This is a genomic window from Actinacidiphila polyblastidii, from assembly GCF_036353415.1.
In the GTDB taxonomy this organism is placed as follows: Bacteria; Actinomycetota; Actinomycetes; order Streptomycetales; family Streptomycetaceae; genus Actinacidiphila; species Actinacidiphila polyblastidii.
This window is the reverse complement of record NZ_JAZEWV010000021.1, coordinates 57,672-112,465: the sequence shown is the minus strand read 5'-3', so window position 1 is coordinate 112,465 and position 54,794 is coordinate 57,672. Positions and strand designations below refer to the sequence as shown.

Sequence of the window (54,794 nt, the reverse complement as noted above, 5' to 3'; positions counted from 1 at the left end):
CGGTGAGGCCGGACACCGGATGCTCCTGTGTGCTTGCTACGTTCATACTCCGCGGCACCCCGCGTGGAGGGTTTTCCGCGAAAAGTTACGCCGCCGTCCACACCGGGCCACGGCAGCTCGCGTACCCCGCGCCGCACGGCCTGCCCGAAAGAGTGGACACAGCCGTCCCGTGGAGTGGCACGATGGGCAGCACAACAGTCGGCGGCACGCGCCCGCCGCCGGCGACGACAGGCAGGGACGGCACGAGATGAGTGTTCAGCCCGTTCACCCCGGCAGCGGGCCGGTCGCAGCGTTGGCCAAGACCATCGACGCCGTCGCGGGTGCGCTGCGCGGCGCCGAGCGGATGGCGTTCTACGCCGAGGTCGGGCAGACCCCGGCCGGCCGGCTCGAGACCGTCATCGAGACCTGGTGGGCGCGCGCCATGCTCGGCCGGGTGCCCGAGCGGGACCGGCAGGTCGAGGACGCGCTGCACGGCCGCAATCTGGTGCCGCTGGACGCGCTGTCGGTACGCCTCGGCGTCGACCTGCCCGACCAGCCGTGAGCGCGGGCTCCCCGTCCGCTCCTCGCTGGTCGCTCGCCCTGACCGTGGACCCGGCCGGGGTCGTCGAGGCGATGCCGAAGGACCTGCAGCGCGCGGTGCTGCTGTTCCTGCAGGCGCTCGTGATCGAGACCGGCGGGGCCGTCGAGGCCGGCAAGCCGGCGCCCGGCAGCCCGCTGGACGACGCCGGGCTGCGCTACAGCGTGCTGGTCCCCGGCGAGCCCGTCATCGTCGAGTACCTGGTGGTGCCGGTGGCGCGCGAGGTGCGCATACCGACGCTGGTGTGGATGCACTGAACCGCCGCCCGGCCGCGCCGGGCCCGGCGCTCACAGCCCGGCGGCGGCCAGCCAGACGGTCACGGCCGCGGTGAGGACGAGCGCCACGTTGAGCGCGACCTGGCGGTCCCCGAGGCCCAGGTGGACCCTGATCGCGCCGACTTGCAGCAGCACGAACCCCCCGGCCGCCACCGCGGCCAGCCAGGGCGCGACGCCCGTCAGCGGCGGCAGCACCAGCCCGATCGCGCCGAGCAGTTCGAGCAGCCCGATGGTCCTGACCGCCGGCATCGGCATGCCGTCCACCCAGGCCATCATCGGCCGCAGCTGCTCGCGGCTGCGCACGATCTTGAGCCCGCCCCCGTAGAGGTAGAAGAGGGCGAGCAGGCCGGCGACGATCCAGTAGGCGACGTTCACGGTGTTCCTTCGTCCGGGGGCGTACGGGGCGGCAGGCTCCGATTGCACCGCGGGGGCGCCGCGACCGTCCAGGACCCGTTCCGCGAGGTCGATACCGTACGGGTATCGTCGCAGCATGGAGCTACGCACGCTGCGCTATTTCGTGGCGGTCGCCGAGGAACTCCACTTCGGCAGGGCGGCCGTGCGGCTGCACATGAGCCAGCCGCCGCTGAGCCGGGCGATCAGGAACCTGGAGACGGAGGTCGGCGCCGCGCTGTTCCACCGGTCGCCCGCGGGTGTCGGCCTCACCGCGGCGGGGAGCGTCCTGCTCGACGAGGCGCGCGCGCTGCTCGACCGGGCCGAGCTGGCCCGGGTCCGCGTCGCCGCGGCGGCAGGCGCGGCGGCGGTCACCGTCGGCGTGCTCGGTGACAGCGCCGACCCGGGCGCGACGCGCCTGGCCGACGCCTACCGCCGGCGGCACCCGCGCGTCCACGTCTCGGTCCGCGAGACCGACCTGACCGATCCGACCTGCGGGCTGCACGCCGGACTCGTCGACGTCGCGCTGACCCGCGGGCCGTTCGACCGGACCGGCCTCGCGGTGCGCGAGCTGCGCGCCGACCCGGTGGGAGCGCTGCTGCGGGCCGACGACCCGCTGGCCGGCCGCGGCGGCCTGGAGCTGGCCGACCTGGCGGACCGCCGCTGGTTCCTCTTCCCCGCGGGCACCGATCCGTTGTGGCAGTCGTACTGGAACGGCGGCCGGGTCCGCCGGGGTCCGGTGGTGCGTACCGTCCAGGAGTGCCGGCAGGCCGTCCTCTGGAACGGCACGGTCGGCATGACGCTGGCGGACCATCCGCCCGGCGAGGGGCTCGCGGTGGTGCCGCTGGCCGACATGCCGCCGAGCCGGGTGCTGGCGGCGTGGAGCCAGGGCGACACGAATCCGCTGATCCGCTCGTTCGTCGAGATCGCGGCCGCCGCCTACCGCCGCGACTGATCGCAGCGGATCGCCCGTCCGGCATCCCGTACGGCGCAGCGGACCGGGTCAGCTGCGGCCGGTGGGCGCCGGGCCGGTGCGTACGGGGCCGGGGCGGGCCGGGGCGCCTCCCAGCGCGGTGAGCAGCGCCAGCGGGGTGGCGGCCGCCCACGCCTGCGGGGAGCAGGAGTGCGGGTAGGGCACCGGCGCGGGGTGGCTGTCGGGGCCGTAGCCCGCCATCACCTCGGGCAGCCGCCAGTCGTGGTGGCGGCCGGCGGCGACGAGCGCCTCGGCGACCTGCCGCGCCTCCGCGGCGAGGCCGTGCCGGGCCAGGCCGAGCGCGATCACCGCGTTGTCGTGCGGCCAGACGCAGCCGCGGTGGTAGGAGAGCGGGTGGTACGGGAGCTGGCCGGCGGCCAGCGTGCGGATGCCCCAGCCGGAGAAGAAGTCCGGCCGCAGCAGCCGCCGCCCGACGCGTTCGGCGCGGTCCTGGTCGAGCAGGCCCGACCACAGCAGGTGGCCGGCGTCCGAGCCGAGCGCGTCGACCTTGCGCCGTCCGCCGTCCAGGGCCAGCGCCGGGAAGTCGGCCTCCGCCAGCCAGAACTCCTCGGGGAACCGCCGCCGCAGGTCGCGGGCCGCGCTCTCCAGCCGCCGGGCGAACGCGACGTCGTGCCACACGCCCTCGGCCAGGTGCGCGGTGCGGCGCAGCGCGTCGTACGCGTAGCCCTGGGCCTCGGCGACCGCGATGGCGCCGGTGGCCTGCACGCCGTCGGCGAAGCAGATCGCGCCGGCGGAGTCCTTCCAGTTCTGGTTGGCCAGGCCGCCGCCCTGCTCGTCCGAGGTGTAGACGAGCCAACCGTGGTCGTCGAGGCCGCCGTCGCGGAACATCCACGCGACCGCCGCACGGGCGTGCCCCTCCAGCCGGGTGGCCAGGCGCGCGTCGCCGGTCGCCTCGGTGTACGCCTGGAGCAGCACCAGGAACAGCGGGGTGGCGTCCACCGAGCCGTAGTAGCGGCCGTAGGGCACCTGGCGGAAGTGGGCGAGTTCGCCGTGGCGCAGTTCGTGGGGGATGCGGCCCGGCTGTTCGAGGCGCGCGGGATCGTCGGTGACGCCCTGGGCGGCGGCCAGCGCGGCGAGCGTGCCGGCCGCCAGCCCCGGACGGTAGGGCAGCGCGAACAGCGAGGTCAGCAGGGAGTCGCGGCCGAACAGGGTGAGGAACCACGGGATGCCGGCGCCCGGCACGCTCACCGGCTCCCCGTCGGGTCCGACACCGGGGATGCGCAGGGCGGCCAGGTCGGCGAGGCCCCGGTCGACCGCCTGCGCCAGACCGGGCAGCCCGGCCGGTCCCGCCGACTCGGTGGGGCGCGGCTCGGCGTCGGTGAACTCCGCCGCTTCGCGGGCCTGGTGGGCGTGCAGGGTGGCCGGCGTGGCGATGCCGCCGGCGCCGGTCACCTCGGCCGGGGGTCCGGCGTGCGCGGCGAACGCCCGTACCGCGAGGGCGATCTCGCGGCTGCCGTGGGCCGGCACGGCGAGCCGCCAGGACAGCACCTGCCCGCCCTCCTCGCCGTCCGCGGCGCGCACGGCATCCGGCGGCGGCTGCGCGGTGACCGTGGTCGAGGCGTCCCAGTCGGGGCCGCGCCGGTAGCGGAAGGCCACGCCGTCCGGGCCGGCGGCGCTCTCGTGCACGCCGTCGCTCTTGTCGTAGTGCCGGCGGTCGGAGCGCAGTTCGAACTGGTCGGCGAAGTCGGCCGCGACGGACAGTTCGAGGCGGGCCCGCACCGGGCGGGCCAGGTTGTTGAGCAGGGTGAGGCGCTCGACCAGCACGCCCGCCGCGAGGGCCTGCTCCCGGACCACGGTGTACGGCGCGGGCTCGTCGCGCGTGCCCGGCGGTGTCAGCACCACGCGCGCGTCGTCACGGGTGAGCACGTCGAGCGGCGCGCCGTCGGCGGTCAGCCGCCAGCGGCTCAGGTGCCGGGCGTCCTGCACGAACAGGCCGTCGGGGGTGGCGCCGCGGGTGCCGGTGATGCTTCCGTCCGCGGCGGCCACGGCGAAGGTGCCGCGGTCGGTCAGGACGCGTTCTGTCCCGGTCATCGGGTGTCCTCCGGGTCGGTGAGGAGGTCGAGCGTGAGGGCGGCGGTCCAGCTGAAGTCCCGGATGCCGTGGCCCTCGCCGGTGTACGGGTCCACGTACTCGGCGAACCCGGTCGCGCCCGCGTCGTGGAGGATGCCGGCCCTGAGCCGGTCGGCCGGTTCGGTGGCGCCGGTCGCACGCAGGCCCCGGTGGATCAGCCAGGCGGTGTTGAACCAGCTCGGTCCGCGCCAGTAGCGGCCGGCGTCGAACTGCGGCCCTGTCAGGTCGTAGCTGGGCACCATGTGCACCTCGCCGAGGCGGAAGTGCTCCCCCGCGAGGGTGGCCCCCAGCGCGCCGGCGACGTCCGCGGGCAGCCCGGGGACGATCAGCGGCAGCAGTCCGTTGACCGCGGTGACCGGCAGCAGGGCGCCGTCGCCGAGGTCGCGGGCGGCGAAGACGCCGCGCTCCCGGTCCCACAGCCGCCGTACCAGCGCGTCGGTCAGGCGCCGCGCGCGGCGGCGCGGCGCGGACGCGTCCGCGCCGAGGGCCTCGGCGATGTCGGCGAGCGCGTGCTCGGAGGCGATGAGCAGGGCGTTGAAGCCGGGGTCCTCGACGGCGAAGGAGGGGCGCGCGCCCGACACCCCCGCGTCGCCGTGGCCGTGGTCGCCGCGGCCGTGGTCCTGGTAGCCGCGGTCCCGGTACGCGGCGGCGAGTCCGACGTACCGGGCGTAGTCCAGGTCGGTGGGCCGGTCGGCGGCCGAGGCGTGGACGAGGTCGGCCCGCCGGAAGGAGCCCGCGGGGGCGGGGGTGACGCGCAGCAGCGGCCGGTCCCAGCACGGGCTGTTGTCCAGGCCGGGTTCCCAGGGGTGCACGACGGCGGCCAGTCCCTGGCCGCCGAGGTCGCGGTGAGTCTCCAGATAGCGGTGCCAGGCTTCGAGGGCGGGCAGCACCCGGGCCAGGAAGCCCCGGCGCCGGGACTCGCCGGGGTCGGCGCGGTGCACCAGCCAGGCGGCCAGCGCGTGCACCGGCGGCTGGACGATGCCCGAGGTCTGCACCCCGGCGGGTGCGCCGGCGCGCCGCCCCGCGGTCGACGAGCGCCAGAAGCCGGGGCCGGGGAAGTAGGCGTGGGAGGGCACCGCGGGGTTGAACACGATGTGCGGGACCCGGCCGTCGAGCCACTGGGCGCCGAGCAGCGACTCCAGCTCACGCTGGGCCCGGCGCGGGGACAGGTGCCGCAGCCCGATGGCGATGAAGGCGGAGTCCCAGCTCCACTGGTGCGGGTACAGCGAACGGGAGGGCACGGTGCCCGATCCGGTCCAGTTGGCCAGCAGCACGCGCATCGCGGCCGCCCGCAGCCGGCGGTCGCGGTCGGTGTCCGTGGGGTCGGGGGCCAGCAGGGCCGTCATCCGGCCGCCCGTCGCAGGAAGGCGGGCACGGAGCGGACGGCCTGCACCGGGTCGCCGGTCAGCCGACACTCGGCGGCGAGGTAGCCGTCGTAGCCGGCGGCCTGGAGCGCGCCGAGCCAGGCGGGCCAGTCCAGGTGCCCGGCGCCGGGCTGGAACCGGTTGGAGTCGCTGACCTGCGCGTGCCCGATGTAGGGCGCCGCGGCGACGATCGCGGCCGACGGGTCGGCCTCCTCGATGTTCATGTGGTAGCTGTCGATGCCGATCCGCACCGAGTCCAGGCCGACCTCGCGGATCAGGTCCACGGCCTGCTCCAGCCGGTTGACCATGTGGTCCTCGTACCGGTTGAGCGGTTCGAGGAAGAGCGCGACGCCCTCAGCGCGGGCGTGCTCGCCGAGTTCGGTGAGGCCGGCGAGCAGCACCTCGCGGTCCTGCTCCTCCGTGCGCGGCGGCTCGAAGGGCGGCAGCCGGCGGGAGAACATGCCGTACGACGCGGGGGTCTGGGCGCCGAGGCCGCCCAGCTCGGCGATCACCGAGAGCTGGGACTTCATCTGCGCGACGGCGTCGCGGCGCAGGCCGTCGTCGAAGGCGCCGAGGAAGTGCAGCATGTCGACGCACACGGTCGGCATGACCACGCCGTCGGCGAGCGCGGTGCGCAGTTCGGGGAGCCGGTCGCGGAAGTGGAGGTCGCCCTTGCCGCGCAGCTCGATCGCGTCGTAGCCGGCGGACTGGGCGACGTCCCACTTGGCCTGGAGGGTTTCGCCGGGCAGCAGTTGCTCCTGGCAGGCAAGCTTCAGCATGGAGGGGCCTTTCGGGTGCCGGTCGGCTCAGAATTCCAGGACGACCTGGAGGGCGTCGGCGGGGCGTTCGTCGATCAGGGTGTAGGCGGCGGCCGCGTCGGCGACCGGCACCCGGTGGCTGACCAGGGCCGCGGTGTCCACCTGGCCCTCGGCGACCAGGCGCAGGAAGGTCTGCTGCAGCCGGTCGACGGTCCAGCGGTGCGACAGCTGCGGGGGCACGCCGCCGATCTGGGAGCAGATGAGCTGGACGCGGTTGTGGTGGAACTCGTCGCCCAGCCGCAGTCCGGTCCCGTCGCCCTGGTAGAAGCCGGAGGCGACGACGCGGCCGCCCGCGGCGACGGTGCGCAGGGCCTCGTGCAGGGCGGGGTAGGCGCCGCTGATCTCGATGGCCAGGTCCGCGCCGCGGCCGGCGGTCAGCTCGCGGACGGCTTCGGCGACGCCGCCCGCACGGGCGTTGAGGGTGTGCGCGGCGCCGTAGCGGCGGGCCGCGTCGAGGCGGGCGTCCAGGGCGTCCACGGCGGTGACCACGGCGCCGTTGAGCCGGGCCAGCCGGGTGGCCAGCAGTCCGATGACGCCCTGCCCGAACACCGCGACGTCCTCGCCGAGATGGATGTCCGCGGCCAGCACCGCGTTGTACGCGATCGCGCCGACCCGGGCGAACGCTGCGGCGAGCGGGTCGAGCCCGTCGGGCAGGCGGTGGCCGGCCATCCGCTCGGCCGGCACGATGCCCTCGCTGCGGTGGCCCCAGATGCCCCACACCAGGTCGCCCGCCACGGGCAGCCCGGGGGTGCCGTCGAGCTCCGGCGAGACCTCGGTGACCTCGCCGACCTCGGAGTACCCCCAGCCGGCGACCGGGTAGGTGATCCCCGCCACATCGTCGCGGAAGAGCCGGGCCTGCGGGTCCCAGGTGCGGGTGAGGTACGGGTTGGTGCCGCGGTAGGCGGTCAGTTCGGTGCCGGCGGAGATCCCGGAGTAGCGGGTGCGGACCCGCAAGTGCCCCGGGGGCAGGGGCTCCTGGGCAACGGCTGCGACCTCGACCTGTCGAGGGCCGGTGAACTGGACGATGCGTTCCACGATGTCTCCGAAGCTGCGGCGATACCAGGTGTGATCAGCCAGATGCCCCTGGCTTACGTCGAAGATATCCCACACTTAGGTCTTGTCAACAGGCAAAAGTGGTGCTGTTATGCAACACGTCGTTAACACAAAGCCCCGTGAGTGAGGACGGTTCATGCGGATGTGGGCGCTAAGAGGCACCAGAGCTGTGGCAGCGGTCGTCGCCGCGGCGCTCGGCATCGGCCTGCTGGCCGGCTGCGCGGGCACGCAGACACGGACGGGCAACTCGCTGACCGTGTGGAGCGAGGAGAACCTCCCGGCCCGAATGGCCGCGACCGAGAAGCTGATCGGCGTGTTCGAGAAGCAGACCGGCATCAAGGTCAAGCTGGTCGGCATCGACGAGAGCCAGCTCCCGCAGCTCGTGGAGTCGGCCGCGGCCGCCGGCAAGCTGCCCGACGTCATGGGCGGCATCCCGCTCGCCCCGCTCTGGCAGATGTACAGCAACGGCCTGCTGAACACCGACGCGACCGCGAAGGTCCTCGACGGCCTCGGCCGCGGCACCTTCGACCCCAACGCCCTGAAGCTCACCGCCGACGGGACGAGGCAGCTGTCGGTCCCCAGCGACTCGTGGCAGCAGGTGCTCGTGTACCGCAAGGACCTCTTCGCGCGGGCCCACCTGCCGGTCCCCGACACCTACGACAGCATCCTCAAGGCCGCGAAGACCCTCGACAAGGGCTCGATGAGCGGCATCTCGCTCGCCGACGACCCGAAGGACGTCTTCACCCAGCAGAGCTTCGAGGACCTCGCGGTCGCCGAGAACTGCCAGCTGGTGACGGCCGACGGCAAGGCCGCTCTGGACAGCCCGCAGTGCCGGAAGGCGTTCACCGCCTACCAGCAGCTCGCCGCCACCGGTCCGGCCGGCACCCAGACCGTCGACACCACCCGTGCCACCTACCAGGCCGGCCAGTCGGCGATGGTCGTGTGGTCCACGTACCTGCTGAACTCGCTGGCCGGCCTGCGCGACGACGTGCTGCCCAACTGCCCCCAGTGCAAGGGCGACAAGACGTTCCTGTCGAGGAACTCCGGGATCGTCACCGCCATCAAGGGCCCGGACGGCGCCACCCCGGCCCAGTTCGGCGAGATCTCCTCATGGACCGTCACCAAGCACGCCAACGCGCCCGCCGCCGAGAAGTTCATCCGGTTCATGATGAGCACCGGCTACGAGGGCTGGCTCGGCATGGAGCCCGAGGGCAAGATCCCGGTCCGCGACGGCACGGTGGCCGCCCCGAAGAAGTACGTCACCGACTGGCGCGGCATGAAGATCGGCGTCGACAGCCTCCAGCCGATGGACACGCTCTTCCCCGCCTCCTTCCTCGACCAGCTGCTCGCCGGCGTCGGCAACATGCAGCGCTGGGGCATCACCCAGGGCCAGGGCGCGCTGGTGGGCGCCACCGAGGGCACCCTGCCGGTCCCCCAGGCCATCGGTTCGATGACCGGCGGCGACCAGCTCTCCCCCGACTCCGCCGCCCGGCAGGCCGACAGCGCGGTGTCCGCACTCCAGAAGACGCTCCTTTGAGCCCCGGCACCGTCACCAAGGAAGCCCCGATGAGCACATCCCCCGGCGTCACCCGCCGCCGGCCCTCCCCCATGCAACGCAGCCAGAACCGGGCCGGTCTGGCCTTCGTGTCGCCGACCCTGCTCGTGGTCCTGGTCATCGTCGTCGTGCCGATCGCCTGGACCGTGCTGCTCGCCTTCCAGCACGCCCGGCTGATCGACCTCCAGGGCATGGGCCTGTTCGGCAACTGGACCTGGGGCAACTTCGACCAGGTCTTCACCGCGCCCGGCTTCTGGACCTCCCTGTGGACCACGCTGGTCTACACCGTGGGCGGCACCGTCGGGTCGATCCTGCTCGGCCTGGTCGCCGCCCTGGCCCTGCGCCGGCCGTTCCGCGGCCGGGGGGTCGTGCGCAGCACCATGCTGCTGCCGTACGTCGCGCCGGTGGTCGCGGTCACCTTCGTCTGGGAGACCGCGCTCAACCCGCAGACCGGTGTCATCAACAACTGGGGCATGCACCTGTTCGGCTGGCACCGGCCGATCGCCTTCCTGTCGACCAGCTCGTACAAGGCCGACCTGCTCGGCGTCCACGTCCACCTGCCGATGGCCCTGATGACGGTGGTCGCCTTCGAGATCTGGCGCTACTTCCCGTTCGCCTTCCTCTTCCTGCTCGCCAGGCTGCAGGCGGTGCCGGCGGGGATCGAGGAAGCCGCGACGGTGGACGGCGCGACCCAGTCCCAGCGGTTCCGGTACATCCTGCTCCCCCAGCTGATGCCGGTGATCGCCCTGCTGTCGGTGCTGCGGTTCATCATGACCTTCAACAAGTTCGACGACATCTACCTGCTGACCGGCGGGAACTCCGGCACCGAGGTGGTGTCGGTGCGGGTCTACAACTTCCTCACCGCCAGCTACGACGTGGGAGCCGCCGCCGCCCAGGCGCTGCTGCTCGCCGCGATCCTCATGGTGCTGCTGGGCATCTACTTCGGGTTCTTCGCCAAGCGCGTCCAGGAGGAAGAGGCATGAGCCGCGCCCAGTTCGAGGACCGCCTGTTCGGCGGCCTGCGCTACGTCGTCATCGCGCTGCTGCTGATAGCGACGGTGTTCCCCTTCTACTACATGGTCGTGCTGTCCTTCCGGCCGACCGGGCAGCTGCTGCTGCACCCCGGCTCGCTGTGGATCAGCGTGCACGACCTCACGCTCAGCACGTACAAGACCATCCTGGAGCCCACGTCCAAGGGCGGCCAGGGGCTGCTGGGCATGCTGCGCAACTCCGCGCTGGTGTCGCTGGGCACGGTGGTGCTCACGCTCGCCGCCTCGGTGCCGGGCGCCTGGGCGATCAGCCGGCTGAAGTTCGTCGGAAGCCGGCAGATCAGCGCGCTGTTCCTGGCGGTCTACCTGTTCCCCGCGACGCTGCTCGCGGTGCCGCTGTTCGTGATGTTCGCCCGCATCGGCCTGCAGGGCAGCCTGGTGGGCCTGGCCATCGTGTACATCGCGCAGACCGTCCCGGTGTCCATCTACATGCTGAAGAACTACTTCACCACGATCCCGGTGAGCGTGGAGGAGGCCGCCGCGCTCGACGGCTGCTCGCGGCTGCAGGTGCTGTGGCGGGTCGTCCTGCCGCTGGCCGCGCCGTCGTTGATGGCCACCGGCCTGTACGTCTTCATGATCGCCTGGAACGAGTTCCTGTTCGCGCTGCTCTTCCTGGCCGCCACCCCCTCCAAGTGGACGGTGTCGCTGGGGCTTTCGCAGATGAACAACGCGATCGAGGTGCCCACCACCGTCCTCATGGCGGGCTCGGTCGTGCTGACCGTCCCCGTGATAGTCCTGTTCTACGTCGCCGAGCGGTTCCTCACCGAGGGCCTGACCACCGGCGCGGACAAGAGCTGACCCGGTCGGCGCGAGCACGAACCCGAGGAGAACCGATCCGATGGCAACGCCCAGCAGCACCGCTGGACACCTGCTCGAGCTGATCCGTACCGGACAGGCGGGCACCAGGGGCGAACTGCAGAGCCTGACCGGGCTGTCCCGTTCGACGGTGGGCCAGCGCCTGGACCAGCTCTTCGCCGCCGGATGGCTGGCCTCCACCCCCGGCCAGCTGTCCACCGGCGGCCGGCCGTCGCTACGGCTGGCCTTCGATCCCGGCCACGCCGCGGTGCTCGCCGCCGACCTGGACACCACCCACGCCCGCGCCGCCGTACTCGACCTGGCCGGCGCCGTGCTCGCCGAGCACGACGGCGAACTGCGTGTGGCGGACGGCCCGGAGGCGGTGCTGGACACGCTCGCCGGGTGGTTCGCCGACCTGCTGGCCGCCACCGGCGTGCCGGCGCCGCGGGTGTGCGGCGTCGGGCTGTCCCTGCCCGGCCCGGTCGACTTCGCCTCAGGACTGGTGATCAGACCCCCCATCATGCCGGGCTGGGACGGCTACCCCATCGGCGAGCGCCTGCAACGGGCGCTCGCCGGGCGGGCCGGCACCGACCCCCGGGTGCCGGTGCTCACCGACAACGACGCCAACCTGATGGCGTTCGGGGAGCAGCGCGACGGCTGGCCCGACTGCACCACCTTCGTCCTGGTCAAGGTCTCCACCGGCATCGGCGCGGGCGTCGTCATCGACGGCCAGGTCTTCCGCGGCGTGGACGGCGGCGCCGGCGACCTCGGCCACATCCGGCTGCACGACCGGCCCGACGCGCGCTGCATGTGCGGTTCGTACGGCTGCCTGGCCGCGGTCGCCAGCGGCCGGGCGGTGGCGGGCCAGCTGGCCGGGCTCGGCGTCGCGGCCGAGTCGGGCACCGACGTCCGCGCGCTGCTCGACGACGGGCACCCCGACGCGGTGCGGCTGGCCCGCGAGGCCGGCCAGCGCGTCGGGGAGGTGCTGGCCACCGCCGTCACCCTGCTCAACCCCGGTGTGCTGATGATCGCCGGCGACCTCGCCGAGACCCACTTCCTCACCGGCATCCGCGAACTGCTGTACCAGCGGGCGCTGCCGCGCTCCACCCGCAGCCTGCAGATCGTCACCTCGCGGCTGGGCGACCGCGCCGCGCTCAAGGGCGCCACCGCCATGGTGGTCGACCATCTCTACGCGCCGGAACAGGCCGACGTGCGGCTGGCCGCCCTCGTGGGCGCCCCCGCCCTGCGGGCACCGGCCCCCTCCCAGGAGTAGCACCATGACAGCGTCCCCCTCAGCCGAGCCGCCGGTCCGGGTCGGCCTGATCGGAGCGGGCCCCTGGGCCCGCGACATGCACGCCCCCATGCTGGCCGCCGGACCCGAGACCACCCTGACAGCGGTCTGGGCCCGGCGGCCCGAGGCCGCCGCCCTGCTGGCCGGCGCGCACGGCGCGGCCGTCGCCGGATCGCCCGAGGAGCTCTTCGACAGCTGCGAGGCGGTGGCGTTCGCCGTCCCGCCGGCCGTGCAGGCGCCGCTCGCGGTACGGGCCGCCCGCGCGGGCAAGGCGCTGCTGCTGGACAAGCCGCTGGGCGCCGACCTGGCCTCGGCGCGGACGGTGGCCGAGGCGGTCGGGACGGCCGGAGTGGTCTCGCAGCTGGTCCTGACCAAGCGGTACCACCCGGCGACGCGCGCCTTCCTCGCCGCGGCCGCCGCCGCCGAGGTGACCGGCGCCCGCTCCTGCTACCTGCACGGCGCCTTCCTCGACGGCGAGATGGCCACCGGCTGGCGGCTCAGCGAGGGCGCGCTGCTCGACCTCGGCCCGCACCTGCTGGACCTGCTCGACGCGTCGGTCGGCCCGATCGCCCGGCTGCGCGCCACCGGCGATCCGCGCCGCTGGGTGGAGCTGACCTGCGAGCACGAGAACGGCGCGGTGAGCCAGGCGTCGCTCTCGGGTTCCGTACGCCTGCCCAGGGCCCGTGCCCGCGTCGAACTCCTCGGCGCCGGCGAGGAGCTGACCTGGGACAGCGCGGGCGCCGGCCACCGCGAGAGCTGGCCGCTGCTGCGCTCCGAGTTCGCCGCGGCGGTCCGCACCGGCGTCCCTTCGCCGCTGGACGCCGCGCGCGGACTGCGGCTGCAGGAGCTGATCGCGATGGGCACCCGGGACTGACCGCCGGCGCGGCGCCTGCCGCGCGGCGGCGGGGCCGAGGTCGGCGGGCGACGGCGGGGCGACCAGGCGGGCGGTCCGGCGGGCTGGTGGTCTGTCCCCCTCGATCCGGGGTAGCCGGACCGATAGCCGCAGGCCCTGCGGCCTCCGGCGACGTGTCGCCGACACCGCTGCGAACGCCTCTGGGGGACGTCATGCCAACCGCCATCCCGGGGGGTTCCGTCGCGGAGCCCGGCCCACGGCCGGGCGCTGCCCGACCGGGCGCCCTCCGCTCAGGACGCGCCCCGGCCCTCACCACCGGCAGGGGCCTGGCCGCCGCCCGCATCACCGCGCTGACGGTCTGCCAGGCGGCCCTGCTGATCGGCTTCGGCCTGCTCATCACCGGCCCCGCGCGCCATGTCTGGCCGATGACCGTCGAGGACCGGGTCGACGAGGGGTTCGTACGGCTGCGCACCAGCGGTCTCGACACCGCCACCGCCTGGGGCTCGCAGGCCGGCAACACCGTGGCCATCGTCGCGCTCACGGTCGTGGTGTGCGGCCTGCTGGTGTTCGCGCCCCGGCTGCCGAAGTGGCGGGAGGCGGTCTTCCTCGCGACGGCCGTCTCGCTCCAGGCGCTGGTGTTCCTGGCGATCACCTCGGCGGTGGACCGCCACCGGCCCGAGGTGCACCGGCTCGACCACTCGCCGCCCACGTCGAGTTACACCTCGGGCCACACCGGCGCGGCGACCGCGCTCTACGGCGGCCTGGCGGTCCTGGTGCTGGCGCGGGCGCGGCGGCTCAGCCGCCCGTGGCGGATCGCCGTCGCCGTGCTGCTCCTGCTGATACCGCTGGCGGTCGGCACGTGCCGCATGTACCGCGGCATGCACCACCCCACGGACGTGGCGGGCGGCATGCTCAACGGCGCGCTGTCGCTGCTCGTCGTCGGCCGGTCGGTGCTGGCCGCCGACCGGGCGCCCGCGCCGCTGCCCGAGCACGCCGCCGACCTGGCGGTGGCCGAGGCGCGCCGCACCGCGACCCCCGTGCCGGGCACGGCCGTCGTGGTCGTCAACCCGGTCGCCACCGGCGAGGCGGACCGCGAGGCGCTGCGCCTGGTGCTGGAGCGGCACGGCCACGCCCGCGCCCGGTTCGTCGAGACCACCGCGGACGATCCCGGCGGCGGCCAGGCCCGGCAGGCCCTGGCGGACGGCGCGACGCTCGTCGTCGCGTGCGGCGGCGACGGCACCGTGACCGCGGTGGCCGACGCGCTGGCCGGCACCGGCGTCCCCCTGGCCCTGGCGCCGCACGGCACCGGCAACCTGCTCGCCCGCAACCTGGGCCTGCCGCTGGACGCCGCCGCGGCCCTCGACGCGGCGCTGGCCGGCGCGCCCCGACCCGTCGACCTCGGCCGGATCGAGGGCGACGGCCTGCCGGAGCGGTACTTCGTCGCGATGTCCGGGGCGGGTCTGGACGCCGCGCTGATGGAACGCACCCCGGAACGGGTGAAGTCGGCGGTGGGCTGGCCCGCGTACGTCCTGGCCGCGCTGCGCACGCTGCGCAGTCCCCGGATGGACGTCACGCTGCGGCTCGACGGCGGGGAGCGGGTGCGCAGCACCGCGCGGATGGTGCTCCTCGCCAACGTCGGCACCCTCCAGGCCGGCGCCGCGCTCGTGCCGGACGCCCGCTTCGACGACGGGCTGCTGCACGTCGTCCTGGTGGACCCGCACGGCCCGCTCGGGTGGCCGGCCGCGGTCGTGGGCGTCGTCCGCGGCGCTTCGGCGCGCACCCGGCCCGGCGCGCCCGGCGCCCGCTCCGCCGCGGTGACGGTGCACGCCTGCCGCGAGGCCGAGGTGGAGTTCGGCGCCGCGCAGCCGCGCGAGGTCGACGGCGACCCGGTCACCGCCGGGCGGCGGCTGAGCGCCCGGGTGGCGCCGGGCGCGCTCACCGTGCTGCTCCCGGACCGGGAGCGCTGAATGGGCACCGCACGGCGGGTACCGCAGACGCGCGCGATGGCCGGTGACGAGCTGTCGGTGGACGACGCCGTGGCCGCGCTGCGCCGGTACGGCCGCTGGCCGCTGGTGCGCGACGCGTACGTGCGCTTCCGCTACGCCGACGGCTTCAGCAACTCCCGCGCCCTGGCGCTGCAGATGGTGCTGACCGTGATCCCGCTGGCGATCGCCTTCGTGGGGCTGTCCACCGCCCTGCACGGGGACAGGATCGGCCGGGTCGCCGAGCTGGCGATCCAGCGGCTGGCCGCCGGCCCGAGCCAGCAGGTGGTCGAGGACGCCCTGGAGCGCAGCCGCCGGCACAACGGCGAGGGCACGCAGTTCGCGCTCTGGTTCGGCCTGGTCTTCGCGTGGCTGAACCTGACCACCGCGATGGCGCAGATCGAACGCGGCGCGAACCGGATCTACGGCATCGAGCGCGACCGGCCGTTCGTCCAGAAGTACACCCGGGGCCTGGTCATGTCGGTGACCGCCGGACTGCCGCTCGGCCTCGCGGCGCTCGTGATCGTGGCGGGCGCGGACCTGGGGTCGGCGGTGGTGTCGGTGTACCACCTGGGCGGCGGCACCTCGCTGGCCGTGTGGAACATCGCACGCTGGCCGGTCGGGCTGCTGCTGGCGCTCGCCGCGGCCAGCGTCATCTTCCGCCGCTCGCCCCGCCGCGAGCAGCCCGGCTACACCTGGCTGACCTTCGGCGCGGCCGTCTACCTGGGGCTGTGGGGCGCGCTGACCCTGCTGCTGGCGCTCTACGTACGGCTGAGCGGCTCCTTCGACACCGTGTACGGCCCGCTGAGCGCGTTCATGTCGCTGCTGGTGTGGACGTATCTGACCTCGATAGCCCTTTACCTGGGGCTGGCGTTCGCGGCCCAGCTGGAGGCCGCCCGCGCCAAGCGGCCGGCCCCCGTCCAGCCCGATCCGGGAGCATGACCGTGACGCACCACATCGTCCACACCGCGCAGGAGCGCCGTGCCGGCGCGGACCGCAAGTACGGCGCCCACCTGCTGGGTTCGGCCGTCGGCGCCGCGGGCGCGGCGGTCGCCTTCGGGCTGCTGCTCGTGCTGGTGGAGAGCAGCTGGCCGCCGCTGCGGCGGCTGGACACCGGCGCGGCGGGCCGGCTGCACCGGGTCGCCGTGGGTCACCACGGCTGGACGCGGACGCTGGAGTTCCTGTCGAACTGGATCTGGAGCCCGACCACGCTGCGCGTCGCGGTGGCGCTGCTCGTGGTGTGGCTGCTGCACCGCAGGGCGTGGCGGCTGGCGATCTGGGCGTCGGTGACGGCCGTCGCCGGCGGGCTCATCGGCGTGCTGGTGAAGGCGGTCGTCGAACGCGCCCGGCCGTCGCTGCCCGATCCGGTGACCCATGCCCCCGGCTACTCCTTCCCCTCCGGCCACGCCATGACCGCCACCACCTCCTTCGCCGTGTTCCTGCTGGTGCTGCTCCCGCTGGTGCCGCGCCGCCTGCGGTGGCTGTGCTGGTCCTTCGCGGGCGTCTCGGTGGTGGGCGTCGGCTTCACCCGGGTCGCGCTGGGCGTCCACTGGTGCAGCGACGTGATCGGCGGCTGGCTGCTGGGCCTCGCCGTGGTCGCGGCGACCGGGTGGGCGTTCGAGGTCTGGCGCACCGACACGGGCCGCCGCCGCACGCAGCTGCGGGAGGGCCTGGAGCCGGAGATCGAGCGGCCGGAGCCGGAGCCCTCCGCCCGCCCCGGCGGCTGACCCGCCACGGCCCGCGGTGCCGCCGCTGCCGCCGGCCGGCCGGGTGGCCCGCTGCGGGGGCGCGGCAGCGGGCGTAGCGTCGGAAGCGGCGGGCAGCGGCCGCGCACGGCGAGCACGGGAGGCGCACCGGCGCGTACGACGAGGGCCGGCCCGACTGGCACGCCACCTCCATGGTGCGCGAGCAGTCGGGCGGGGAGCTCCCCGCCCGAGCCGCCACCCCGCCCGCCGCGCGACTCCTCAGGGCATCAGGGCATCAGGGCATCAGGGCATCAGGGCATCAGGGCATCAGGAAACAGGACTTGACGGTGTTCGGCAGCGGATCGCCGAACACCGCGTTGGTGCAGGGGGCGCCGCCGGTGAGCGGCCGCGTGGTGTACGTCCCGGCGGCGCCGTAGGCCACGGTGCGGGCGCCGCTGAAGGAGCAGAGGCCGTTCTCGGGGGCGCAGTATGTCGATCCGGCCGGCCCGGCGACGGCCGGGCCCGTGTAGCAGGACTTGGCGAAGCCGTAGTCGGGGTCGCCGAGCGTCGCGTCGTCGCAGGAGGTGCCGCCGGTGACGGTGCGGTAGCCGAAGACGCCGTTCGCGCCGTAGGCGACCGACCGCGTGCCGGTGAACGCGCACGAGCCGTTCTGCTGGGCGCACAGGGTGTAGCCGGCCGGGGGCGTGCCGCCCGGGTTCGCGGCGATCGTGCGGGTGCCGGGCTGCACGCCGGTGAGGTCGACGTGGTCGCCGTCCCGGTGGGCGCCGCCGATGCCGCCGGTCGCCGTGAACGCGCCGCCGCTCCAGACCACGTGGCCGTCGACCGCGACGACGGGGTCGGCGGCGCCGTAGGTGGGCACCGCGATGGTGCCGCTGGTGCCCGCGGGCGCGGTCACGCTCATCGCGAAGGCGTCGCTGCCGGGCTCCCCCGCCCAGGACACCGCCACCGGGCCGTGCGGCGTCGGCGCCCGGCCCTCGGCCCAGGCCAGGTCGCCGGGGTGCGGCTGCACCGACCAGGTGGCGTATCCGGGCGAGGTCGGCTGGACGCCCAGCACGTAGCCCGACAGGGCGCTGGTCGGCGCGGTGGACCAGCCGTGCGCCAGGCTGGTGCCGGAGCCGAGCCCGGGGCTCCCGTCGGCGGCGGAGACGTTCTCCCAGAAGGTGCCGCCGGCGTAGGGACCGGGGGCGATCATGTGACCCCACACGGTGGAGAGCAGTTGCTCGGCGCCGCCGGTGTCGCCGGCCGCCAGCCGGGCCTGGAGTTCGTAGCCGCTGACGAAGGGGCTGACCAGCGCCCGCTCGCCCGCGTCGGAGGAGAACGGCAGTGGCCCGTAAGGGCTCGTCCACAGCCGGGACTTGAGCGCCGCGAGGATCGAGGCGGCCTTCCCCTCGGGCGCGACCCCGTAGAGGACCGCGAGGGCGTTGGCGTCCTGCGCGACCGACGAGGTCTGCGTGTCGCTGGTGCGGTACAGGCCGGTCGCGCTGTCGAACAGGTGGGCGTTGACCGCCGACTTCAGCGCCGCGGCCTGCTGGGTGTACGCGGCGGCCTGCGCGCTCTGCCCCGCGCCGGTGGCGAGTTGGGCGCCGTCGAGCAGCGCCCGGTAGTACAGGAGGTTGTACGCGGTGACCTCGCCGGTCTTGTCGCCGTCGTAGAAGTCCCAGTCGGCGCCGTCGGCACCGGTGGTGGCGAGCAGCCCGTTCCCGTCCAGCTGGGAGGCGTCCCAGGCGAGTTCGCTCCTGACGGCGGGCCACTCCTGCTGGATGAACGCGGTGTCGCCGGTGTACAGGTAGTAGGAGGCCAGGGCCAGCACCCAGTAGACGGAGTACGAGGCGGAGTAGCTGCCGGTGCTGCCGGGGGTGGGCGGTCCGGTGTGCAGCGGCGTCTGCGGCGGCTCGTCGCCGGCCACGAAACCGCTGGAGAGCTGGTAGCTGCCGAGGAGTTGCAGCGCGCCCTTGAGGTAGGCGGCGTTGCCGGTGGAGTAATAGGTGGTCGGGCCCTCGATGTTGAGGTCGCCGCTCCACACGGCGCGGTCGCGGGCGGCGCCGTCGAGGATGGACGGCAGGGCGTTGACGCCGGGCACGGTGAAGTCCGCCAGCGCCGAGGCGCTGCTCAGCGAGTTGCTGTAGAGGGTGGCGCCGCCGGCGGCCACCACGGTCAGGTTGCGGAACTGGGCCTCCTCTCCGTCGTATTCGCGCAGGCCCACGGTGCCGGCGGAGTACGCACGGGCGCCGGAGGGGAGCGCCGAGGTGTCGAGGGTGGCGACCTTGCGGCTGTCCACGGAGACCGTCAACGTGCCGCCGGACGCGGTCGTGGTGACGGTGTGCCAGCTGCCGGGCGCCAGTCCGGTGGGCAGCGGCGCGCTCCCGACGCTGGTGTACTGCCCGTCGTGCAGGTCGAGTTCCTGGAGGGTGTCGGGTGTTCCCGCGGTGTCGCCCGTGGCGTCGAGGATGAACACGTAGCCGTTGCTCGCGTCCTGGCCGCGCACCACCCAGCCGGCCTGGTCCGACACGATCCTGGTGTCGAAGGTGGTGGTGTAGTCGCTCCAGGCCGTGCCCTGTCGGAGCAGGCCGGCACTGCCGCCTGAGGCGTCGAGCACGCCCCCGGTGATCGCCCAGTCGCCGGGCAGCGAGCCGCTGGGGACGGAGTCGAGCTGGTCGGTGTAGGCGCCCGCGTACCAGAGCCGGTTCAGCTGGTCGGAGCTGGAGGCGAAGTACCCCTGGTAGCCGTCGGCGCCCGTCCGGTCGGCGATGTAGTGCAGGCCCGCGGCGCTCAGGGTGAGGGTGCCAGGGGAGGTGAGGGTGATCTGCTCGAACCGCTCGCCGCCCTGCTCGTGGCGGGCGGCGACGGTCCCGGGCGCGGAGACGGTGTACGCGTCGTGGCGGACCGGGTCGCCCTCGGCCCAGGGGGCGGCGGCGTCGCCCGTCGGGGTCAGGTACGGCAGCGACTGGCTGTAGCCGGCCTGCAGGGTGGGCGACCCGGACTCGGCCTGGACGTCGAAGTAGGGCAGTCCGCCGACGATCCTGCCGTAGTCGAGCACGACGGAGGCGGTCGGGCCGCCCGCAGCCATGGTCAGCGTGGTGGCGCCCGAGGCGCCGCACAGCAGGTTCTGCGCCCCGGTGACCGCGCCCGCCGTGCTCGTCACGGCCGCCGGGCAGACCGTCGCAGCGGACGGCGCCTCGACCTGGCTCTGCCAGTCGGGGGCCGCGGGCCAGGGGGTGGCCGCCGCCGCGAGGGCGGAGAGGCGGGCGGGGGCGGACGCGGCGGAGGCCGCGGGGGACGGCGCCCAGGCGAGGAACGCGAGCGCGCAGCTCAGGGCCGCGGTGGTGAGGCGGCGGCCGCGGGCACGCCGTTGGGTGGTCATGGCCGGCTCCGTGGGGGGAGGAGGGATGGAGTCGTTCGCGTGGGCGATTGAATCGTTTCATTCGGCTGTACCGGCGCTGACGGTATTGACCGGACCGCCGCGGGTCAATGGCTTCGCCGGACTTCTCCCCCGGCTCCTGCGGCCGGCGGCGGCCGAACGCGGATCGCGGCGGCCGACCGCGGCCGGTTCCGGCCGGACGCCGTACGGGCGACCGGACGCCGCACGGGTGAAACGCGCCCGGCGCGGCGCATGACGGGCCTGCCACCGGCAATCCGACAGGCATGGCCAGCCACGAACGCGCGTCAGAAAAGCCGGCACCCGCGGACCTCCCCACGCCCGGCCCCGGCGAACAGGTCCGTCGGCGGGAGCCGGACGAGCCCGCGCAGCTCCCGTCGCACTTGTGGCGGGCGGCCCTGCGGGGCACCCTCAAGGAGTTCCAGGCCGACGAGCTGAGCGACCGCGCCGCCGCGCTGACCTACTACAGCGTGCTCTCCCTCTTCCCGGCGCTGCTGGTGCTCGTCTCGGTACTGGGGATCGCCGGGCAGTCCACCACGGACAAGGTGCTGGAGAACGTCAGGAAGCTGGCGCCCGGCTCGGTGCGGGACGTCATCACCGACGCGGTGCGCCAGCTCCAGGGCAACGGCGGGCTCGGCTCGGTGCTCGCGGTGGTGGGCGTGCTGGTCGCCGTGTGGTCGGCCTCGGGCTATGTGGCGGCGTTCATACGGGCCTCGAACGTCGTCTACGACATTCCCGAGGGCCGTCCGGTCTGGAAGGTGCTTCCGGTGCGCCTCGCCGTGACCGTGGCGCTGATGGTCATGGCCGTCGCCAGCTCCCTGATCGTCGTGTTCACCGGCGGGCTGGCCCGCCAGGCGGGCACCGGCCTGGGCGTCGGCGACAGCGCGCTGACGGCGTGGTCGATCGCCAAGTGGCCGGTGCTCGTCCTGCTGGTCACCATGATGATCGCGGTCCTGTACTGGGCGTCGCCCAACGCCAAGGGCCGCGGCTTCCGGTGGGTGACGCCGGGCAGCTTCCTCGCGCTGGTGATCTGGATGGCGGCGTCGGCCGGCTTCGCGCTCTACGTCGCGCACTTCGCCTCGTACAACAAGACCTACGGCACGCTCGCCGGTGTCATCGTCTTCCTGGTGTGGCTGTGGATCACCAACCTGGCGATCCTGCTGGGCCTGGAGTTCGACGCGGAACTGGCCCGCCAGCGGGCCATCGCCGGCGGCTACCCGCCGGACAAGGAGCCCTACGTCGAACCCCGCGACACCCGGGCGTGGAGCGACGAGGAGCGCAGCCGCCTGGGGTGAGCGGGGCGCGTGCGGTCACCGGCGGGCCCGCGGCCCGGCGGTGGCCGCCGTCAGGTGACCGGTACGGCGCGGGCGCTCACTCGCGGTGCACGGGCGCGCGCGACGCCACCCAGCTTCCGGCGGCGACCAGGGCCACCACGCCGGTGCAGTAGAGCACCTCGGTGGAGGCGGTCACGCCGGCCACCACGAACAGGACGAGCGTGAGCACCGCGCACCAACCGGCGAAGCGGCGTATGCCGCGGCCGGTCTCCTCTCCCCCGTACCGCTCCGGGGGTGGCTCCTCGGCCGGCGGGGTGAGCGCCATGTGCGAGAGCTGCCGGGCCAGACCCGGATCGTCGTGTGCCAGTGACTGCTCGATGTCGGTCAGCACTCTGCGTTCGCGCACCGAAAGGCCCATCGTCGCCTCCAGCCGAGTTTCTGGGCCGGCCCCGAGAACCGTGTCCGACGACTACCCCCACCCGGGTGAGGGAAACGCGGGCCGGCGGCGGCCGGCGCGGGGGTCGACGCAGGCCGGCGGTGCCGTCGGCCCCGGCTCGGCGGCGCCCGCCCTGGGCGGGGGCGGCGGAACCCGGCCGACGAGGGTGCCCAGCGCGTCAGGGGGTCAGGGGGCCGTCCCTGGGACCGGCTCGGGGTGGCTGGGCCCCCGCGGCCCCGCTAACGGGGTGGCAGGACGCAGAACTCGTTGCCGTCCGGGTCGGCCATCAGCACCCGGCCGGCCGCGCCCGGCCCGTCGTCGAGGCGCGTCGCACCGAGGGAGACCAGCCGGTCGACCTCCGCCCGCTGGTCACCGCCCGCAGGTGGCGCGAGGTCGAAGTGCACCCGGTTCCTGCCGGTCCTGGGCGCCACCGGCGGGCCGCCCCAGGTGATCTTGGGGCCGCCGTGCGGGGACCGGATCGCGGTCTCCTGGTCCTGGTCCCAGACCAGCGGCCAGTCCAGCGCCGCGCTCCAGAAGTACCCCACCTCCTGCGAGCCGTCGCAGGCCAGCGCCCCCACGAAGCCACACTCGGCAAGGAAGCCGTTGCCCGCCTCGATGACGCAGAACTCGTTGCCCTCGGGGTCGGCGAGCACCACGTGGCCCTCTTCCGGGCGCTGGCCGACGTCGATGTGCCGGGCGCCGAGTCCGAGCGACCTGGCGACCGTCCTGCCCTGGTCCTCGGGCACGGCGCTCGTCAAGTCGAAGTGCATCCGGTTCTGCCCGGTCTTCGGCCCCTCGGCGGGAAGGAAGCGGAGCCGGAAGCCGGTGTCGTCACCCGGCAGCAGCGCGACGCCGTCGCCGCCGCCGGCCGGCTCGTCCGCGGTCTCCCAGCCCAGCACCCCGGACCAGAACCGGGCGACGCGCACGGGCTCCTGCGCGTCGAAGCAGACCGCGAACAGGTGACAGGTCATGGCGCTGGGCCTCTCCGATCCGCCGGCCGGCGGCTGCCGGCAGGGGCCGTCCCGGCCCCGCGTCCGGAAGGGTACGCATGTGGATGCGCTCCGCGCAGCCGGGTTTCCGGGGGGCGGGCGCAGGGGCCGACGCCTCGCGCCGCGCGGCCCGGCGCAGCCGCCGGACTGCCGGGCGGTGACCACCAGGCGCACCGGCTCGCGACGCCCCCGGCACGGCACCCCGCCGCGCTGCCGCAGCCGCAGCCGCCCGAGCACGCAGCCTCCGCTGGCCGCGCCGCGCGTGTGCGCCTCAGCCACCGGCCCGCCGGTGCGGTGACCGCGAAGGCCCACCAGCTCGCGCGTGCCGCGGCCCGGCGCAGTCAACGGCCCGCCGGTGCGCTGACCGCGAGCCGCACCGGCTCGCGACGCCCCCGGCACGGCAACCCGCTGCGCTGCCGCAGCCGCCCGAGCACGCAGCCTCCGCTGGCCGCGCCGCGCGTGTGCGCCTCAGCCACCGGCCCGCCGGTGCGGTGACCGCCAGGCGCACCAGCTCCTGACGCCGGGCACGGCAACCCGCTGCGCTGCCGCAGCCGCCCGAGCCTGCCCCGTACGAGGGCGACGTAGCCGCGGTGCGACGCACCGCACCGCACGCCGCCGCGGATCCTCGCGGTCACCGCACCGGGGCGGGCGCGGACTCTAGGACGCCTCGAAGCGGCGGACCGCCTCGGCGTACTCGTCGAGGAGCGTCAGCGTCTCGTCGCGCGGCCTGGTCGGAAGCATCAGGCCCACCTGGCCGATCCCGAGGTCCCGGTACTCGCGCCACCGGTCGGGGTCCTTCGGCGCGCCGAACATCGCGACCGGCACGTCGTGCCCCGCGCCCTCGCTCATCTCGGCGATCCGTCCGGCGAGCCGGTCGGCGGGCAGCGGGTTGGCGATCCAGCCCGCGTCGTGCCTGATCACGCGCCGCACCGCGGCGTTGGAGTCGCCGCCGATGTAGATCGGCGGGTGCGGCTGCCGGACCGGCTTCGGGCGCAGGTAGGCGGGGTCGAAGTCGACGAACTTGCCGTGGTACTCGGCCGGGTCGTTCGTCCACAGCGCCCTGATCGCCTCGATGCGCTCGTCCAGCAGCGCGCCGCGCGTCGCGGGGTCGGTGCCGTGGTTGCGCATCTCGTCGAGGTTCCAGCCGGCGCCGACGCCGAAGGCGAACCGGCCGCCGGAGACGAGGTCGAGGCTGGCGGTCTCCTTCGCGGTGATGATCGGGTCGCGCTGGACCAGCAGGGCGATCCCGGTGAAGAGCTGGATCCGCTCGGTCACCGCCGCGGCGACGGCGAGCGTCACGAACGGGTCGAGGGTCCGGTAGTAGGGGTCCGGCAGCTCGCCGCCGCCGGGGTACTCCGTCTCCCGGCTGGCCGGGATGTGCGTGTGCTCGGCGATGAGCAGCGAGTCGAATCCGCGTTCCTCGATCGCACGCGCCAGATCCGCCGGACCGATCCCGTCGTCGGTGACGAACGTGGAAATCCCGAACTTCATACAACTCCTCCTGCTTGTCGTGCCCCCACGTCACAATGACCGACGGTCCCGGTTCATTCCAGCACCCGCGGACCGGACGCGACCCGGGCACCCCGACGGACGCGCCGGGCACGGCCGTTCACCGCCTGGCCCCTCACCGCCGGCCGTTCACCGCCGCCCGCTCACCGCGGGACGCTCACCGCGGGACGCTCACCGGCCCGGCCGGCGCAGGGCGCGCCGCTGCACGATCCGGCCGATGTCCTCGGCGGTGACGATCCCGTCCAGCCGCCCGCCGTCCATGACCAGGATGGGCAGTCCGGTGCCGGCCGCCAGGCGGTCCAGCACGCGGTCAAGGAGTTCGTCGCCGCCGGCCAGCGTGCACTTGGACAGCGGCGTCGCGACGTCCCGTACCCGCAGGTCCTCCTGACGCCCCGCCGGGACCCCGGCCAGCCGCCGCAGCCGTACGACGCCGCTGGGCCTGCCCTCGAAGTCCACCAGCGGCAGCACCGAATGGCCCTCGCGCCCCGCGACCTCGGCGACGAAGCGACCGACCGTCAGCCAGTCCGGTCCGGTGGCGACCGGCGCGGCCATCGCCTCGGCGACCCGCACGCCGCGCAGCGCCGCGCTGAGTTCGGCGCGCCGCCGCTCGCGGGTGGAGGTGATCGCCACGAACACGCCGGCGAAGCCCAGCCACAGGCCGCCCGGCACCCCGTGCAGCAGCACCAGCCATCCGGCGGCGACCATGATCGTGCCGACGTACTGGCCGGTGCGCCCCGCCGTGCGGCGGGCGGCGTCACGGTCGCCGGTGCGCCACCACAGCGCGGCGTGCAGTACCCGCCCGCCGTCCAGCGGTGGGGCCGGCAGCAGGTTGAAGACGCCGAGCAGCAGGTTCAAGCCGCCCAGCCACCCCATCAGCGCGACGAGCAGCCGCCAGTCCAGGGCGGCCTCCAGACCGGTGGCGCCGCCCAGCAGCACCCCTCCTGCCACCAGGCTGGCCAGCGGTCCCACGCCGGCCACCGCGAACGCGGCCTTCGCGGTGGCCGGCTGCTCCATGCGTGTCGCTCCGCCGAGCGCCCACAGCGTGATGTCCCGGACCTGGACGCCCGCTCTGCGCGCGGCCAGCGCGTGCGCCGCCTCGTGGACCACCAGGCTGCCGAGCAGCAGCAGTGCGCCGGCCACCCCGGCGACCGCGTACCCGGCCGCCGACCGGCCCGGCGCGTAGTCGGGCAGCAGCCGGCCGCCCAGGAGGTAGGCGAACAGCAGCATCAGCAGCGGGACGCTCCAGTGCGCCCGCAGCGCCACCCCCCGGACGCTTCCGATCCGGATCACACGCTCATCGCCCTCATCCGTGGACAGGGGCGGCGGCACGAAGCCCCGCCCGCACGCGGCCGACCGCTGTCCGCCGCATCCCATGGTCGGGCACCGGCGCCGTGGAGCCGGGCCCGACATGCCCCCGGCGCCACGCGGCCGCGGCGAGCGTATCCGGCCGCGCCCCGGCGTGCCGGACCACCCTGCCGCGGCGCGCGGAGCCGCGCCCGCTCGTACAGCACGGCGCGGCGCGGCGTGCGGATCGTCCGCGCCGGCCGCCGGTTCCGGGGCCGGCGGAACGCGACCTGGGCGGGGGGGAGACGTCCCCGGTTCACGGTAATCTGCAAGTGGCCTGAGCCGTGTCCCGCGGCAGCGCCGGGACGAGCGTTCAGCCGTCGGCCCGGCGTGTGCTCCGGGGCGGTCGTGTTGCTTCGTGACGAGTGGGGGCTGAGGGACAGTGACGGCCGAGAGGGGTGCGCCGCAGGAGGAGCGCGGCGGGGCGGGCGAGGCCGGTACGGTCGGCGAGCCCGAGCTGCGCCAGCTGCTGGCGGGACTGACGGCGGTACGGGACGGTGACTTCGGCACCCGGCTCCCGGACGACGGCGAGGGTCTCCTCGGTGAGATCAACGGCGTCTTCAACGGCATGGCCGACCAGCTGTCGCTGTTCACCTCCGAGGTGACCCGGGTGGCCCGGGAGGTGGGCACCGAGGGGCGGCTCGGCGGGCAGGCCGAGGTGCCGGGCGTCTCCGGGACGTGGAAGGACCTCACCGACTCGGTCAACGCGATGGCCGGCAACCTGACGACACAGGTCCGCGACATCGCGCAGGTCGCCACGGCCGTCGCCAAGGGCGACCTCTCGCAGAAGATCGACGTCGACGCCCAGGGCGAGATCCTGGAGCTGAAGAACACCGTCAACACGATGGTCGACCAGCTCTCCTCCTTCGCCGACGAGGTCACCCGCGTCGCCCGCGAGGTCGGCAGCGAGGGGCGGCTCGGCGGGCAGGCCCAGGTGCCGAGCGTCGCCGGGGTCTGGCGCGACCTGACCGACTCGGTCAACTTCATGGCGGGCAACCTCACCGACCAGGTGCGGAACATCGCGCAGGTCACCACCGCGGTCGCCAAGGGCGACCTCTCGCAGAAGATCACCGTGGACGCCCGCGGCGAGATCCTGGAACTCAAGTCCACCATCAACACCATGGTCGACCAGCTCTCCTCCTTCGCCGACGAGGTGACGCGGATGGCGCGCGAGGTGGGCACCGAGGGACGGCTCGGCGGGCAGGCCGACGTCAAGGGAGTGTCGGGGACCTGGCGCGACCTGACCGACTCGGTCAACTTCATGGCGGGCAACCTGACCGCGCAGGTGCGGTCCATCGCACAGGTCGCCACGGCCGTCGCCAAGGGCGACCTCTCGCAGAAGATCACCGTGGACGCCCGCGGCGAGATCCTGGAACTCAAGTCCACCATCAACACCATGGTCGACCAGCTCTCCTCCTTCGCCGACGAGGTCACCCGCGTCGCCCGCGAGGTGGGCACCGAGGGACGGCTCGGCGGGCAGGCCGACGTCAAGGGCATCTCGGGCACCTGGAAGAACCTGACCGAGTCGGTGAACGTCATGGCCGACAACCTCACCGCGCAGGTCCGGTCGATCGCCGAGGTCACCACGGCCGTCGCCAAGGGCGACCTCTCGCAGATGATCCGCGTCGACGCGCGCGGGGAGATCCTGGAGCTGAAGGAGACCATCAACACGATGGTCGACCAGCTCTCCTCCTTCGCCGACGAGGTCACCCGCGTCGCCCGCGAGGTCGGCACCGAGGGGAACCTCGGCGGCCAGGCGACCGTGCGCGGCGTCTCGGGCACCTGGAAGGACCTCACCGACAACGTCAACGTGATGGCGTCGAACCTGACCGGCCAGGTGCGGTCCATCGCCCAGGTCGCCACGGCCGTCGCCCGCGGCGACCTGTCGGGGAAGATCACCGTCGAGGCGAAGGGCGAGGTGGCCGCCCTCGCCGACGTGATCAACACCATGGTGGACACCCTGTCGGCCTTCGCCGACGAGGTCACCCGCGTCGCCCGCGAGGTCGGCACCGAGGGCATGCTCGGCGGGCAGGCCCGGGTGCCGAACGTCGCGGGCACCTGGAAGGACCTGACCGACAACGTCAACTCGATGGCGAACAACCTGACCGGCCAGGTCCGCAACATCGCGCAGGTCACCACAGCCGTCGCCAACGGCGATCTGACGAAGAAGATCGACGTCGACGCCCGCGGCGAGATCCTGGAGCTGAAGACCACCATCAACACGATGGTCGACCAGCTGTCCTCGTTCGCGGCCGAGGTCACCCGGGTGGCGCGCGAGGTGGGCAGCGAGGGGCGGCTCGGCGGGCAGGCCGAGGTCGAGGGGGTCTCCGGGACCTGGAAGCGCCTGACCGAGAACGTCAACGAGCTCGCCGGCAACCTGACCCGCCAGGTCCGCGCCATCGCCGAGGTGACCAGCGCGGTCGCGGAGGGCGACCTGACCCGGTCGATCACCGTGGAGGCGTCCGGCGAGGTCGCCGACCTCAAGGACAACATCAACGCCATGGTGGGGTCGCTGCGCGAGTCCACCCGGGCCAACCAGGAGCAGGACTGGCTCAAGTCGAACCTCGCCCGCATCTCCGGCATGATGCAGGGCCACCGCGACCTCCCGCTGGTGGCCAGGCTCGTCATGCAGGAGCTGACGCCGCTGGTCGGTGCGCAGTTCGGCGCCTTCTACCTCGCCACCGAGGAGACCAGCAGGCCCGGACTGGTGCAGATCGGCGGCTACGGCTCGCCGGACGACCCGACCGAGGGCGCCCGGCGGTTCGCCTTCGGCCAGTCCCTCGTCGGGCAGGCCGCCTCCAGCCGCCAGACCATCGCCATCGAGGACGTGCCGGCCGGCTACGCGACCATCTCCTCGGGCTTCGGCCAGTCCGACCCGGCCAGCCTGATCGTGCTCCCCATCGTGGTCGAGGACCAGGTCCTGGGCGCCATCGAACTCGCCTCGGTGCACCGGTTCAGCACCGTGCAGCGGGACTTCCTCGAGCAGTTGCGGGAGACCATCGGCGTCAACGTCAACACCATCATCGCCAACGCCCGCACCGACGAGCTGCTCGACGAGTCGCAGCGGCTGACCGCCGAACTGCAGGCGCGCTCGCAGGAGTTGCAGGTCCGGCAGGAGGAACTCCAGTCCTCCAACGCGGAGCTGGAGGAGAAGGCGGCGCTGCTGGCCACCCAGAACCGCGACATCGAGACGAAGAACCTGGAGATCGAGCAGGCCCGGCAGGAGCTGGAGACCCGCGCCCAGGAGCTGTCCCTCGCCTCGAAGTACAAGTCCGAGTTCCTGGCCAACATGAGCCATGAGCTGCGCACCCCGCTCAACAGCCTGCTCATCCTCGCGCAGTTGCTCACCCAGAACCCGGGCCGGAACCTGACGGTCAAGCAGGTGGAGTACGCGGAGATCATCTACTCGGCGGGCTCGGACCTGATGCAGCTGATCAACGACATCCTCGACCTGTCCAAGGTCGAGGCCGGGAAGATGGACATCGCTCCCGAACGGGTGCCGCTGCGCCGGCTGCTGGACTACGTGGAGGCCACGTTCCGGCCGGTGACCAGCCAGAAGGGGCTGCGGTTCGAGATCGTCACGGCGCCGGACGTGCCGTCGAACCTGGTCACCGACGACTCGCGCCTGCGGCAGGTGCTGCGCAACCTCCTGTCGAACGCGGTGAAGTTCACCGAGAGCGGCAGCGTCGAGCTGCGGATCGAGCCGGCGGCGGGCGAGGACCTGCCGCCCGCGGTCCGTGGCCACGGATCGGCCATCGCGTTCCGGGTCACCGACACCGGCATCGGGATCGCGCCCCAGCAACTGGAGGTGATCTTCGGCGCGTTCCAGCAGGCCGACGGGACCACCAGCCGCAAGTACGGCGGCACCGGCCTGGGGCTGTCGATCAGCCGGGAGATCGCCTATCTCCTCGGCGGCTCGATCAGCGTCGACAGCGCACCGGGCCGGGGCAGCACCTTCACCTTCTACCTGCCGGTGGCGCGCCAGGACTTCCAGGAGCTCGCCGACGCCGCGGGCGGCGGGGACGCGGCGCAGGGCGCCACCGCCGCCATCCCCGGCCAGTCCTCCGCGGCGGCCGCGCCGCAGGCCCAGCCGCGCCGTCTGCTGGTGATCGAGGAGCAGCCGCGCGGGCTGCTGTCCATGGTCGCCGAGAGCGCCCGCACCGACCTGGTGGAGGCCCACGACACCGCGGCCGCTCCCGCGTCCGTCGAGATCGTGAACGCGGTCGGCGCCACCGACGCGGCCACCGCGCTGGCCGCCGAGGCGTGCCACTGCGTCGTGCTGGACCTGGGCATGTCCGACGGGGCCGCGCTGCGGTTCATCGAGGCCATGGACGCCGACCCGGCGCTGCGCTCGGTGCCGGTGCTGGCGCACAACAGCCGCCGCCTGGACAGCGCGCAGGAGCAGGCGCTGCAGTCGCGGAGCGCCACCCGCCCGCTGGAGCTGCTGTCGGGCCTGGACGAGCTGCGGGAGCGGATCGCCCTGCACCTGTCCGCGGAACGCCCCGGCGACGTGCCGTCACTGCTCGCGGCGGACCACGCGGACCAGCCCGCGCCCGCGGTGGTGCCGGTCGGCGACCCGCTGCTCAGCGGCCGTACGGCGCTGGTGGTGGACGACGACCCCCGCAACCTGTACGCGCTCACCGGCATCCTGGAGCTGCACGGCATGAACGTGCTGCACGCCGAGAACGGCCGCGCCGGGATCGAGACGCTCACCGGCCACACGGGCATCGACATCGTCCTGATGGACGTGATGATGCCCGAGATGGACGGCTACACCGCCACCGCCGCCATCCGCGACATGCCCCGCTACAGCGGCCTGCCCATCATCGCCGTGACGGCCAAGGCGATGCCCGGCGACCAGGAGAAGAGCATGGCCTCGGGGGCGAGCGACTACATCACCAAGCCCGTCGACGCCGACCACCTCATCGCACGGGTGCGCCACTGGCTGGACGTGTGATGCCGCTCCGCCCCCACCGTGCCGGCTCCGGCACGGACCGCAGCACCACAGGCGCGGACCGCCCCGGGGAGGGGGCGGATCTCGCCAACGCCGACCACGCGCACGGGTCGGCTGTCGTCTCTCACCTCCAGGAGCAGCACAGTGGCCGGAACCGATCGGCTGGACGAGTCGCACAGCGCCGGGGCTGAGCAGCCCGGTGAGGTCGGCAGGCTCGCCGCCACGGTTACCCGGCTGCAGGAGCAGGTCCGGCAGGCGCAGGCGAACGCCGACGGGCGCGCCCTGGTGGAGATGGCCAAGGGCGTCCTCATCGAACGCCTCAGGTGCAGCCCGGCGGAGGCCGACCGGCAGGTCGCCGACCTGGCAAGGACCGCCGGCATCCCGCGGCTCGAACTGGCCGTCGACATCGTCAACCAGGCGGCGCGGGACCGGCTCAGCGAGATCGCCAAGGACTTCCTCGCCCGGGTCGGCGCGGCCGGCGTGCCCGGATCGGAGCCCGGGGCCGGGCCGGCGGGGCCCGACGGCTCCGCCGCCGCGCGGTCGGTCGCGGTGCGCCTTCGCACCGCGGAGAGCGGGGTGCTCGCGGCCGCCGACGCGCAGGCGGTGGCGCGGTCCGTCCTGGACCACGCCCTGGCGCCGCTGGGGGCCGCGGCGGTGGCGATCTGGACGACCGGCCCGGGGTCCTCCCTCGTGCTGACCGGTCACGCCGGCTTCACCGCCGAGGAGGCCGAGCACTGGCACTACGTGCCCCCGGGGGTGGCCACCCCCGCGCGCCGCGCGCTGAGCACCCGCGCTCCCGTATGGCTTCCGTCGCTGGCGCAGTCGGGGCTGCCGTCCATCGGCCACCGCCGGCTGCCGGACGGCGGGCGGGCAGCCGTCCTCGCCGAGACCAGCGGCCGCGTCTACGGCATCCTGGAGATCTGCTGGCCCAAGGCCCTGCCGCCGCAGCCGCCGCAGATCCACCGGCAGGTCGAGGCGCTGGCGGTGCTGGTCGCGCACACGCTGGAGACCAGACCCGCCGCCGGGTCCCCGCCGCGGGGCGCGGCCGAAGGCGAGCTGCCCGGTGGGGCGTTCCCCGAGTTGGGCGAGCTGGTCGAACTCACCGACGGCCTGCACGACCCGGCCCTGCTGCTGCTCCCGGAGTTCGACGCGGCGGGCCGGCTGGCCGACTTCCGGGTCCATCACGCGAACGCGCGGTTCGCCGACCCCGGCGGCCGCTCGCGGCGCTTCATCACCGGGAGCCTGGTGCTGGAGAGCTATCCGGTCGCGGCGGACAGCGGCGGCCTGTTCGAGCAGATCGAGCGCGTGTACGCCACCGGTGAACCGTTCCGCGCGCACGACATGACGTACACCGCCGTGGTGGGCCAGGTGCGGCTGCCGACCACCGCGGACGTCAGCATCAGCCGGCACAGCGGATGCGTCCTGCTGATCTGGCGGGCCAAGGACGAGACGTCCCGGCTCGTCAACCTGCTCGAACACGCCCAGCGGCTCGGCCGGATCGGCGGCTTCGAGGAGGACCTGGAGGCGGACGAGATCCTCTGGAACGCCCAGCTCCACTCGCTCTACGGGCTCCCGCCCGGCAGCGCGCCGGTGCCGCTGGAGAGGCTCGCGGCGCACTGCCACGACGACGACGCGCAGACCGTGGGACGGTTCATCCGCACCGTCCTGCACCACCGGCTGCCCTCCGCCGCGACCTTCCGCCTGGTACGGCCCGACGGCATCGTGCGGCACGTGCGGATCGTCGCCGAGCCGGTACTGGGCGCCGACCAGCGGCTGACCGCGGTCCGCGGCGCCTACCAGGACATCTCCTCCCAGCACTGGACCGAGGTGGCGCTCGCGGCCGCCCGCGACCAGCTGGCCGACAGCGAGCAGCGCACCGCCGAGGGCAACCGGCTCGCCAAACAGCTGCAGCACGCGCTCATGCCGCCGGCGTACGGCCCGATCAACGCTCCCGACCTGGAGATCGCGGTCCGCTACCGGCCGGCCGAGAACGAGCATCTGGTCGGCGGGGACTGGTACGACGCCGTCGTGCTGCCGTCCGGGCAGGTGCTGCTCTCCGTCGGCGACGTCGCGGGCCACGGCATCGGCGCGGCCACCGACATGGTCGCCCTGCGCAACGCCCTGCGCGGCCTGGCCACCACCGGCGCCGGCCCGGGGCAGATCCTCACCTGGCTCAACCTGGTCGCGAACCATTTCACGCAGCAGGTGACGGCCACCGCGATCTGCGCGCTGTTCGACCCGGCGACCCGCGTGCTCAAGTGGGCGCGGGCCGGCCATCTGCCACCGGTCCTCATCCGTGACGGCGCGGCGGCGAACGTGCCGCTGATCCGCGGCCTGCTGCTCGGCGCGGTGGACGAGGCCACCTACGAGGAGGCGGAACTGCAGTTGGCGCAGGACGACATCCTGCTGCTGTACACGGACGGTCTCATCGAACGCAAGGACCGTTCGCTGCCGGACTCGCTCACCCAGCTCCTGCGCACCGCCGAGCATCCCGCCGACACGCTGGCGCTGCGCCTGGACCACCTGCTCACCCACAGCAGCGCCGACACCGACGACGACACCTGCATCGTCGGCATCCACGTCACCTCGGCCGCCCCGGACGGCGACCCGTCGGGGCGCTCCTTCGCACCCGCCGGCCGGCCGGCCGCCGCGGTGGTGTTCGAGGACAGTGCCGACTACGACGCGGAGCCCTCGGTGATCGGCGCGGCGCGGGACTTCGTCGAGGACTTCATCAAGCGCGGCGCGCCCGCCCTCACGGTCTCTGACCGCCAGCGCGGCGCGGCGGCGCTGGTGACGAGCGAACTGGTGACGAACACGGTGCGGCACGCGCCGGGCCCGTTCCGGCTGCGCCTCGAACTCAGCGCCGACCAGCTGGTGATCGCCGTGACCGACGGCTCGGCCGGCCAGCCGGTCTCCCGGCCGCCCGACCCGACGCGCGTCGGCCAGCACGGCATGGAGATCGTCCTCGCGCTCTGCCGGAGCGTGCACGTGGAGCTGACCGCGCACGGGAAGACGGTCATCGCCCGGCTGGCGACGAGCTGACGGCCGATGACGAACTGACGGGCGGCGGGCCGACGGACGAGGGTGGCCGGGAGCGCTGATCAGGGGCCGGCCGGTGCGGTGCGCCGAGCATCGACCGGGGGGTGAGGGCGAGGACGCAGCTCCCGGCCAGCGCCGCGCACAGCACGGGCAGGGCGCCCGCGGTGAGGGCGAGGAGGCCGGCCGGCAGCAGCACCCGCTCGTGGAAGTGCAGTTCGGTGGCGCGGACGCTGACACCGAACAGCCGGGCCGGACGGCTCCCGGCCGCGTCGGACAGCAGGCAGGCCGCCGCGGCGAGGAGCGCCGCGGCCGCCGTCAGGGTGGTGAAGGCGGCCGTCGGCGGGCGGTGCAGGACGTCGGGGACGGTGACGGCGAGCGCGTAGCAGGCCAGCGCGCTGCCGGCCATGGCGGCGCGGGCGCCGTCCGGCCCGAACCGTACCGGCACGGTCCTGCGGCCCACCGCGCGGTCGGCGTCGTGGTCCCCCAGCGCCAGCAGGGTGTTGCCGAAGGCGCCCTGCAGCCCGAGGGCGAGGGCGGGCGGCCACAGGGCGGCGGGCGGCCAGGCGGCGGTGAAGGCCGCGGCGCTCAGCAGGGAGCAGGTCCAGCCCGACAGGCCGACCGCCAGGTCGCCCCACCAGCCGCGGTCCTTGAGCCACCGGGCGTAGCCGATCTGTCCGGCCGCGGCGGCGGTGACGAAGAGCAGGCCGTGCCAGTTGACCGCGGCGGTCACCAGGACGGCGGTCAGCGCGCCGCCGACGGCGCAGGAGCGGGCGGTCGCGGCGGGCAGCCGGCCCGACGGGATGGGGCGGTCCGGTTTGGTGGTGAAGTCGTCGTGGCGGGTGAGGTAGTCCGCCCCGTACAGGGCGCCCGCGCCCGCGGTCAGCGCCGTGACGACCGCCAGCGCCACCAGCGCCGGGTCGGGGTGCGGCGCCGCGAGCGCGGCGCCCGCGGCGGCGACCATCAGCACCGCGACCAGGTCGTAGGGGCGCAGCGTCGCCAGGTGCGCCGCCGTCCTGGAGGGGCGGACGGCGCCGGCTGTCGCCCCGGCGGTCGCCCCGGCGGACGTCATCGGAGAACGCTCCCGGCCGGACGCGACGCCTGCCGCCGGAGCCGGTTCGCCATCGCCGCCATCTCGGCGACGCCGGGGCCGGGGTCGAAGACGGTGAGCGCGCGGTGGCAGCGCCGCACGTGCTCGTCGAGCACCTCGCGTGCCGCCTCCGGCGCGCCGGTGCGGCGCACCACCTCGGCCATCCGGGCCTGGGCGTCGGCGCCGCGCGCGCCGTCGGCGAGCAGCTTCTCGATCAGCGTGCGGTCGTCGGGGGCGGCCCGCTGGTGCGCGAGGATCACCGGGAGGGTGGGCCGCCGGTTGCCCAGGTCGCTGTCCGCGGGCTTGCCCGACGCGGGCGGCTCGGTGTCGTAGGGCAGCAGGTCGTCCCTGGCCTGGAAGGCGATGCCCAGCGCGTGGCCGTAGCGGTCGAGGGCCGCCACCTCGCCCCGGTCGGCGCCGGAGAGGATGGCTCCGATCCGGCAGGCGCCGCTGAACAGCGGGGACGTCTTCAGCCCGGCCATCCGCAGATACGCCTCCAGGGACAGCTCCGGGACGCCCGCCTGGTCCAGTTCCAGCATCGCGCCCCGGCACAGCTCCTCGCCGGCCTCGGCCAGCGCCCGCCCGGCGCGCACCACCCGCTCGTCGGGCACGCCCCGCTCCCTGCACTGCGTGACCAGGGCGAACGGCCTGAAGAACAGCGCGTCCCCGCCGAGGATCGCCCGGTGCGTGCCGAACCGGTGGTGGACGGAGTCCCGGCCGCGGCGCTCGATGTCCCCGTCGATGATGTCGTCGTGGATGAGGCTGCCGACGTGCAGCAGCTCCATCGCCACCGCGGCCGGCAGCACCGGGTGCACGGGACCGCCGGTGGCGAGGGCGGCGTCCACCACCAGCAGCGGCCGCAGCAGCTTGCCGGCCGGCAGCACGGCGTGCCGGTGCAGGGCGGCCAGCTCCCCGGAGCCGTGCGTCAGGCACGCGTCGAGTTCGGCGAGCAGCGCCACGCGCGCCTCGCGGCGGTCCCCGCCGCGCTCGGGGTGGGTTTGCGCCGGGTGTCCCGGTGGGCTGTGCGCGATGTGGTCACCCGTCGTCATGCCATGATCAACGACTCGGCCCGCGGGGAGTCACCCGCCCGGTGCTGTGACCGCGAAGGTCCGCCGGTGGCCCGCGGCGCCGGGTGCGGTGCGTCGCAGCGCGGCGGGTCGCCCTCGCGGCGGGGGCACCCGGGCGAGCGCGGCGCCCGCGCGCCCCGGCGGTGCGCTGCCGCGGTGATGGCGTGCGCCCCGCCGGTGCGCCGCACGCGCCGCTGCGGGCGGGCGCGGGCTCTGTCACGATCGGCCGGAATCCGGCCGCCGCGGCGGCCACGTGACGCTGGGGGGACGCATGGCGCGCAGATGGCTGGTGACCGGTTGTTCGTCGGGGCTGGGGAGGGCGCTGGCCACCGCGGCCGCCCACGCCGGGGACCTGGTGGTGGCCACGGCGCGCAGGCCCGAGGACGTCGAGGACCTGGCGCGGGCGCATCCGGGGCGGATCTCGACGCTGGCGCTGGACGTGTGCGACGCGGCGCAGTGCGAGGCGGCGGTGGCGCACGCGGCCGACCGGTTCGGCGGGGTGGACGTCCTGGTGAACAACGCCGGGTCCGGGCTGTTCGGCGCGGTCGAGGAGGTCTCGGACGAGGAACTGCGGGCGCAGCTGGACACGCTGGTGGTCTCCGCGTGGCGGCTGACCCGGCTGGTCCTGCCGGCGATGCGGCGCCAGGGCGCCGGACACGTCGTCAACGTCTCCTCGCTCGCCGGCCGGATGGGCTTCCCCGGCCTGTCCGCGTACGTGGCGGGCAAGTACGCGCTGGAGGGGATGAGCCAGGCGCTGGCGGCCGAGGTCGCGTCGTTCGGCATCCGGGTCACGGCGGTCGAACCCGGGGCGTTCGCCACCCGGTACGGCGCCTCCCTGATTCCGGCGGCGGCGCGCGTCGACGCGTACGCCGAGGTGACCGGGCCGATGTGGGAGTCGATGCGGGACATGCAGGACAACCCGTCGCTGACCCGGCCCGAGGTGTTCGCCGAGCAGGTGCTGCGGCTGGTGGCCGCCGGGCCGACGCCCCTGCGGGTCCCGATCGGCGAGGACGCCTTCGCGTTCGTGGAGGCCGCCGAGAAGGCCAATCTCCGCGAGTTCGAGGCGGCCAGGGCGTTCGTCCTGGGCTGAGCGGCGTCGGCCCGGTCGCCGCTCCCCGTCAGCGCCGTTCGGAACCCGGCTCCTCCCCCTCGCGCCCGGGGACGCGGCCGGGCGGCGGGTGCCGGTCGCCGCTCCCCGCCTGCTGGGCCGGCAGCCGGGGAGGCGACGGCGTGCCGGCCGGGCTCGGCGCGTCCCGCGCGACCGTGCGGTGGTGGAGCTGACGTCCCACCAGCGCGCCGCCGAACACCACGAAGCCGACGCCGATCAGCCAGCACTGCACCATCACAATGGTGCCGACCGGACCGTAGGTCAGGGCGTTGCTGACGGTCATCCGGGACAGCACGAGGACGGAGAAGACCCGCAGCCCCACCAGGCCGGCCATCGTGCAGAGCGCACCGGTCAGCATGGGGCGGGCCGGTACCCGGTGGCCGAGCAGGAAGCTCTGGCCCCACCAGAAGAACGCGGTACCGGCCGCGAGCGTCAGCGGCACCCGCACCGCCGAGGCGGCCCACCCGCTGCGCAGCACGTCCCCGCTCTGCGCCTCGGCGAACAGGTAGCCGGTCAGCGCCGCGAGCCACACCGCGCGGCGCCACGCACCGTGCCACGGCGCCGGCGGCAGGTCCCAGACGCGCAGGTAGACCGTCTCCACGCTGGCGGCGAAGGACAGGCCGAAGAAGGCCAGCGAGGCGAGGCTCACCGCGCTGGTGGTGCTGATCACCCGGCCGGGCGTGGCGAACAGGTCCCGCACGGCGGCGGCCGGGGTCGCCGACAGGCCCATGCCGTCCACGATCCACTGCTCGAAGCCGGCCCGCCGGTAGGGCGCGGCGGCCGCCACCACGATGAGCAGCGGCATCAGCGTCACCATGCCGAGGGCAGCGAAGCCCATCGCCCGGTGCATCAGCTCCAGTTCGGCGCTCTGCCGCCGGATCCGGCCGGCCACCGAACGGCGCCACGCCTCACGTACGTCCCACATACGCCACCCGCCCTCCGGCCCGCGGCCCCGGCGGGCGCCGTGGGCCGCGGGACCCCGCTGCCGATCCGGGTACCCGCCCTTCGGCCGCCGCACGCTGCCGCGCACCCCCGGCGCTGCCGTGCCGCCGGCCCGGTCAGCGCGCCAGCGCGCGCGGCTGCACCGGCCCCTTCGCCTGGACCGATTCCTCGGAGTGCGCCGGCCCCTTGGACTGCACGGGCCCCTTGGACTGCACGGGCCCCTTGGACCGCACGGACTCCTTCGGCGCGGCGGTCCCCTCGGTCCTGGCGACGCGGCTGCCGGCCCAGTCGGCGATGTCCGGGGCGTCGAGCCGGTCGACCCACAGGTCGACGCTCGCCGCGAGCTGCTCGCCCGGCCACGGGCCCACGCCGAGGACCCGCAGGCCCGCGGCCACCGCCGCCCGTACGCCGCACGCCGAGTCCTCCACGGCCAGGCTCTCGGCCGGCTCCGCGCCGCACAGCCGGGCGGCGACGAGGTAGACGTCCGGGGCAGGCTTGGGACGCACCGCGGCGTCCGGCACCACCAGGTGGTCGAAGTACGCCAGCAGTCCCGCGGTGGCCAGGCAGGTCTCGACCACGTCGGCCGGGCAGTTGCTGGCGACCGCGAGGGGGGCGAACGTCGCCGCCCTGGCGACCAGTTCGGGTGCGCCCGGCATCGTGGCGGGGCGGGCGGCGACCAGCGTGCGGAAGTGCGCGAGCAGCGCGCCGGTCAGCGCCTCGCCCAGGTCGGACCGGCCCGCCTCGTCGGCCATCAGCCGGCCGCACTCGGTGTAGTGCAGCCCCTTGGCGCGCTCGGCGAACCCCTGCGCCGCGCGCAGACCGTACTCGCGCAGGGTCAGGTCGCGGGCGTCCTGCCAGTGCCGCTCGGTGTCCATGAGGGTGCCGTCGCAGTCGAAGACGATCGCGGCCGGCGTCCAGGACAGCAGTGGCACGCCTCGACGCGCGGACGCGGGGAGGGAGGGGGACGGCGCCGGGGCCGGTGAGGAGACGGAGCGGGAGGAGTGGGTCACTGGAGGCAGTTCCGTTCGGGAGTGCCGGAGCACACGGATGGGGAGCGGCCCGTGTACTCCGGCGGCGGGAGGGCCCGCGCCCCGTCGCGATGCGGCGACCTGCCGCCGATGCACGCGGCTGCGGGCTCCCGGCGGCCGCTGTCGGGCGCCGTGGACCGCGCGCCGTGGACCGCGCGGCGGATCGCGCGGCTTCCCCGGCGGCGCCGGGAACATAACGATCGTTACGTTATGGACGATGACCCCGGGTAGTCAAGGAACTCCCGTGTGTCACGTGCCGTGTCGGTCGAAGCCGAGGACGCCGTACGTCGTCGCCGCGCCCTGCTGCTGGACCCGGAAGACGCAGGTGCGGTGGTGCGCGATGGCGTCGAGGCGGGCGGGCGGGTCGTACTCGGTGAAGCGGGCGGCGGCCAGCCGGCCGCTGACCGGTCGCAGCAGCGCCCCGCCGCTGGCCTCGGCCGCTCCCTGGCGCGCCGCCTCCAGCAGCACCATGCCCGGCACGTGGTCGCTCGCGTGGTCGAAGTAGAAGGGATGGTGCGGGTCGGCGGCCTCGACGGCCAGCGCCCCGGCGCGGCGCGCGACGACCACGTCGGCGGGACGCGCCACGCCGAGCAGCGCCGGATCGGGCCGGCCGCCGGGGGCGGGCGGTGGCTGCCGGGCGCCCAGCCGGTCGCCCCGCACGACCGTGTACCGCTCGTCGGGCAGGAACCGCGCGCCACCGCCCGCGCGGGCGAACAGGTGGCCGTCCGCCCGGTAGGCGACGGACAGCCGCAGCCCGGCGAGCGTGCCGTCGGAGCGCTGCCGCGGGTCGCTCACCTCGACGGCGCAGGTGATCTCGGTGCCGCCGTGGCCGGCCTGCGGCTCCCTGCCGGGGTGCACCGCGAAGTACAGGTCGTCGATGAGCATCCGGGACGTCGGCGGGACGCCGTACCAGCGCAGGGGCAGGTAGATGCCGAGCTGGCGCAGCGTCTCCACGACGAGCAGCGGGCTGTGCCGGTCGCTGCCGTCGGCGGGGAAGGTGGCGTGCGAGCGGGGCCAGCAGGCCGCCGCGCGGAAGGTTCCGGCCCGGCCCGGCCGGACGTCGGTCAGCAGCACCTCGGCGACCGAGCTGCGGTGCACCAGCTCGCGGGGGACCGTACGCGACCAGCTCAGGTCCCCCGCGGGGTCCGGGGCGAGCGGAACGCCGGCCGAATTCCTCATACGACAAGAGAAACTCTCGTTCGGGAAATACGCACCCGCATTGCTTCGCGGATGTTACGGACCGGAGTCGCCTGGGCACTAGATTGCTGTCGATCGAGGCCGGCCCCGGGGGCCGGCCGACGGATGACGGCTGCCTTCTGGCGACGAGCGGAATTGCGGAGTGGACGTGCAGGAACGGGCCGAGGCGACGCGCAGGTACCTGGTGGAGGCCGCGGCGCAGCTCTTCGAGGAACGCGGGTACGCGGGCACCAGCATCAGCGACATCAGCGCGCGGTCGGGCCGCACCAGTGGGGCGATCTACTTCCACTTCACCAACAAGGAGAAGCTCGCGCTGGCGGTCGTCGAGGCGACGTTCGCCACCTGGCCGGGACTGATCGCGCAGGTGAAGGCGTCCTCCGCGCCCGCCCTGGAGAAGCTGGTGGGGTTGAGCTTCGCGGTGGCGCGGGCGTTCCGGGACGACGTGGTGGTCCGGGCCGGGTCGCGGCTGTGGATGGAGCGCAAGGCGATCGCGGCGCCCGTGCCGGGGCCGTTCGCGGCGTGGATCGAGACGGTGACCGCGCTGCTGCGCGAGGCCGACGCCAGGGGCGAGCTGGCCGCCGGCGTGGCGCCGGACACCGCGGCCCTCACCGTCGTCTACGCGTTCTTCGGTCTGCACACGGTGTCCGACGCGCTGGACGGCCGCGCCCGCATCGAGGAACGGCTGCGGGAGCTGTGGGAGGTGCTGCTGAGGGCCCTTCAGGCCGAGCCCGACGCACCGGCGCTGCTCGCCCGCGCCCACGGCGCCGCGCCGCTGCCGGCCTGACCGGGGCTCACCAGACCGATCGGGTCGCCCACCCGGACCGTCCCCGCCTCGAGCACGTCCAGGTACACGCCGAGGCAGGAGAGCCGGCCCAGGTCGAACACCGGGACGCGGTGCTCGCGGGCGACCGCCCGCATCAGGGCGGGGTCGGGCGGCAGTTCGCCGTGCCCGAGGGTGGGTACCACGCAGCGGGGGGTGGCCACCGCGACGCGGAACAGCGCCTCCCCCACCCGAAGCAGCGAGCCGGTCCAGGCGTCCTCGGGGAAGCCCGGACCCTCGTGGGTGTCCACGACCAGGTTCGGCCGGAAACGGCGCGCGTCGAAGTCGCCCGCGGGATGCACGGCCCGCATCCGGGCCAGTGCGGCCGCGGTGACGAGATGGACCCGGCCGAAGTCGAGGAAGGTCCCCTCGGCGACGCTGCCCGTGGTGATGCGCACCCCGGTGTCGTCCACGCCCGCCGACGCGCGCGCCGCCTCCGGGAGCCCGCCCTCGTACTCGGGCACGGCCCGTTCCAGGCGGCCGCCGTGGCCGGGCACGGGCGCCGACACGAACACCTCGCGGCCCAGCAACGTGGAGAGCCGCACGTCGAGTTCAGGGTCCTCGACCGCCCAGGCGGTGCCGTCCGGCAGCGCCACGCGGACCGCACCGGACGCCTCCTGGCGACTGCGGCAGCGCAGCAACGCCCCCCACTTGCGCGGGTGTTTGGCGCTGCCGACGGCGCCGTCGGCGTCGAGCACGGCGTACGCCCGGTCGCCGCAGAGCCCCGCCTCGGTGACCGCCGCGGCGATCACGCCCTCCCCCAGCATCGACTTCACCGGATACCGGTAGAGCGCGGTCACAGTCCCCATGGCTCGATTGTCCCGCCGGCGCGTCCGCCGCCCGGCCGCAGGGTGACCGGCCGGCGGGTGAGCAGGCGGCGGGGACCGACTCGACGTCCACGGACGGATATCCACTGGGCCCGGCGCCGGCGGACGTGCTCGAATGCGGGGTGCGGCTCTCGGGCCGGGCGTGCGGGGTGAGTTGTGCGCGCGGCGCGCGGGACGGCCGCGCGGACGTAGTCGAGGAGGATCACGACGTGCACGAACTGCGACGGCTCCAGGCCGGCCACGCGCCCGCGGTGCTGGCCTTCGAACGGGCCAACCGCGCCTACTTCGCGGCCTCGATCTCCGACCGCGGCGACGCGTTCTACGAGGAGTTCGCCGAACGATTCGGCGCGCTGCTGGCCGAACAGTCGGCCGGGGTCTGCGCCTTCTACCTGCTCGTCGCCGAGGACGGCTCGGTGGTGGGCCGGTTCAACCTGTACGACATCCGGGACGGGACGGCCGACCTCGGCTACCGGGTCGCGCAGGACGTGGCCGGCCGCGGCGTCGCGACGGCGGCCGTCCTGGAGCTGTGCGCGCTGGCGCCGGCGCGGCACGGGCTGCACACGCTGCGGGCCGCCGCCTCACGGACGAACGCCGGGTCGCGCAGGGTGCTGGCCAAGGCGGGGTTCGTGCCGGAGGGCCCGGCCGACCCGGCCGAGCTGGGCGGCAAGCCGGGCACCTGGTTCCGCCGCGACCTGCGCGGGGCGCCGGTCCCGGGCGCTGCGGACCCGGGCGCTGCGGACCCGCGCCGGTAGCGCACGCCGGGACCGCCGGAACACCTGCGACCGGGCCGCCCGCGACGGCGTCGAGCGTGCTCGGCCACGGCAATCGAGCAAATTCCGTTCGGACGTGCACACATCGACGCCGAGTGGGCAGGCGGCGACGAGAGGGCGTCACCGTCAGGCGTCCACGGGCACGGCGGAGCGCGTTCCGCCCCCGGTGCGGAGGCGGCGCTCCGAACGGCGCCGCCACCGCCGACGACACCCACACCAGCAGGCAACTCACCGACAGCAGAGGAGAATCATGGACTGGCGTCACCGCGCGGTCTGCCGCAACGAAGACCCCGACCTCTTCTTCCCGGTCGGCAGCAGCGGCCCTGCCCTCCTGCAGATCGAGCAGGCCAAGACGGTCTGCCGCCGCTGCCCCGTCATGGACCAGTGCCGCCAGTGGGCTCTGGAGTCGAACCAGGACTCCGGGGTGTGGGGCGGCCTCAGCGAGGACGAACGCCGGGCGGCGAAGCGCCGCCTCGCCCGCAGCAGGTCCAGAAACGCCCATGTCTGACGGCGGACCGCCGACGAGCCGCCCGCACCCCTTCCGGCGAGCGGCCCCGGGGCCCGGACTCCCTGAACACAGGGAACCGGGCCCCGTCTCATGCCCCCGCACGGCAGCCGGCACCGCCGAAACCGCTGAACGCCCGTACCGCACATGCCTCCTGTGCCACCGGTACCGCCCGGGCCGCCCGTCCCGTCGTCGCCGGAGCGACAACGGGACGTCCGTCCGAACCGGAGGAGGGGAATGTGGCATGCGGTCGCAGCGACGGGGTATGCGCCCGCCACCGGGTGTCAGCCGACTCACCGCACCTCATGGGGCCGCCTTCGGCTGCGCGCGTCAAACGGGTGTGGCGGCGTTCCATCGACCGGAGGTGGCACTGATGTCTGCTGGCATGGCGAACGAGCGCGGCGAGCGTGCGCGCGAGGTGTGCGCGGTCTGGTTTCCGACGGTGGCCGCCTGGGTCGCGTGACGCGACCGCCGCCGGGTCACGGCGGGTTCAGGTGAGGGTGGCGGCGTAACCCTCGCCGATGATGCGCCTGGCGGCCTCCTCGTAGTAGGCCGGGGACTCGGGCAGGTCGGTGCCGAGGCAGGTGACGTACCGGTTGATCATGCAGAACGCCGAGGCGACCAGCACCGTGTCGTGGATCTGCGCGTCGTCGGCGCCGGCCTCGCGCGCGGCGGCGATGGTCTCGTCCGCGAGCACGTGCACCGGCTCCTGCACCTCGGCCGCGATGCGGATCAGCGCCCTGATCCGCGGTGTGAGCGGCGCGCTCTCGGGATCGATCAGCACCGCCTGGACCAGCTCCTTGCCGCCTTCGAGCTGCGCGGCGGCGAAGGCGCTGTGCGAACCGGCGCAGAACGGCGTCTCGTTGCGCTCCGAGGTGTACGCGGCGATCAGCTCGCGCTCCCCCGGGGTGAGCGACATCGGGCCGCGGAGCAGGGCGTCCGCCATGGTGTTGATCAGACCCCCGGTGTCCGGGCGCTGCCTGAGCAGTCCGCCGATGCCCGGGAGATCGTTGTCGATCTGGATGTGAGGCACGTGTCGGGTCCTTCCGGGTGTGGAAGCGGTACAGGATGTGGGTCGACTCAGCCTCCGTGATCGGACTCGGCCGGAGGTTCTTTCACCTTGCCTCATCCGCTCCCCCGCCGTACGGCGTCCGCAGGGACTGCCGGGGCCGCCGGAAACAGGCGGTCGCCCCGGCCGAGGCCGGAACGGACCGGTGGGCGCGTGCCGGGTGCGTCCCGCTCCGCTTCACCCGCCACCCGTCCACGGCGGCGGCCGGGGCCGGTCTTCACAGAATCCTCAAGACCTCGAACACCGCGCAGGCCAGAGGCTGTTCCGCGGGTCCGGTGAACGCCTCCGCTCCCAACCGGCACTTCACCAACCGTTGACACTCCCGTTGCAGGAGTGAAGCATTCCTAGTGGGAGAGCGCTCTCCCACACATCAGGCACCCTCATCCTCCCTGCGGCCGGACGGCCGCACCCCCCATGCACCCGGAGGTCCCCATGGGTCTGAAACCCCGCACCGCCCCCAGACTCCTGATCGCCCTCGCGCTCGTCGCGGTCGGCGGCGGAGCCGCGCTCACGGCGAACGCGTCCGCGAGCACCGCCGGCGCCCGGCCGGCCGCCGCGACCTCGTCGCACCATCAGGCGATGTCGCTGGCGATGTCCATGTCGATGCCGGCGTCCACCCAGACGTCCGGCGACGACCCCGACGGGGACGGCTACATCATGGCCAACCCGCCGGTCACCGGCGTCACGCCGTCGACGTACGACCCCCCGCACGCGTACTTCCACGAGTTCCAGGCCAAGTGCGCGCCCGACCACACCGCACCGGACGACCCGATCGTCTATCCCGGGCAGCCGGGCAAGTCCCATGACCACACCTTCATGGGCAACGTGAGCACCAACGCCGGCTCCACCACCGCCTCACTGGATGCGGCGAGCGGCACCGCGTGTCTGGCCCCCGGCGACAAGTCGGCGTACTGGATGCCGAGTCTGTTCAAGGGCGACCAGAAGATCCTGCCGGTCGGCCCGCAGACGATCTACTACAAGTCGGGCATCAACGACTACACCAGCGTGCGCCCCTTCCCCAAGGGCCTGCGCTTCGTGGTCGGCAGCCCGATGCAGAGCAAGGACGAGTTCAAGAACCTCAAGGGCACGGTCGAGGGATGGGAGTGCGGGACGAGCTACAAGAACTACGACTTCCCGGCGACCTGCCCCAACACGCCTGACACCCAGCTCAACATCCGCCTCCAGGCGCCGAGTTGCTGGGACGGCATCCACCTGGACACGCCGGACCACAAGAGCCACATGGCGTATCCGGTCGCGTCGGGCAACAACCAGAACGTCTGCCCGGCCGACCACCCGGTGGCGCTGCCGATGATCGAGTTCAAGATGGCGTGGCCGGTCAACGGCGACATGTCGCAGGTGCGGCTGGCCAGCGGGGCCGGCTACTCCTTCCACTACGACTTCTTCGCCGACTGGGACAACGCGACGCAGGCGGCCATGGTCACCCACTGCGTGGTCGGCGGCCTGCAGTGCGACGCCCACGGCTACGACGAGAGCCAGCCCGGCAAGGGCGCGGTGCTCGACAGCAATTACCGGCTGATCCACTGACTCGTCCGGCACCCGGCCGGGCGAGTTCTTTCAGCCTATGCGGGAGAGCGCTCTCCCGGCCGGGTGCGCGGTCGCAGGACACCGACCGATCGGCGGCGGCGACCGTGCCGCCGCGGCGGTCGCACCGGCGCCCGCACACGCACGCGCACGACCCGCAAGGAGGAGACATGGAACGAGATCTCATCGCAGGAAAGGCCCGCCGGGCGGCCGCGCCGCTGGCAGCGACCGCGCTGCTCGTCGGAGGGCTGTCGCTGGCCCAGGCGCCGTCCGCCACGGCCGCCGGCAGCGTGGTGAAGGTGACCGGATCGCAGGGGGACTGGCAGTTGACGGTCGACGGCTCCCCGTACCAGGTCAAGGGCCTGACCTGGGGGCCGTCTCCGGCCGACGCGGCCGCGGACCTGCCGGACGTCGCCCGGATGGGAGTGAACACGATCCGCACCTGGGGCACCGACGCGACCAGCGCGCCGCTGTTCGACGCGGCGGCGGCCAACGGCATCAAGGTCATCGCCGGATTCTGGCTGCAGCCGGGCGGCGGTCCCGGCTCGGGCGGCTGCGTGGACTACCTGACGGACGACACGTACAAGAACGACATGCTCGCGGAGTTCCCGAAGTGGGTGGACACCTACAAGGACAACCCCGGTGTGCTGATGTGGGACGTCGGCAACGAGTCCGTGCTCGGTCTGCAGAACTGCTACAGCGGCGACCAGCTGGAACAGGAGCGCAACGCGTACACCTCCTTCGTCGACGAGATCGTGAAGAAGATCCACGCCGTCGACCCGAACCACCCGGTGACCTCGACCGACGCCTGGACCGGCGCCTGGCCGTACTACAAGAGGAACGCCCCGGACCTGGACCTGTACGCGGTGAACTCGTACAAGGACGTGTGCAACGTCCGGTCCGCCTGGGAGTCCGGAGGGTACGACAAGCCGTACATCGTGACCGAGGGCGGCCCGGCGGGGTCGTGGGAGGCACCGGACGACGCGAACGGCGTTCCGGACGAGCCGACCGACCAGCAGAAGGCCGACGGCTACACGGCGGCCTGGAACTGCGTCACCGGGCACCAGGGCGTCGCGCTGGGCGCCACCCTCTTCCACTACGGGAACGAGGACGACTTCGGCGGCATCTGGTTCAACCTGGTGCCGGACGGTCTGAAGCGGCCGTCCTACTACGCGGTGAAGCAGGCGTACGGCGGCGACACCTCGGGCGACGACCGGCCGCCGCTGGTCTCGGACATGACGGTGAGCGGCGGCGCCGACGGCGTGCCCACGGGCGGCGACGTCACGATCAGCGCCAGGGCGACCGACCCCGAGGGTGACCCGGTGTCCTACCAGGTGCTCTTCAGCAGCCTGTACATCGACGGCAACGGCTCGCTGGTACCGGCCGCCGCCACCGGTGACGGCGGCACCCTCACGGTGAAGGCCCCCGACAAGGTCGGCGTCTACAAGGTGTACGTGAAGGCCACCGACGGCCACGGCAACGTGAGCTACGGCTCGAAGTCGCTGAAGGTGGTGGCCCCCAGGCCGGCGGGCACCGACGTGGCGCTGGGCAGGCCGGCGACCGCCTCGTCCTTCCAGACCGACCCGACCGGCGGCTGCCCGTGCACGCCGGCGAACGCGGTCGACGGCCGGTCCGACACCCGCTGGTCGAGCGACTGGAGCGACCCGCAGTGGCTCCAGGTCGACCTGGGGCAGCGCACCTCCTTCCACCACGTCCAGCTCGCCTGGGAGGCGGCGTACGCGAAGGCGTACACCATCCAGACCTCCGACGACGGGCAGAACTGGACGACGGTGACCTCGGTGACCGACGGCAACGGCAACATCGACGACCTCGACGTCAGCGGCACCGGTCGCTACGTGCGCCTTCTCGGCGCCCAGCGGGGCACCGGCTACGGGTACTCGCTGTACGAGTTCGGCGTCTACGCCTGAGGACGGCGGGCCGCGGACGCGTCACCCCGCGAGGATCTCGCCCGATCGGGGCCGCACGGCGTCCAGCGCGGCGAGCGTCGCGCCGTCGAGCGCGATCGCACCCGCGGCCACGTTCGCCTCCAGGTGGGCGGCGTCGGCCGTGCCCGGGATGAGCAGGACGTTCGGGGCGTGGTGGAGCAGCCAGGACAGGCCGATCTGGGCCGGGGTGGCGCCCAGCGACCGCGCGGCGGACACCACGGCGGGCTCGTCGGTCACCTTCGGCATACCGGGGAAGGCGCTGCCGAGCGGGAAGTACGGCACCCAGGCGATGTCCTCGGCGGCGCAGCGGGCGAGCATGTCCTCGTCGTCGCGGGCCAGCAGGCTGTAGGCGTTCTGCACACAGGCGATGCCGACCGGGATCGCCCGCCGCAGGACGTCCGCGCTGACGCTGCTGAGGCCGATCGCGGCGATCTTGCCCTCGTCGCGCAGGGCCGTCATGACGGCGAGCTGGTCGTCGAGGTCGACCACCTGGTCGCCCTCGGCCTTCAGGCCGGGTCCGGCGTCGGTGCGGCGCAGGTTCACCAGCGGCAGGCAGTCGAGGCCGAGGGAGGTGAGGTTGTCCTCGACGCTCGCCCGCAGCTCCTCGGGCCGCTGCGCGAGGCGGAGCGGATGCGGTCCGCCCGTGGCGGGGGTGGCGCCGACCTTGGTGGCGACCAGGACGCCGTCCTCGGGGCGGATCGCCTCGCGGATCAGCCCGTTGACGTAGCCGTCGCCGTAGAACTGGGCGGTGTCGACGTGGTCGACGCCGAGGTCGACGGCGCGCCGCAGCAGGGCGATGTCGGACGCGCGGCCGTCGGCCGAGCGCAGCTGCATGGCGCCGTAGCCGACGCGGGAGACGGTACGGCCGCAGAGCGGGCCGGGGCCGCCGGGGCGCGGGGCGCCGGCGGGGGTGCTGTCGTGGGAGGAAGTGCCGGTGGAAGACATGGGGGTCCCGTCCTCGTGCGACGATAGGGGAAGCGGAGGTGCGTCCGCTTCTCCACCGTAGCACTACCGGAGGTGCCTCCGTTTTGATCCCGCCACCGACTCCGCCACCGGCCTCACCACCGACGCCGCCCTCGAAGCCGCCGCCCGGCGCGGGGGCCGGCCGGCCCGCGCGCTCCGACGCGCGCCGCAACCGGGAGAAGCTGATCGCGACCGCGCGGGCCGCCTTCACCGCCACGGACGGCACGGTCGCGCTCGAAGCCGTCGCCCGCGACGCCGGGGTGGGCATCGGCACGCTCTACCGCCACTTCCCCACCCGCGAGGCGCTCGTCGAGGCCGTCTACGCCGCGGAGCTCGACGACGTCACCGGCAACGCCCCGGCGCTGCTCGCGGAGCTCGCTCCGGATGCCGCGCTGCGGGCGTGGATGGACCGCTACGGCGCCTTCGTCGCGGCCAAACGCGGCATGATCGACACCCTGCGCGCCGGCTGGGCCTCGGGCAGCATCGCGACGCCGAGCACCCGCGAGCGGGTCACCGCCGCGATCGCGACGATCCTGGCGGAAGGGGCGCGCACCGGTTCGCTCCGCGCGGACGTCGCACCGCAGGACGTCACCGCGCTGCTGCTCGGGGTCTTCCTGTCCACCACGGCCGGCGGGACCCCGGAGCAGATCGGCCGGCTCCTCGACCTCGTGATCGACGCGCTGCGGCCGGGCCCCCCGGACGCCGCCGGCCCGGCGGGAGGGTGACCCCTGCCGACCGCGGGGCCCGGTGCCGACCGCCGGCCCGGCCGCACCCGGGTCCTGGCCGCGCCGCTGCGGGGGCGGCAGCGGACGGGGTCAGGCGGGCTGCCAGAGCTCGACCCGGTTCCCCTCCGGGTCGGTGACCCAGCCGAAACGGCCGACCCCCTCCATCTCCTGCGTCGGCGCGGCGACGTCCGCTCCCCCGGCGCGCAGTTGCGCGAGCATGGCGTCCAGGTCGCGGACCCGGAAGTTGAGCATCACCTGCTGGGTGGGGGAACCGAAGTAGTCGGTCCCGGACTCGAACGTCGCGAACACCGTCGGGCCCGCTCCCTGGTGCCACAGGCCGTTCGCGTCGGCGTCCAGGCCCAGGCAGTCGCGGTACCACGCGTTCAGCGCGGCAGGGTCGCGGGCCCGCAGGAAGTAGCCGCCGATTCCGAGTACGCGTTCCATGCCGCCATCCTGCCAGCACGGCGTTCGGGCGGACGGCACGGCGGCGCTGAGGGTGTGTCAGGGCTGCGCCCGCCGGGGAGGGAACAGGGCACGGAGCGGGGGTGGGGTCGCGGAGTCGACCGGCGAGGCCGGTCCCGACGCCCGCGGGACGCTGGAGAACCGCAACGCCTACGCCCGCAACGCCGGCATGGCCGGCCACCCCGCCGAGCCGCCGGCCTGCCGCGCGAGGGTCCCTCGACCACGACGCGCGCCTCGTCGACGACTGCGGCCGGGCGCCGAGCGCCGGCCACCCCCACATGCTGGCCGCCCGCACCGGCCGCGCCCGCACGCTGGGCGCCTGCGGCCGCGCCGCCGGGGCCGCCGAACCCCCCGCCACCCTCGGCAGCCGCAACGCCCACGCCCGCTTCGTCGGCGCCACCGGCGACCGTCCCCCGCGCCGCACGGCTGCGCCGGCAGGTGCTGGAGGACCGCGTCCGGCATCCGGGCGGGAACCACCCCCGGACGCTGCGCACCCGGCAGGAACGCGCCCGCTTCCGCTGACCGGCGCGCGGCAGCCGGCTCGGCGGACCGCGCGCCGCAGCCGCGAGACGCACGCTATTCCAGTGCGATGCACGGTATTTGCTTTCTCGGATCGGAACCTTGCGCCCTTCAGGACCGCTCTGTACGGTCGGGGCGCTCACCCCCCACCCCGAGGAGCATCCATGCGTGGCAGTGCAGCGCCCTTGAGGCGCAGAGCGCTCATCCCCGGCCTGGCCGTGCCGCTGGCCGCCGTGCTCGGTCTGGCGTGGACCGGCGCCGCGCCGGCCGGCGCCGTGTCCCCTCCCGCCGCCCGAGCCCAGGCCGGGGCGCCCGCCCCGGCGCGGGTACCGACCACGGCGGCGGCCGCCGCCGCTGCCGGAGTGGGCGCCAGCACGGCGTTCACCACCTACGAGGGCGAGGCGGGAACGCTCGGCGGCGGCGCGAGCACCGTCGCCCTGACCTCGGCGCCGACCACCCAGTACTCCAGCGCCGCACTGGAGGCGTCGGGACACGCCTACGCCCATCTCGGCGCGACCGGCCAGTCGGTGCGGTGGACGAACTCCACCGGCGGACCGATCAGCTTCCTCAACGTCCGGGCCAGCATCCCCGACTCCGCGTCGGGCGGCGGCATCACCGCCACCCTGGACCTGTACGTCGACGGCGTCTTCCGGCAGGCGCTCGACCTCAACTCCAAGCAGACCTGGGTGTACGAGGGGACCGACTACAACAACAGCGACGACCAGAACCCCGCGGACGGCTCCCCCCGCGTCTTCTTCGACGAGTCGCACACCTTCGTCACCGGCGCCCCCATCGCCGCCGGCAGCACCCTCACCCTGCAGAAGGACACCGCGAACAGCGCCTCCTTCTACGACGTGGACTCCGTCGACGTGGAGAACCCGCCCGCGCCCCTCACCCAGCCCGCGAACTCGATCTCGATCACGAGCTGCGGCGCGGTGGCGGACGACAACCCGACCAACGGCGCCGCCGACAGCCACTCCGTGGACAGCAGGTCCGCCATCCAGAGCTGCATCGACCAGGCCCAGTCGCAGGGCAGGACGCTCTGGATCCCGCAGGGAACCTTCTACGTGAAGGGCACCGCGGCGCTGAACGCGCAGGGCATCACCATCGCCGGCGCGGGCATGTGGTACAGCACCGTCTACCGTGACGTGCCCGTCCCCAACAGCACACCGCTGCCCGCCCTGTTCGGCCTGACCTCGTGCACCGTGCAGAACTTCCACATCGACGCCGACGCGGTCAGCCGCAGCACCGTCGGCGGCGACGGCGGGGCCATGGACACCACCGGCGCCAACTGGTCGGCGGACGGCATCTGGACCCAGCACACCATGTCCGGCTTCTGGGCGTCGGGAACCGGCGGCACCGTGCGGAACAGCCGGCTGACGGCGATCTGGGCGGACGGCATCAACGTCAACAACGTGTCGCTGGGCGCGAGCACCGGCAACAACCTGACGGTCACCAACAACTTCGTCCGCGGCACCGGCGACGACGCGATCGCCGTCAACTCGGAGAACTACAACACCAACGGCGACGGCTCCAGGACGTACTACAGCCCGATGACCGGCATCACCGTCACCGGCAACACCTCGATCGCCCCGTGGGGCGGCAAGGGCGTCGCGATCTACGGCGGCAGCGGCCACCAGGTGCGGAACAACTACGTCAGCGACACCGCGCGCTACATCGGCCTGGGCGCCGGCCGCTTCGGCGTCAACGGCAGCGACCTCCTGTCGGCGACGATCACCGGCAACGTCGTGGTCCGCTCCGGCGGCAACGCCTACAGCCAGGGCCAGCCCGCCCTGCACATCGGGAACGGCGGCGACGGCCAGAACACCGGGATCGTCGACCACGTCACCGCGACCGGCAACACCGTCGCCGACTCCCTCTACGACGCGATCGGCTTCTCCACCTCCACCAACACCCTGCTGCAGAACAACACGGTCACCGGTCCCGGGCGCAACGGCGTGGTGATCTCCCCGGCCTTCTACCCGGCGCCCACCGGCTCGGCGACCATCACCGGCAACAGCGTGACCGGGCTGAAGAGCGGCGCGTCGGCGTTCGCGAACAACTCCAGCGGCTTCACCGCGACCCAGAGCGGCAACAGCTGGCAGGGCGGCGGCACCCCGGTCGAGGCGCCCTACGGCGGCACGCCCGCCGCGGTGCCCGGGACCGTGCAGGCGGAGAACTACGACACCGGCGGCCAGGGCGTCGCGTACAACGTCACCTCGGTCAACGGCAACGGCACCGCCTACCGCGCCGACGGGGTCGACCTGGAGGCCACCTCCGACACCGGCGGCGGCTACAACCTCGGCTGGACCAGCGGCGGGCAGTGGCAGCGCTACACCGTGAACGTCGCGACCGCCGGCTCCTACACCGTCAGCCTGCGGTTGGCGGCCCCGGCCGCGGTCAGCGCGGCGCTGCACCTGTCCGACGCCTCGGGGGCCGACCTCACCGGGCCGGTGGCCGTCCCCGCCACCGGCGGCTGGCAGACCTGGGGCACGGCGACCGCCCGCCTCACCCTTCCCGCGGGGCGGCAGGTCCTCACCCTCGACCAGGACAGCGGCGGCTGGAACCTCAATCAGCTCAGCTTCACCGCGGCGGGCGGCACCGACCTGGCCGCGGGCAGGCCCACCGCGGAATCCAGCCACACCCAGGCGTACGGCTCGTCGAACGTCACCGACGGCGACCGGTCCAGCTACTGGGAGAGCGCCAACAACGCCTTCCCGCAGTGGGTCCAGGTGGACCTCGGCTCCGCGCGGAGCGCCTCCCGCGTGGTACTGCAGCTCCCCGCCGGCTGGGGCGCCCGCACCGAGACGCTGTCCGTGCAGGCCGGCGCCGACGGCTCCGCCTTCACCACCGTGAAGGCCGCGGCCGCCGCCGCCTTCGACCCGGCGACCGGCAACACCGTCACCCTCACCTTCCCCGCCACGACGCAGCGCTACTTCCGGCTGACCGTCACCGCCAACACCGGCTGGCCGGCCGGTCAGCTCTCGGAGTTCCAGGTCTGGAGCTGAGAGAACCACCCCCGCCCGACCGCGCCGCTGCGTGCGGGCGGGGGCACCCCAGGCGATCATGGAGGCGATCGAGAACCGTTCCGCCGTCCGTCGTGGAGGATGTCCCGTGTCGAAGCCGCCGCTGCCCGCAGACGCCGTCAGCATGCTGGAGAAGCCCAACCCCGCCGTCATCACCACGCTGCGCCGCGACGGCCAGCCGGTCTCTACGGCCACCTGGTACCTGTGGGACGACGGCCGGGTGCTGGTCAACATGGACGAGGGCCGGGTCCGCCTCCAGCACCTGCGCAACGACCCGCGGGTCTCGCTCACGGTGCTCGACGACAGCGGCTGGTACACCCACCTGACGATCATCGGCCGTGCCGTCGACCTGCGGGAGGACACCGGCCTGACGGGCATCGACCGCCTGGCCCGCCAGTACCTCGGCAAGGACTACCCGCAGCGCGACCGCCGCCGCTACAACGCCTGGATCGAGATCGACCGCTGGCACGGGTGGGGCTCGCTCAAGGACAGCGAGCAGACCGGCTGACCCGACGGCGGGACCGGCCGGAGGGCAGGGGCCGGCGGTCGGGGAGGACGGCAGGCCGCGCGCCCGCCGTCTCCCCGACCGCCCGGTAGCGGCCTCAGCCGCAGGTCAGCACCACGGCACGGTGCCCAGGTTGACCACGTAGCGGGCGGCGAGCCACCCGGTGCGGTCGGACAGCTTGTACCAGCGCGGGTTGCCGTCGACGGTCTGGCCGTTCTTCTTGCACGCGATGTGGACGATGGTGCCCGGCGCGTAGCTGCCCAGGGCGGTTGAGTTCGTGGTGGCCAGGCTGCGGATGGTCAGCGGCAGGTTGGAGACCACGCGGCCGTCGACGTGCGCGGCGGCGGGCTGGGGCGCGGCGGGCTGCGCGGCGGACGGCTGCTGGGCGGACGAGTGTGCGGCCTGCCCGGCGGAGACCGGTGAGGGGTCCACGGGGCTGGCGCCCGCGGGTGAACCGCCGAGCACGCTCAGCGCGGCTGCCCCCGCGGTCAGGGCGACGGTGGTGAGGAACTTCGACGTGGCGGGTCGCTGCATGGCTGCCTTCCTGGTCGAGCCCACCGGTCAACCGGTGGGTCGCGGAACGCGGTTGTCCCGCCCGACGAGTCTGCGCACCTCGGCTCCGCCGGACGGGCCGCCATCCCGCCGGCGCACCCGATCGGCGTACACCCGCTGACCCGTCCGGCGGTACGGGGTCAGTGACCGCGGTCGATCCACTCCTGAAGGTGCGGCAGTTCGTCCGCGACGGTGGTGGACTCGCCGTGACCGGTGCGGACGACGGTCTGCGGGGGCAGGGTCAGCAGGCGCGCGCGGATGGACTCGACGATCGTCGGGAAGTCCGAGAAGGACCGCCCGGTGGCTCCGGGGCCGCCCTGGAAGAGGGTGTCGCCGGTGAAGACCGTGCCGAGGCCGGGGGCGTACAGGCAGACGGCGCCCGGCGCGTGGCCCGGAGTGTGCAGCACCGTCAGCTCGGTGCCCGCGACCTCGAGGACCTGGC

At 74.2% G+C, this 54,794-nt stretch carries 43 protein-coding genes and 2 pseudogenes (1 of these 45 only partly in view); 24 read left to right on the top strand and 21 right to left on the bottom strand.

The features are described from left to right. Positions 1-247 precede the first annotated feature (247 nt). Positions 248-541, top strand: coding sequence for a hypothetical protein (locus V2S66_RS23075; RefSeq protein WP_330797985.1), 294 nt, complete (start codon positions 248-250; stop codon positions 539-541). Further along, positions 538-834, top strand: a complete 297-nt coding sequence (locus V2S66_RS23070) for a hypothetical protein (RefSeq protein ID WP_330797983.1) — start codon at positions 538-540, stop codon at positions 832-834. The genes V2S66_RS23075 and V2S66_RS23070 overlap by 4 nt, the downstream gene beginning before the upstream one ends. A gap of 30 nt (positions 835-864) precedes the next feature. Here the strand turns inward: V2S66_RS23070 and V2S66_RS23065 are convergent, their stop codons facing one another. Next, the gene (locus V2S66_RS23065; protein ID WP_330797981.1) at positions 865-1,227 is read right to left on the bottom strand and encodes a DoxX family protein; all 363 of its coding nucleotides are present in this window, start codon (positions 1,225-1,227) and stop codon (positions 865-867) included. Positions 1,228-1,342: 115 nt separating this feature from the next. Between V2S66_RS23065 and V2S66_RS23060 the strand changes: the two genes are divergently transcribed. Continuing rightward, the gene (locus V2S66_RS23060; protein ID WP_330797979.1) at positions 1,343-2,197 is read left to right on the top strand and encodes a LysR family transcriptional regulator; all 855 of its coding nucleotides are present in this window, start codon (positions 1,343-1,345) and stop codon (positions 2,195-2,197) included. Positions 2,198-2,245: 48 nt separating this feature from the next. Here the strand turns inward: V2S66_RS23060 and V2S66_RS23055 are convergent, their stop codons facing one another. The 4 genes from V2S66_RS23055 to V2S66_RS23040 are packed head-to-tail and all read right to left on the bottom strand — an operon-like array spanning position 2,246 to position 7,523. Beyond that, positions 2,246-4,267, bottom strand: a complete 2,022-nt coding sequence (locus V2S66_RS23055; protein ID WP_330797977.1) for an amylo-alpha-1,6-glucosidase — start codon at positions 4,265-4,267, stop codon at positions 2,246-2,248. After that, positions 4,264-5,652, bottom strand: coding sequence for an MGH1-like glycoside hydrolase domain-containing protein (locus tag V2S66_RS23050; RefSeq protein WP_330797975.1), 1,389 nt, complete (start codon positions 5,650-5,652; stop codon positions 4,264-4,266). Before V2S66_RS23050 ends, V2S66_RS23055 begins: the two co-directional genes overlap by 4 nt. Next, positions 5,649-6,449, bottom strand: coding sequence for a sugar phosphate isomerase/epimerase family protein (locus V2S66_RS23045; protein ID WP_330797973.1), 801 nt, complete (start codon positions 6,447-6,449; stop codon positions 5,649-5,651). Before V2S66_RS23045 ends, V2S66_RS23050 begins: the two co-directional genes overlap by 4 nt. A gap of 27 nt (positions 6,450-6,476) precedes the next feature. Further along, the gene (locus V2S66_RS23040; protein ID WP_330797971.1) at positions 6,477-7,523 is read right to left on the bottom strand and encodes a zinc-dependent alcohol dehydrogenase; all 1,047 of its coding nucleotides are present in this window, start codon (positions 7,521-7,523) and stop codon (positions 6,477-6,479) included. Positions 7,524-7,677: 154 nt separating this feature from the next. On the opposite strand from V2S66_RS23040, the gene V2S66_RS23035 reads away from it, so the two are divergent. The 8 genes from V2S66_RS23035 to V2S66_RS23000 all read left to right on the top strand — a co-directional run bounded on the left by V2S66_RS23035 (position 7,678) and on the right by V2S66_RS23000 (position 16,792). Next, complete coding sequence (locus V2S66_RS23035; RefSeq protein WP_330797970.1) at positions 7,678-9,078, top strand: ABC transporter substrate-binding protein; 1,401 nt, start codon at positions 7,678-7,680, stop codon at positions 9,076-9,078. A gap of 29 nt (positions 9,079-9,107) precedes the next feature. Further along, on the top strand, positions 9,108-10,079 hold the full coding sequence (locus V2S66_RS23030) for a carbohydrate ABC transporter permease (protein ID WP_330797969.1): 972 nt from the start codon (positions 9,108-9,110) through the stop codon (positions 10,077-10,079). Continuing rightward, entirely contained in the window at positions 10,076-10,942 is an 867-nt protein-coding gene (locus V2S66_RS23025; RefSeq protein WP_330797967.1) for a carbohydrate ABC transporter permease, read from the top strand. The genes V2S66_RS23030 and V2S66_RS23025 overlap by 4 nt, the downstream gene beginning before the upstream one ends. Positions 10,943-10,982: 40 nt before the next feature. Further along, the gene (locus V2S66_RS23020) at positions 10,983-12,212 is read left to right on the top strand and encodes an ROK family transcriptional regulator (protein ID WP_330797966.1); all 1,230 of its coding nucleotides are present in this window, start codon (positions 10,983-10,985) and stop codon (positions 12,210-12,212) included. 4 nt (positions 12,213-12,216) lie between these two features. After that, complete coding sequence (locus V2S66_RS23015; RefSeq protein ID WP_330797965.1) at positions 12,217-13,104, top strand: Gfo/Idh/MocA family protein; 888 nt, start codon at positions 12,217-12,219, stop codon at positions 13,102-13,104. Between the two features lie 191 nt (positions 13,105-13,295). Next, complete coding sequence (locus V2S66_RS23010; RefSeq protein WP_330797964.1) at positions 13,296-15,050, top strand: bifunctional phosphatase PAP2/diacylglycerol kinase family protein; 1,755 nt, start codon at positions 13,296-13,298, stop codon at positions 15,048-15,050. After that, positions 15,051-16,007: a YihY/virulence factor BrkB family protein gene (locus tag V2S66_RS23005; protein WP_330797963.1), complete on the top strand. Its 957-nt coding sequence runs from the start codon at positions 15,051-15,053 to the stop codon at positions 16,005-16,007. Further along, positions 16,004-16,792: a phosphatase PAP2 family protein gene (locus V2S66_RS23000; RefSeq protein ID WP_330797962.1), complete on the top strand. Its 789-nt coding sequence runs from the start codon at positions 16,004-16,006 to the stop codon at positions 16,790-16,792. Before V2S66_RS23005 ends, V2S66_RS23000 begins: the two co-directional genes overlap by 4 nt. A 277-nt stretch (positions 16,793-17,069) precedes the next feature. Here V2S66_RS23000 and V2S66_RS22995 read toward each other — a convergent pair whose 3' ends face one another. Next, on the bottom strand, positions 17,070-20,132 hold the full coding sequence (locus tag V2S66_RS22995; protein ID WP_330797961.1) for an alpha-L-rhamnosidase-related protein: 3,063 nt from the start codon (positions 20,130-20,132) through the stop codon (positions 17,070-17,072). A gap of 281 nt (positions 20,133-20,413) precedes the next feature. Between V2S66_RS22995 and V2S66_RS22990 the strand changes: the two genes are divergently transcribed. Beyond that, on the top strand, positions 20,414-21,442 hold the full coding sequence (locus V2S66_RS22990; protein WP_330797960.1) for a YihY/virulence factor BrkB family protein: 1,029 nt from the start codon (positions 20,414-20,416) through the stop codon (positions 21,440-21,442). Between the two features lie 76 nt (positions 21,443-21,518). On the opposite strand, the gene V2S66_RS22985 is transcribed toward V2S66_RS22990, so the two are convergent. The 4 genes from V2S66_RS22985 to V2S66_RS22970 all read right to left on the bottom strand — a co-directional run bounded on the left by V2S66_RS22985 (position 21,519) and on the right by V2S66_RS22970 (position 25,645). Beyond that, entirely contained in the window at positions 21,519-21,827 is a 309-nt protein-coding gene (locus tag V2S66_RS22985; RefSeq protein WP_330797958.1) for a DUF3040 domain-containing protein, read from the bottom strand. A 269-nt stretch (positions 21,828-22,096) separates the two neighbouring features. Next, positions 22,097-22,828 carry a VOC family protein gene (locus V2S66_RS22980; protein ID WP_330797957.1) on the bottom strand — a complete coding sequence of 244 codons (732 nt, stop codon included), beginning with the start codon at positions 22,826-22,828 and terminating at the stop codon, positions 22,097-22,099. Between the two features lie 675 nt (positions 22,829-23,503). After that, a complete protein-coding gene (locus V2S66_RS22975) occupies positions 23,504-24,337 on the bottom strand; it encodes an LLM class F420-dependent oxidoreductase (RefSeq protein WP_330797954.1) in 834 nt (277 codons plus the stop codon). A gap of 189 nt (positions 24,338-24,526) precedes the next feature. After that, entirely contained in the window at positions 24,527-25,645 is a 1,119-nt protein-coding gene (locus tag V2S66_RS22970) for a site-2 protease family protein (protein WP_330797952.1), read from the bottom strand. Positions 25,646-26,081: 436 nt separating this feature from the next. Here V2S66_RS22970 and V2S66_RS22965 point away from each other — a divergent pair, with 436 nt between their 5' ends. From V2S66_RS22965 to V2S66_RS22955, 3 genes and pseudogenes are all read left to right on the top strand, one after another. Beyond that, positions 26,082-30,656 carry a HAMP domain-containing protein gene (locus tag V2S66_RS22965; protein ID WP_330797950.1) on the top strand — a complete coding sequence of 1,525 codons (4,575 nt, stop codon included), beginning with the start codon at positions 26,082-26,084 and terminating at the stop codon, positions 30,654-30,656. Positions 30,657-30,674: 18 nt separating this feature from the next. Next, positions 30,675-33,236: pseudogene (locus tag V2S66_RS22960) on the top strand (SpoIIE family protein phosphatase); the annotation flags it as partial. A 69-nt stretch (positions 33,237-33,305) separates the two neighbouring features. Further along, positions 33,306-33,695: an ATP-binding protein gene (locus V2S66_RS22955; RefSeq protein ID WP_330797993.1), complete on the top strand. Its 390-nt coding sequence runs from the start codon at positions 33,306-33,308 to the stop codon at positions 33,693-33,695. Here V2S66_RS22955 and V2S66_RS22950 read toward each other — a convergent pair. Next, entirely contained in the window at positions 33,670-34,761 is a 1,092-nt protein-coding gene (locus tag V2S66_RS22950; RefSeq protein ID WP_330797947.1) for a UbiA family prenyltransferase, read from the bottom strand. The genes V2S66_RS22955 and V2S66_RS22950 overlap by 26 nt on opposite strands. Continuing rightward, positions 34,758-35,828, bottom strand: coding sequence for a polyprenyl synthetase family protein (locus V2S66_RS22945; RefSeq protein WP_330797945.1), 1,071 nt, complete (start codon positions 35,826-35,828; stop codon positions 34,758-34,760). Before V2S66_RS22945 ends, V2S66_RS22950 begins: the two co-directional genes overlap by 4 nt. 289 nt (positions 35,829-36,117) lie before the next feature. On the opposite strand from V2S66_RS22945, the gene V2S66_RS22940 reads away from it, so the two are divergent. Further along, positions 36,118-36,936, top strand: a complete 819-nt coding sequence (locus V2S66_RS22940) for an SDR family oxidoreductase (protein WP_330797942.1) — start codon at positions 36,118-36,120, stop codon at positions 36,934-36,936. Between the two features lie 28 nt (positions 36,937-36,964). Here V2S66_RS22940 and V2S66_RS22935 read toward each other — a convergent pair whose 3' ends face one another. From V2S66_RS22935 to V2S66_RS22925, 3 genes and pseudogenes are all read right to left on the bottom strand, one after another. After that, on the bottom strand, positions 36,965-37,879 hold the full coding sequence (locus V2S66_RS22935) for a ribonuclease BN (RefSeq protein ID WP_330797939.1): 915 nt from the start codon (positions 37,877-37,879) through the stop codon (positions 36,965-36,967). A gap of 274 nt (positions 37,880-38,153) precedes the next feature. After that, positions 38,154-38,828, bottom strand: a pseudogene (locus V2S66_RS22930) (HAD family hydrolase); the annotation flags it as partial. A gap of 345 nt (positions 38,829-39,173) precedes the next feature. After that, positions 39,174-40,103 (bottom strand): ScbA/BarX family gamma-butyrolactone biosynthesis protein, encoded by a 930-nt coding sequence (locus V2S66_RS22925; protein ID WP_330797936.1) that lies wholly within the window; start codon positions 40,101-40,103, stop codon positions 39,174-39,176. Positions 40,104-40,263: 160 nt separating this feature from the next. Here V2S66_RS22925 and V2S66_RS22920 point away from each other — a divergent pair, with 160 nt between their 5' ends. Further along, complete coding sequence (locus tag V2S66_RS22920) at positions 40,264-40,905, top strand: ScbR family autoregulator-binding transcription factor (RefSeq protein ID WP_413966460.1); 642 nt, start codon at positions 40,264-40,266, stop codon at positions 40,903-40,905. Here the strand turns inward: V2S66_RS22920 and V2S66_RS22915 are convergent. After that, positions 40,839-41,750: an MOSC domain-containing protein gene (locus V2S66_RS22915; protein ID WP_330797934.1), complete on the bottom strand. Its 912-nt coding sequence runs from the start codon at positions 41,748-41,750 to the stop codon at positions 40,839-40,841. The two genes, V2S66_RS22920 and V2S66_RS22915, sit on opposite strands and share 67 nt — an antisense overlap. A gap of 227 nt (positions 41,751-41,977) precedes the next feature. Here V2S66_RS22915 and V2S66_RS22910 point away from each other — a divergent pair, with 227 nt between their 5' ends. Next, positions 41,978-42,520, top strand: a complete 543-nt coding sequence (locus tag V2S66_RS22910) for a GNAT family N-acetyltransferase (RefSeq protein WP_330797933.1) — start codon at positions 41,978-41,980, stop codon at positions 42,518-42,520. A gap of 268 nt (positions 42,521-42,788) precedes the next feature. Then, positions 42,789-43,046: a WhiB family transcriptional regulator gene (locus tag V2S66_RS22905; RefSeq protein ID WP_330797931.1), complete on the top strand. Its 258-nt coding sequence runs from the start codon at positions 42,789-42,791 to the stop codon at positions 43,044-43,046. Positions 43,047-43,533: 487 nt separating this feature from the next. Here the strand turns inward: V2S66_RS22905 and V2S66_RS22900 are convergent, their stop codons facing one another. After that, on the bottom strand, positions 43,534-44,076 hold the full coding sequence (locus V2S66_RS22900) for a carboxymuconolactone decarboxylase family protein (protein WP_330797929.1): 543 nt from the start codon (positions 44,074-44,076) through the stop codon (positions 43,534-43,536). Between the two features lie 468 nt (positions 44,077-44,544). Between V2S66_RS22900 and V2S66_RS22895 the strand changes: the two genes are divergently transcribed. Both V2S66_RS22895 and V2S66_RS22890 read left to right on the top strand, forming a co-directional pair. Further along, positions 44,545-45,657, top strand: coding sequence for a DUF1996 domain-containing protein (locus V2S66_RS22895; RefSeq protein ID WP_330797926.1), 1,113 nt, complete (start codon positions 44,545-44,547; stop codon positions 45,655-45,657). 167 nt (positions 45,658-45,824) lie between these two features. Beyond that, on the top strand, positions 45,825-47,582 hold the full coding sequence (locus tag V2S66_RS22890) for a discoidin domain-containing protein (RefSeq protein WP_330797923.1): 1,758 nt from the start codon (positions 45,825-45,827) through the stop codon (positions 47,580-47,582). Positions 47,583-47,603: 21 nt separating this feature from the next. On the opposite strand, the gene V2S66_RS22885 is transcribed toward V2S66_RS22890, so the two are convergent. Further along, entirely contained in the window at positions 47,604-48,545 is a 942-nt protein-coding gene (locus V2S66_RS22885; RefSeq protein ID WP_330797920.1) for an aldo/keto reductase, read from the bottom strand. A gap of 83 nt (positions 48,546-48,628) precedes the next feature. Between V2S66_RS22885 and V2S66_RS22880 the strand changes: the two genes are divergently transcribed. After that, positions 48,629-49,288 carry a TetR/AcrR family transcriptional regulator gene (locus V2S66_RS22880; protein WP_413966459.1) on the top strand — a complete coding sequence of 220 codons (660 nt, stop codon included), beginning with the start codon at positions 48,629-48,631 and terminating at the stop codon, positions 49,286-49,288. 90 nt (positions 49,289-49,378) lie between these two features. Here the strand turns inward: V2S66_RS22880 and V2S66_RS22875 are convergent, their stop codons facing one another. Then, on the bottom strand, positions 49,379-49,732 hold the full coding sequence (locus V2S66_RS22875) for a VOC family protein (RefSeq protein WP_330797917.1): 354 nt from the start codon (positions 49,730-49,732) through the stop codon (positions 49,379-49,381). A gap of 701 nt (positions 49,733-50,433) precedes the next feature. Here V2S66_RS22875 and V2S66_RS22870 point away from each other — a divergent pair. Together V2S66_RS22870 and V2S66_RS22865 are read left to right on the top strand one after the other, a co-directional pair. Beyond that, on the top strand, positions 50,434-53,277 hold the full coding sequence (locus tag V2S66_RS22870) for a discoidin domain-containing protein (RefSeq protein ID WP_330797915.1): 2,844 nt from the start codon (positions 50,434-50,436) through the stop codon (positions 53,275-53,277). 106 nt (positions 53,278-53,383) lie between these two features. Next, complete coding sequence (locus V2S66_RS22865) at positions 53,384-53,803, top strand: PPOX class F420-dependent oxidoreductase (protein ID WP_330797914.1); 420 nt, start codon at positions 53,384-53,386, stop codon at positions 53,801-53,803. Between the two features lie 105 nt (positions 53,804-53,908). On the opposite strand, the gene V2S66_RS22860 is transcribed toward V2S66_RS22865, so the two are convergent. Both V2S66_RS22860 and V2S66_RS22855 read right to left on the bottom strand, forming a co-directional pair. Next, a complete protein-coding gene (locus V2S66_RS22860; protein WP_330797912.1) occupies positions 53,909-54,334 on the bottom strand; it encodes an SH3 domain-containing protein in 426 nt (141 codons plus the stop codon). A 158-nt stretch (positions 54,335-54,492) separates the two neighbouring features. Next, on the bottom strand, positions 54,493-54,794 hold the final stretch of the coding sequence (locus V2S66_RS22855) for an MBL fold metallo-hydrolase (protein ID WP_330797910.1). 328 nt of this gene lie beyond the right edge of the window; only the last 302 of its 630 coding nucleotides appear in the window; its start codon lies beyond the right edge, outside the window; it ends in the stop codon at positions 54,493-54,495.

Excerpts from the sequence above, each read along its gene's own strand:
- V2S66_RS22925 (WP_330797936.1), bottom strand. The coding sequence starts at position 40,103 with ATGAGGAATTCGGCCGGCGTTCCGCTCGCCCCGGACCCCGCGGGGGAC.
- V2S66_RS23060 (WP_330797979.1), top strand. The coding sequence starts at position 1,343 with ATGGAGCTACGCACGCTGCGCTATTTCGTGGCGGTCGCCGAGGAACTC.
- V2S66_RS22895 (WP_330797926.1), top strand. The coding sequence starts at position 44,545 with ATGGGTCTGAAACCCCGCACCGCCCCCAGACTCCTGATCGCCCTCGCG.
- V2S66_RS22940 (WP_330797942.1), top strand. The coding sequence starts at position 36,118 with ATGGCGCGCAGATGGCTGGTGACCGGTTGTTCGTCGGGGCTGGGGAGG.
- V2S66_RS23000 (WP_330797962.1), top strand. The coding sequence starts at position 16,004 with ATGACCGTGACGCACCACATCGTCCACACCGCGCAGGAGCGCCGTGCC.
- V2S66_RS22990 (WP_330797960.1), top strand. The coding sequence starts at position 20,414 with ATGGCCAGCCACGAACGCGCGTCAGAAAAGCCGGCACCCGCGGACCTC.
- V2S66_RS23005 (WP_330797963.1), top strand. The coding sequence starts at position 15,051 with ATGGGCACCGCACGGCGGGTACCGCAGACGCGCGCGATGGCCGGTGAC.
- V2S66_RS22875 (WP_330797917.1), bottom strand. The coding sequence starts at position 49,732 with ATGGAACGCGTACTCGGAATCGGCGGCTACTTCCTGCGGGCCCGCGAC.
- V2S66_RS23055 (WP_330797977.1), bottom strand. The coding sequence starts at position 4,267 with ATGACCGGGACAGAACGCGTCCTGACCGACCGCGGCACCTTCGCCGTG.
- V2S66_RS23010 (WP_330797964.1), top strand. The coding sequence starts at position 13,296 with ATGCCAACCGCCATCCCGGGGGGTTCCGTCGCGGAGCCCGGCCCACGG.
- V2S66_RS22915 (WP_330797934.1), bottom strand. The coding sequence starts at position 41,750 with ATGGGGACTGTGACCGCGCTCTACCGGTATCCGGTGAAGTCGATGCTG.
- V2S66_RS22950 (WP_330797947.1), bottom strand. The coding sequence starts at position 34,761 with ATGACGTCCGCCGGGGCGACCGCCGGGGCGACAGCCGGCGCCGTCCGC.
- V2S66_RS23045 (WP_330797973.1), bottom strand. The coding sequence starts at position 6,449 with ATGCTGAAGCTTGCCTGCCAGGAGCAACTGCTGCCCGGCGAAACCCTC.
- V2S66_RS22935 (WP_330797939.1), bottom strand. The coding sequence starts at position 37,879 with ATGTGGGACGTACGTGAGGCGTGGCGCCGTTCGGTGGCCGGCCGGATC.
- V2S66_RS23030 (WP_330797969.1), top strand. The coding sequence starts at position 9,108 with ATGAGCACATCCCCCGGCGTCACCCGCCGCCGGCCCTCCCCCATGCAA.
- V2S66_RS23015 (WP_330797965.1), top strand. The coding sequence starts at position 12,217 with ATGACAGCGTCCCCCTCAGCCGAGCCGCCGGTCCGGGTCGGCCTGATC.
- V2S66_RS23050 (WP_330797975.1), bottom strand. The coding sequence starts at position 5,652 with ATGACGGCCCTGCTGGCCCCCGACCCCACGGACACCGACCGCGACCGC.
- V2S66_RS23025 (WP_330797967.1), top strand. The coding sequence starts at position 10,076 with ATGAGCCGCGCCCAGTTCGAGGACCGCCTGTTCGGCGGCCTGCGCTAC.
- V2S66_RS22890 (WP_330797923.1), top strand. The coding sequence starts at position 45,825 with ATGGAACGAGATCTCATCGCAGGAAAGGCCCGCCGGGCGGCCGCGCCG.
- V2S66_RS23035 (WP_330797970.1), top strand. The coding sequence starts at position 7,678 with ATGCGGATGTGGGCGCTAAGAGGCACCAGAGCTGTGGCAGCGGTCGTC.
- V2S66_RS22905 (WP_330797931.1), top strand. The coding sequence starts at position 42,789 with ATGGACTGGCGTCACCGCGCGGTCTGCCGCAACGAAGACCCCGACCTC.
- V2S66_RS23075 (WP_330797985.1), top strand. The coding sequence starts at position 248 with ATGAGTGTTCAGCCCGTTCACCCCGGCAGCGGGCCGGTCGCAGCGTTG.
- V2S66_RS22980 (WP_330797957.1), bottom strand. The coding sequence starts at position 22,828 with ATGACCTGTCACCTGTTCGCGGTCTGCTTCGACGCGCAGGAGCCCGTG.
- V2S66_RS22945 (WP_330797945.1), bottom strand. The coding sequence starts at position 35,828 with ATGACGACGGGTGACCACATCGCGCACAGCCCACCGGGACACCCGGCG.
- V2S66_RS22995 (WP_330797961.1), bottom strand. The coding sequence starts at position 20,132 with ATGACCACCCAACGGCGTGCCCGCGGCCGCCGCCTCACCACCGCGGCC.
- V2S66_RS22975 (WP_330797954.1), bottom strand. The coding sequence starts at position 24,337 with ATGAAGTTCGGGATTTCCACGTTCGTCACCGACGACGGGATCGGTCCG.
- V2S66_RS23020 (WP_330797966.1), top strand. The coding sequence starts at position 10,983 with ATGGCAACGCCCAGCAGCACCGCTGGACACCTGCTCGAGCTGATCCGT.
- V2S66_RS22870 (WP_330797915.1), top strand. The coding sequence starts at position 50,434 with ATGCGTGGCAGTGCAGCGCCCTTGAGGCGCAGAGCGCTCATCCCCGGC.
- V2S66_RS22860 (WP_330797912.1), bottom strand. The coding sequence starts at position 54,334 with ATGCAGCGACCCGCCACGTCGAAGTTCCTCACCACCGTCGCCCTGACC.
- V2S66_RS22885 (WP_330797920.1), bottom strand. The coding sequence starts at position 48,545 with ATGTCTTCCACCGGCACTTCCTCCCACGACAGCACCCCCGCCGGCGCC.